Source organism: Bacillus sp. J41TS8, assembly GCF_018333035.1.
In the GTDB taxonomy this organism is placed as follows: domain Bacteria; phylum Bacillota; class Bacilli; order Bacillales; family Bacillaceae; genus Bacillus; species Bacillus paralicheniformis.
Window position 1 is genome coordinate 115344 of the sequence record NZ_BORF01000004.1, and the last position, 57252, is coordinate 172595.

Genomic DNA, 57252 nt, shown 5'->3' on the forward strand with positions numbered 1-57252 from the left:
TCGGTCATATTGGCGAGGAGCGGCACTTTAATGGATGAGGCCATTTCCTTGAACTCAGCTGCGTTCGTTAATGCTTCCGGAAAGATGGCATCGGCTCCCGCGTCGGCATATAAATTGGCGCGTCTGACGGCGGCCTCCATTCCTTCCGCTGCTTTTGCATCCGTGCGTGCCACAATGACGAGTGAAGGGGCGGTTTCTTTTATCGCTCTAATTTTTGCGATCATGTCTTCTGCCGGGACAAGCGTCTTTCCATTTAAATGTCCGCATTTTTTAGGCAGCTGCTGATCTTCGATTTGAACGGCTGCGACCCGGCTTTCAGCCATTTCGGCCGCCGTGCGCGCCGCATTTAGGACACCGCCGTAGCCGGTGTCGATATCGACCAAAAGCGGAAGATTTGCGGCTCTCACAAGTTCGCTGGCTTTTTCAGCGATTTCCTGGGAATGAATCATTCCGAGGTCAGGGAGTCCGCGGCTTGCCGTGTAGGCTGCCCCGGAGAGGTAGAGCGCTTTGAAGCCGATGTTTTTTGCGGTAATGGCTGCCATCCCGTCATGAACGCCTGGTATTTTCAAAATATCAGGCGCTTTCATCAGCTTTCTGAATGTATTGGCCAGTTCTTCCTGAGTTGATTGTTTCGAGACAATCCACATATTCAAAACCTCCTAAATCACAAACAATTCCATAAAGTCCGGCACAGGTGTACCGCTTAATTGGCGAGGGTCATTCAGCAGGGCGTTGATTCGCTCCGCTTGCCCCGCCGGAAAGCGCGTTTTTAAGTTATTGGTGAACTTTTCTTTTAACAGCGGGATGCCTTCGTTGCGGCGGCGCCGATGACCAATCGGGTATTCGATCGCGATTTTTTGCGATTGTGTGCCGTCTTTGTAAAACACTTGAACAGCGTTGGCGATCGAGCGTTTTTCCGGGTCGAGATAATCGGTAGAATACTGTTTGTTTTCGACTGTGGTCATTTTTTCGCGCAGTCTGTCGATTTCCGGATTTTGCGCGGTTTCGTCTTCGTAATGGTCAGCGGTAATATCGCCGTAGATCAGCCCGATCGCTGTTATATACTGAAGGCAGTGATCACGGTCAGCCGGATTGTGTAATTCTCCCGTTTTGTCGATAATCCGGATGGCCGATTCGTGCGTCGTGATCACGATTTGATCAATGTTATCAAGTCTGTTCTTCACTTCAGGGTGAAGCTTGATCGCGGCTTCAGCAGCCGTTTGTGCGTGGAATTCCGCCGGATACGAAATTTTAAAAAGGACATTTTCGATGACATAAGAGTCGAGCGGTCTGGCGAGCGTCAATTCTTTTCCGCCGAATAAGACATCCTGAAAACCCCACATTGGAGCGGACAAAGCGGTTTTATATCCCATTTCGCCCTTCAAGGTCATCATTGCGAGCCTCACGCCGCGGCTTGTCGCATCACCGGCAGCCCAGGACTTTCGCGAACCGGTATTCGGAGCGTGACGGTACGTCCGCAGGCTTGAATTATCGACCCAGGCTTGGGAGACGGCATTGACAACATCCTGTTTTGTCCCCCCCAATAGTGAGCATGCCACAGCAGTGGAGGCGACTTTTACAAACAGCACATGGTCAAGCCCGTTTCTGTTTAAGCTGTTCTCGAGAGCAAGGACGCCTTGGATTTCATGAGCCTTCACAATTGCCGTTAATACATCGTGAATGGTGAGCGGTTCCTTGCCCGCCGCGAGCCGCTGCCTGCTGACATAGTCAGCGCAGGCTAAAATCGCTCCAAGGTTATCTGACGGGTGGCCCCATTCGGCTGCCAGCCATGTGTCATTATAATCGAGCCAGCGAATCATGCAGCCGATATTGAAGGCTCCGTGAACAGGATCGAGCTCAAATTGCGTTCCCGGGACGCGGGTGCCGTTCGGGACGACGGTACCCGGGGCAATCGGGCCGAGATGTTTGGCGCATTCCGGGTATTTGAGCGCCAAAATGCCGCAGCCCAGTGTATCCATTAAGACATAACGGGCGGTTTCAATCGCTTCTTCGCTTGAAATCTTGGCATTTACCGTATAGTCTGCGATCTCTTCCAGCAATTGATTGCAATTTTGGAGCGTTTGACTTTCTGTTTTCATAACATTTATCTCCCTTCTTTCTGAATCAAAGGCGAACTATGGATGAAGATGACGCGGTCCGGTATAGTGAACTCTCGGGCGGAATAGCCTGTTGTCTTCGTGCTGTTCAATGACATGCGCGCTTAGACCGACCGAACGTGCCGCGAAAAATATCGGAGTATAGAGATCGATCGGTATGCCGAGCAGGTAATAGACCGGAGCCGCATAGTAGTCGAGGTTCGGATACAGGCCTTTTTCTTCGCGCATCAGCTTTTCACCGGCATCACACATCTCATATAAATCCTGTCGGCCGGTTTTATGAGATAGCGAATAGAGCGCCTTTTTCAGCAGGGCTGCGCGCGGGTCCATTTTTTTCATATAGACGCGGTGGCCGAAGCCCATGATTTTTTCTTTTCTGCTTAACTTATGCTCAATCAGCTTGCAGAAGCCCGATTTTGTTTCTCCTTCGAGCAGCATGTACATCACTGCTTCATTCGCGCCGCCGTGCAAATGTCCTTTAAGCGATGCAGCGGCGCCTGTGAAAGCACCGTATATGTCTGTGTTTGTCGATGCGATGACTCTTGCGGCAAATGTGGAGTTCGGCATTTCGTGCTCGCTGTACAGCATTAATGTCTGATCAAAGACGGCTGTTTCTTCCGGAGTCGGTTCTTTTTCCGTCAGCATGTATAAAAAGTTCTGGCTGAATGAAAGCTGTTTATCAGGCGTGATGACATTTTTCTGGTGAAGGATGCGGTAGCTGTTGGCGGTAATATTCGGAACCTGTGCGATCAAGCGCAGCGCTTTGCTTCTGTTTGCTGATGGAGACCTGTCATTCAATTCAGGATCATATCCAGCTAAAGCGGAAATCCCGGTTCGGAGCGCATCCATCGGATGGGTGTTATTCGGAAGCGCCTTCAGAATGGTATAGATTCCGCCGGGCAGTTCATACGAATTTTTTATAGCGCTTTCAATTCCTTGCAATTCCATTGGATCAGGCAGTTTATTTTGAAGGAGGAGATAGACGAGGTCAAGATATGTTTTTTGTTCTGCAAGTTCGATTAAATCATAGCCTTTAATGACGATTTGTTCCGCTTCCGTATCTAAGAAGGAAATGTTCGTTTCCCCAGCAATAACGCCTTCTAATCCCGGTTTAAATACACCTTGTTTGCCCATTTTTCCACCTCTTATTCGTTTTTTAACTTTTGTGTCAAAAACGTGCTGTGAGAATGGCATTGGCTGTTCGGCGGATTAGTATGAACGTTCCAGCGTTTCTTCAATGGAACGCAAGCTTCGTTTAATGTGGGAACGCATGGCGGCTTCTGCCAAAACGCTGTTTTTTTCTTTGACGGCATTAAAAATGTCCAAGTGTTCATTGAAAGATACAGACGGTTTGTAGTCAGGATTTTTGTATCCGCTGATTCTGCGATACCGTTCAATCCTGCTTTCAAGCTGATCCAGAAAACGTTTTGCGGTTGCGTTTGTGCTGATGGCGTGCAAGATGGAATGAAATTCTGATCCGTATTTGACCGTATCTGTTTTGCGGCCCTTTACGGCAGCCAGTTTCATCAGTTCGATGCGGTCTTCAAGCTGATGAAGGCTCTCCGGTGTCACCAGCTGTGCGGCTTCGGCAGTGAGCAGTCCTTCAAGCGCTTCCCGAACTTTAAAAACCTCTTTCGCTTCAGCGAGCGAAATCGGGCATACGCGAAGCCGGCCGTTCGGCTGTTTACTGACCAATCCTTCAAGCTCCAGCCGGTAAAGAGCCTGGCGAAGAGGAGTTCTGCTGATGTTTAAACCCTTTGCAAGACTGTCTTCAGCAAGCTGTTCAGAGGGAGGGTATTCAAGTTCGATGATCTTCGTTCTTAATTCATTGTAAGCGTAATCACTTGCAGACTGTCTTTTGACTGGATTTGAAGAGTGCATGAAAAAAGCTTTCGCCTCCTTTTTTCAGAATATAATTATTATTGTATACAATAATACAGATATGTCAATGTCATCCATGAAAGACTGAAAAATAAAATCAATGGGAGATCCTCATCTTAATCAAGGCACCTTCATTTTCTGGCATCCCGTCTGTCGAAAATGGTAAAATATATCACAATCGACAAAGAGGCATTTCGCCTTTGAGCAAAAAGGAGGCCATCCAAAAATGAATCCAGCTCACGAACCTCTCCCGCTCGAATTTTACAACAAACCAACAATTGAACTCGCTCAATCCCTGTTAGGCTGTCTTCTTGTCAAGGAAACAGAAGAAGGGACTGCTTCAGGATATATTGTGGAGACAGAGGCTTATAGAGGGCCCGGGGACAGAGCGGCGCACAGCTACGGCAACCGCCGGACGAAACGTACGGAAATCATGTTTCATGAAGCCGGCTTGGTCTATACGTACACCATGCACACCCACACACTCATCAATGTTGTAAGCGGAGGAGCCGATGAACCTGAGGCCGTGCTGATCAGAGCGCTTGAACCCCATGAAGGCCTCGCGCTGATGGAGAAGCGAAGGAGCGGAAAGAAACCGCGCGATTGGACGAACGGACCGGGAAAGCTGACAAAAGCGCTTTCCATCACGATGAACGATTACGGCAGACCGTTGACATCGCCGCCGCTTTATATCGCAAAAGGATATGAACCTCAGAACATTTTGTGCGGCCCGCGAATTGGAATTGACAACTCTGGAGAAGCGAGGGAATACCCTTGGCGTTTCTGGATAAAAGAAAACCGCTATGTCTCAAGATAGTTAAAAGGTTTGGCTCCCGTTCAACAGGGAAAACAATAAAAAAACAGGAGGGAGTCAAGCTATGAAAAAAGTGTTTAAAAGCGCCGTCAAATGGGCGCCTGTCATCTATCCGATCGCATGGAAAATCATCAAAAGCCGAAGAGAGAAAAAGAATCTGAAAGCCGGGTAAACCGGCTTTTTTTCTTGGAGAAAGGCCAAATTGACTTGAAAGCGCAGCCATAATAGAATTTACTTAACTATGAGACAAATTTCACAAAAAGAATGAATATACCTGAGTGTATGGGTTTGGTCTCGGTTCAAGTATCTTAGTGGGAGGGTCTTTTTCTATGCTCAATGCTCGGCTTAAGCTTATCCTCGGCGAATTGATAGGAGCAGAATCACCGTTAACCAGCACATATTTGGCCAATGAGCTAAATGTGACCTCTCGGACGATCAGGTCAGATGTGAAAGAATTAGACCGGCTTCTCTCCAAAAACGGCGCTGCCGTTCAATCGATCAGAGGTGCAGGCTATCGGCTCTCCATCAAGAATGACCGCCTCTTTCGCCAGCTTCTGCAGCACACATTTCATGAAGAGCTTTCTACTCCCGTTTTTCCGAATGAGCGTATTCTCTATTTATTAAAAAGGCTTCTCTTAACTGAGGAGTATGTCAAACTTGAAGATTTAGCCGGTGAGATGTTTATCAGCAAATCGACGGTCCAAAACGATATGAGAGATGTGAAGAAAAGGCTTAAACCTTACGACATCGAACTGGAGATCAAACCGAATTACGGCTTTAAACTGAAGGGAGATGAGATGAAGCTGCGATCGTGCATCGCAGAGCACCTTTTTCCAAAGCGGGAAACGGATATTGATATTATGAATACCCGGATATCCATTCTCCCAAAAGAAGAGCTGGCTATGATCCGTCAGACGATTTTAGAAAAAATAGGCGAAGATCAAATTTCTCTTTCAGATATCGGACTAAACAACCTTCTCATCCACGTCGCCATTGCATGCAAACGCATTCGAAGCGGCAAACATGTATCTCTTTATTCCAAAGATGTAAAGGAGATTATGAATCATAAAGAATATGAAGTGGCGAGGGCGATTGTCCGCACTCTTGAAAAAAAGCTGCAAGTGGTCTTTCCGGAAAAAGAAACAGCCTACATCGCCATTCATCTGCTTGGCGCGAAAAGGACGGTTATGGCCTCCATTCGCAGCGATGCAATCGAAAACATGATGGACGAAGAGACAGACCGGCTGACGCAATTGATCATGAAAGCCATCGATCAAAAATTGACCCTCGGCATTGGGAATGACAAAGAATTAAAAATCGGTCTCGGTCTTCACCTGAAACCGGCTCTGAATCGCTGCAAATACGGTATGAATATCAGAAATCCGATGCTGGACGCAATTAAAGCCAATTATCCCCTCGCATTTGAAGCCGGGATTCAAGCTGGTGAAGTTATCAAAAAAGAGACGGGGTTTGACATTCAGGAAAGCGAAGTCGGCTATCTCGCCCTGCATATCGGCGCAGCCATGGAAAGACGAAACATGAACAGGCCCTCAAAACGCTGTATGATTGTCTGTGCGTCAGGAGCCGGAAGCGCCATGCTGCTTCAAGACAGACTGCGGGCAACATTCGGTTCAAAGCTTGAGATCCTTGGAACGGTTGATTACTACAAGCTGAATCAAATGTCGCTCCATGCACTTGATTTTGTCATCAGCACCATACCGCTGTCCGCTGATCTTCCCATTCCGGTGATTCTAGTAAACGCCATATTGGGAGGAGGGGATTTAACGAAAATAGAACAGGTGCTTGCCGAAGATGACGGAATCGCTTCGACATATACGAAAAAACAGCTCGTCTTTTTGCAGGAAAGTCTGTCTTCAAGAGAGGAGGTCCTCCGCTTTCTGTGCGGAAAAGTGATGCAATCAGGGCTTGCAGACGCGGGGCTTGAAGCCTCCGTCTTTGAACGGGAGGCCGTTGCGCCCACTTGCTTCGGCAATCTGGTTGCGATTCCGCATCCGATGACACCAAAAACCGATTCGACTTTTTGGGCGGTTTGCACGCTGCAAAAACCGATAGTCTGGGAGAATAAGAGGGTTCAATTCGTTTGCCTTCTTTGCGTGGAAAAGGACAATACAGCAAATTTGCAAGAGATGTACAAATTTTTGGGCCGTGTTTTAGATGACAGGGTCATTGTCCGGGAGCTTCTGAAATGCAAAACGTACGGGGAGTTTATGTCCGTCTTCAAAAAAAGCGGGCCGGTTCATCGATATGCAAAATGAAGATGTCCCCTTGTCTTTTTTCCTCTTCGCTGAGGAAAATCATTAAGTGTATATGAAAACGGTTTCATTGTATGATGGAACTGTAAAAGAGATCATACACGATACGTAAAAGGGGGACATATGAACATGAATATCTTACTAGCTTGCGCTGCAGGAATGTCAACGAGTCTGCTTGTGACGAAAATGGAAAAAAGTGCAGAGGAACAAGGCAAAGACTATAAAATCTGGGCTGTTTCCGGAGGAGAGGTTCAGAATCATATCGATAAAGCCGACGTATTGCTTCTTGGCCCGCAAGTCCGTTACATGCTCCCGCAATTAAAAAAATTAGGAGAATCGAAAGGTGTACCCGTCGATGTCATCAATACGGTCCATTACGGAACTTGTAATGGAGCAGAAGTGTTAAAATCCGCCGAACAGCTTGCCGGCTCTTAGAGGAGGCGGCACAAGTGAATAGGTTTAATACGTTTTTAGAGGAGAAGGTCATGCCGGTTGCCGGCAGAATTGCCGCTCAGCGCCATTTGCAGGCTCTCAGAGACGGTATTATTTTGACCATGCCATTAATCATTATCGGATCGCTGTTTCTCATTTTAGCCAATTTGCCGATTCCGGGATATCCGGAATTCATGGCAGGGATTTTCGGCGAGCAATGGGCTGAGAAATTAAGCTACCCGGTTAATGTCAGTTTTGACATTATGGCGCTGATCGCCACGTTCGGTATCGCCTACCGCCTGGCCGAGAAATACGATATTGATGCTCTGTCATCGGGCGCCATTGCCGTAGCAGCTTTTCTGCTTGCGACCCCATACCAGATTCCGTTCACACCTGAAGGCGCAACAGAGGAAATTTTAGTGTCAGGCGGCATCCCGATTTCATTAATGGGAAGCAAAGGTCTGTTTGTCGGCATGCTGATCGCGATGTTCTCGACTGAGGTTTACCGCTGGGTCGTTCAAAAGGATATTGTCGTCAAAATGCCGGACGGCGTACCGCCGGCTGTCAGCAAATCATTTATCGCTCTGATTCCGGGATTCGCCGTTATCGGCTCGATCTGGGGGGCGCGCCTTTTAATTGAGATGACGCCGTTTGGAAGCCTCCATAATGTCGTCAACGTACTTTTAGGCACACCTCTGTCCATCCTTGGAGGCAGTCTCGGCGGAAGCCTTATTGCCGAAACTGTGAAAATGCTGCTGTGGTCCTGCGGCCTCCATGGAGCAAACATTGTCGGCGGAGTGATGTCGCCGATCTGGTACGGTGCGATGGACGAAAACCGTCTTGCTTTCCAAGCCGGTGAAGCGCTCCCGAACATATTTACGACGCAGTTTTTTGAGATTTGGGTTAACATCGGCGGAAGCGGCGCCACTTTGGCTTTGGTCATTACGATGTTTGTTAGAGCGCGAAGCAAACAGATGAAACAGCTCGGCAGACTAGCCATCGGTCCCGCTATTTTTAACATCAACGAACCGATTATTTTCGGCATGCCGATCGTCATGAATCCGATGCTGCTGATCCCGTTCATCGTGTCGCCGCTGTTAATGTTAACGGCAACCTATATTGGAATGAGTACAGGTCTTGTCGCAAAGCCGGCTGGGATTGCGGTGCCGTGGACAATGCCGCCCGGCTTTTCCGGATATTTAGCAACAGGAGGGAAAATTTCCGGAGCGGTCATGCAGCTGATCAATCTGTTGATCTCGTTTGTCGTATACTATCCGTTCTTTAGAATGTGGGATCAACAAAAGCTGAGAGAAGAGAGCGAACTGGAGGCCGGGACGGCCGTAAGCGACGGTCAACAGGCCAGTGTATAGAAAAGGGGTGCCAAGATGTCCGAGGAATTGGAACGAACGATATTTCAAATTATCCTTCACGGAGGAAACGGCAGGAGCTTTTGCATGGAAGCGATAGCCGAAGCCAAAAAGGGAGATTTCGCCGCTGCAAAAGAAAAGATCCGGGCAGCTGACGAAGAACTGATCAAGGCGCATCACTTTCAGACAGCTTTGATTCAAAATGAAGCGAAGGGGACGAAAACCGAACCCTCACTTCTCATGATTCATGCGCAAGATCATTTAATGAATGCGATGACCATGAAAGATTTGGCCGCGGAGATTGTCGAGCTGTATGAAAAAATGAATATCCACGGAGGTGTCAATTGATGAAAAAAGGATTGAAAATCGTAACAATTGGCGGAGGTTCTAGTTATACGCCCGAGCTTGTCGAGGGATTAATCAAACGACATGACGAACTTCCGGTCAGCGAGCTCTGGCTCGTCGATATACCGGAAGGGGAAGAAAAACTCAATATCGTCGGCACGCTGGCGAAGCGAATGGTCGAAAAAGCGGGCGTCCCGGTCGAAATTCATCTGACGCTCGACCGCAGAGAGGCTTTAAAAGACGCTGATTTTGTCACGACGCAATTCCGCGTCGGTTTGCTCGAAGCGAGAGCAAAAGATGAACGAATTCCATTAAAATACGGGGTGATCGGACAGGAAACAAATGGACCGGGCGGTCTTTTCAAAGGACTCCGCACCATTCCGGTCATCCTTGAGATTGCAAAAGACATCGAAGAACTGTGCCCTGACGCGTGGCTTGTCAACTTTACCAACCCGGCAGGCATGGTGACTGAAGCGCTGCTCCGCTACTCTAATTTGAAAAAAGTCGTCGGGCTCTGCAATGTGCCGATCGGCATGAAGATGGGGGTTGCAAAAGCGCTCGATGTTGATGAAAGCCGCATAAACATTCAATTTGCCGGATTAAATCATATGGTGTTCGGACTCGACGTTTTCCTGGACGGCGTCAGCGTCAAAGACAAAGTGATCGAAGCGATGGCAGATCCCGAAAATGCGATGACGATGAAAAACATTTCCGGAGAATCGTGGGAACCTGACTTTATCCGGGGGCTCGGCCTGATTCCGTGCGGCTACCACCGCTACTACTACAAAACGCAGGAGATGCTTGAACATGAACTGGAGGCTTCAAAAACGGAAGGGACGCGTGCAGAGGTCGTTCAGCAAGTTGAAAAGGAATTGTTTGAGCTGTATAAAGATCCGGAGCTGGCGATCAAACCGCCCCAGCTTGAAAAGCGCGGCGGCGCATATTACAGTGATGCCGCCTGCAATTTGATCAGCTCGATTTATAATGACAAGCACGATATTCAGCCTGTCAACACGATGAATAACGGAGCGATCGCAAGCATTCCGGATGACTCCGCAGTGGAAGTCAACTGTGTCATGACGAAAAACGGGCCGAAACCGATCGCGGTCGGAGATTTGCCTGTCACCGTGAGGGGCCTTGTCCAGCAAATCAAATCATTCGAACGCGTTGCGGCTGAAGCGGCTGTTACAGGTGATTACAACACCGCGCTTGTCGCCATGACAATCAACCCGCTCGTTCCGTCCGACAAGATTGCGAAACAAATACTGGACGAAATGCTTGAAGCGCATAAAGAGCATCTTCCGCAGTTTTTTAGATCTGTAGAAGCATAGGAATAAAATTGAGGTTCCGGTGTGTCAGCCGGAACCTTTTAATAGATATAGGCGCCGCCGTGTCCGAATGGCCCGGCGAAACAGCGGCCGTCCCATTCATGCCTACATATTTGCGCTTGCTTCTTTTTCTTTGACCAGATCTGACTGCCGGGCTTTGGCAAGCTGAGTGAATATGAGGATGCCGATGCCCGCAATGATTTCGATGAAGCCGCCGATTGCGATCACGCTTCCCGCGCCAAGCGTTTTTGCGGCATACCCGCAGGCAATTGCTCCTAAAGGAAGCGATAGATTTGTGATCATATGGATGACTGCGAACACTTGAGGCTGGTCATCCCCTTCGACAGATGTCTGGATAATCGTGAATTCGGGGACATTGATCGAACTGATGGCTGCTCCGAATGCAAAGGCTGCGAGAAATACGAGCGGCAGGAAAGTATTCAGTCCAGCGATAAAATAAGCCGCACCTTCAAGAATGCCTGCCGTGATGAAAAGGAGTCCGTACCTGTTGATTTTTACTTTTGCAAGGATAAAACCAAGTAAAAATGCTCCTCCTGCCGTCGTAGCCTTCAGCAGCGAGTGGATGAACGGCGTTCCGTTTAAATCCTCTGCAACATATACCGCAGAAAGGGCTTCCCAGGGTGAAGCCGCCAGGTTCATGAAGATGCAGTAAATCGCCAACGGATATAATATTTTGTGGTTTTTCACCAATGTAAATCCTCTTTTTAATCTCGCAAAATATGTACCTCTTTGAGCAAGAGACTTAGATTGTGATTGATTCCGGATGATGGTGTATTTGATGCAAAGCACGAATAGGCCCGATATGATATAAAAGATAAATGAAAAGACCAAAGTCGTTGCAGGACCGATAAAAGTCAGCAGCACACCGCACAATGTAACGGCTCCCAGCCTGATGATTTCTGAAGAAGACTGGAGAATCGCGTTGGCTTTTTGGATGAGATTTTCGTTCACGATCTGCGGAATCAGCGTAATCGACGCCGGGTTATAAGTCGCACCAGTTGCCGAATGGATGATCATGAGCCCTAAAACAAACCACATCGGTGAAAAGCCGTTTAAGTAGCAAATCGGTATTGTAATGACGACGGCTGCTCTTGTTAAATCCGAAAAATACATCCAGAATTTCAGGGCGCTTCTTTTGACTAAAGGCCCTGTAACCGGCGCCAAAAAGGCTTCGGGGAGGAAAGTGACGGCAAGAAGCAGGGAGGTGCCGATTGCACCTTTTCCGTCAAAAATTAAGAACCATAAAATAGAGTTGAAGGCAAAACAGTCAGCCGAGATTTTGATTAGCCTGGAGATGAAAAGGAACGTGTAATTCTTTTCCCAGACGCTCAATTTTGTTTGATCCATTGTTCAGCGTCCTTTCTTGATTTGCATGTTACATGAGAACGGATAATCTCTCCTTTCCGGTGTGGTTATTGATAATTTTAACATAAAATATATAAAATGGAATCGTTTTGTGCGGGGGATTGACTAGGCGGAATGAAAAAGAGGGGCGAGCGGTGTGGAAACAGAGCCTGCCGCCGGTACATTTCGCGATAAGGGTGCAAGCCCTCTTTTTTGCAAAAGAGAGCTTAAACCGCTTAGCAGGATTGGCTGACTTTATCAACTTCAACTGTCCAGCCGAATGTGTCAGGCAAAGCGCCTTTTTGAATACCGGTGATCGTTTGGTAGAGCCTTTTGGCGATTTCGCCTGTTTGTCCGCTGTTGATCACAAGGCTTTCGTTTTTCCAGATCAGCTCGCCGACCGGGGAAATGACAGCGGCGGTTCCGGTGCCGAACGCTTCTTCAAGCAGACCATCTTTGTGAGCCTGAACCAGTTCATCAACTGAAATTTTCCTTTCGGTTACGGAAAGTCCCCATTGTTTTAATAGATGAATGACGGAATTTCTCGTAATGCCTTCCAAAATACTTCCGTTTAGAGCCGGAGTGACAATTTCACCGCTGATTTTGAAGAAGATGTTCATGCTGCCTACTTCTTCAATGTATTTCTTTTCTACTCCGTCAAGCCAAAGTACTTGCGAGAAGCCTTTGCTTTCCGCCACTTCCTGAGCCTTCAGGCTCGCCGCGTAGTTGCCGGCCGTTTTCGCATTGCCTGTACCGCCTGCCACAGCACGGACAAATTCGCTTTCAACGGCAATTTTCACAGGGTGGATGCCTTCTTTGTAATAAGATCCAACCGGCGATAAAATGATCAGCATTTTATACATATTGGACGGAGCGACGCCGAGGTACGGTTCCGTTGAAATAATGAACGGACGGATATAAAGGGATGTCCCCTCAGCTTGAGGAATCCACTCTTTGTCGATCTGAACCAGCTGCTTCAGCCCTTCCAGAACGGTGTCAGGATCAACCCGCGGAATGCAGAGGCGGTCGTTGGATTTATTGAGCCTCTCGACGTTTTTTTCAGGTCTGAACAGAAGAACACTGCCTTCGCTTGATAAGTAAGCTTTTAACCCTTCAAAAACGGACTGCCCGTAGTGGTAAACCATTGCAGCCGGGTCCATTTCAATCGGCTGATAAGGAACGATTCTCGGATCGTGCCAGCCGTTTTCAGCCGTATAGTCCATGATAAACATGTGGTCGGTAAAGGTCCGGCCGAATTCGAGCCGGTCAGCCTCTGGCTTTTGCTTTTTTGCTGTACTGAGCTGTACGCTGATCGTTTGTTTTGTCATATTCATTCTCCCTGCCGTTTCTAGTCTTTTTCCAAAAAATATTTATCTTCTATTTTAAACCTTCTCTTGATAATCGCAATAGATTTCAGAGAAATTTGTAAAATAGAATTTTTGGAAACTTTAAAAATTTAAATCGGACAAAAAAAGGACTCCCCATGGGGGAATCCTTTTTTATGATGACTTTTTATAAAAGGATTCGATCTCCTGATCGACGTAAACCCAGCCTTTCCAGCCAAGGTGGAGCGTATCTTTCAAGAAGTATGGATCATATTCATGATTCGTTAAATCAGCAACTTGAAAGCCTTCTTGTTCGATTTCTTTTTTAATCTTTTTATAGAAATCTGTCCGGCCTTTTTTAGGGAAGCCGGTATAGTCGTAAAACTTGCCGTGGACCGGAACCGAGATGAACAGCGGTTCTGCGCCGGATTCTTTCAGAACATCCATCATGAGATGGAAATCGTGGAACTCGACTGACTCGGCATAGTTCATCTTTTTATTGTGGCCTTTAAGCTTTTTCAGCTTCGGCTTCAATTTCTTATAAACGCCGTTTGAAATTTTAAACTCATTGTTGCGGGATTCTTTGGCGCCGACCTTTTCGGCCATCTGCTTTAATTCATCCCACGATTTGTTTTTTACATCCTGGGAAATGGTCCGCTTCGGTCCGTTTCCTTCAACCATGGAATAGTAGATGTCCTTTTTCTCCAGAATGCTCCGGTAAGCTTTTGCCGGCGGCGTCAGAAGGGACAGCGCCACTTTGTCCTGATCGAGCTCGGCTTTAAAAAGGGCTGAAAGCAGAGCGTCGTTTGTAACTGCATGAAATTTAAGCATGCGTTTGATGATTTTTTTCTTCAGCTCGGGATCGACATTTTGATTGAACACAAGATCGTATGCCTGCAAAGCCGAGAAGTTCGGCGCAAAGTGGGATTCGTCCGAGCCGTCTTTTTGAAACCACTGCGGAGAAATAATGAAAACGATTTTCTTGCCCTTTAATTGACCAGACTGCGCCGCAAAGTTGATTGCATGAATCAAGGACTGTGAACCGCCTTTCCCGACCAGGTAAGGCGTGAACCCTTGGTTGTTTACTTTAAAATAGTTAGACGGATGAAAGGCATCTAACCGGGACAATTCCGATGATCCGTAAATCGGCAGATATTTCGGATCTTCAAGCGCTTTGCCTTGAAGATACATACCCTGGAACATCATCGGGTTTATTTCTGTAGCTGAAGTTTCGACACGATCTTTAGGAACCAGTTTTGCCAGCCATGCATTTGGAATCAAGATCGCGGTGAAAAAAAGTAAAAATGCCAAGATGATTGGCCCGAATAAAAAACGCTTTTTCATTATCTCAACTCATTCAGCTGCTTTATGATTTGATTTGGCGTGTTCCATGCATCCCGGTCAAACTCTGTAATCGGCACTGTGATGTTAAAGTGGCTTTCGAATGCAAGCAGCAATTCCACCGTGCCGAAGGAATCGAGGATTCCCTCTTCGAAAATATCAATATCCGGATTTTCCTTTACGATATCGTCCTGACATACCTCTGCTAAAACTGAAAGTACTTCTTGATTAAAATCCATTATGAAAATCTCCTTTTAGTGTATTAGTTTCCCTGAGAAAATTAAAAATCCAAAACATACGAAGTGGAAGGTCACCACGACTGAGACGGCTGTCGTCCACTTATTGTTCGGCCACCACTTGTATTTCTTATTCCATTTTTCAAAGAAGTTAAAGCCGACCATGAGCAGCGCGTGATACAGCCCGTAGACGATGTACTGAGGGGCAAGGCCGTGCCAGACACCCATCAGAAGGAACAGCAGCACATATCCGATATTGGAAACAGCCATCCGGTTTGTGATCCATTTTTTCTTCGTCATCCAAAGGACAAAGCGCATGAACACGTAGTCTCTGAACCAGAATGAAAGCGACATATGCCAGCGGTTCCAGAAATCTTTAATATTGCGGCTGATGAACGGCTTATTAAAGTTTTCAGGGGATTTGATTCCCATGATATAGCTGACGCCGACCGCAAAAGCAGTGTAGCCGGCAAAATCAAAAAACAGATAAAGGCTGTACGCATACATGTATGCCAAGCCATGCGAGATGCTGCCGGAAGTCAAAAACGGCAGTTTCATAATGACATACGTATTAATACAATAGCCGATAATGAATTTATATAAAAAGCCGAGAAAGATTTTATTGATTCCTTTGTAAAGCAGTTCTTCGTATTGCTCCTTCGTCCATACCGTCTGATCGTCTTTTTCAAAACGGCGGTACCTGTCGATCGGACCTGACGAGATGGTCGGGAAAAAGAGAATAAAGTAAAGCAGTCTGCTGATTGGGAGCTGCTTTTTAATGAGACCGTCGCGGGTTTCAATGATGAGCTGAACCCCTTTAAAAGTTAAATACGAGATACCGAGAAATGTTGCCCAGTTGTCAACGGCGAAAAACGGCAGCAGCTTTGACAGTGCCAGAGGCAGGATAGAAGCTGCTGCAGCGAGACAAAATACGATGCCGCTGTTCGCTTTGAGACGGTAAGCGATATAGCCTTTGATCAGAACCATCTGCCAAAGCGTAAACAGGCACAGCATGATCAGCCCGTGCAGGCTGTTTGAAAAAATAAGCGCCAGAACCAGAACGGAAACCGCCATGTTATATAAGCGGAAGCTTTTTCCGTTCAGTCCGAGAATGATGGTCGGCGCCAGTAAAATTCCTAATATGATGAAGAAAAGAAATGAACCATAGGGTGTCATACGGTTACCTCTTCTTTTAATCTCTTGCGGTCAATTTTACCGTTTGCTGTCATCGGAATCTCTTTTTGATACATGAATTTTCTCGGAATCATATATGCAGGCAGCTTGCTGCCCAAATCTTTCTTAATCGCGCTGGTTAACTGGTATTCCTTTTCGAAATCGTGTTCGGCAGGCACGATCATGGCGATCAGATACTCGATTTTCTCCTCGCGGTAGTATGGAATAACGACCGCCGACTGCACGTATCGGGACTGATTGATTTGGTATTCGATCTCTTCAAGCTCAATCCGGTAGCCATGCAGTTTGATTTGGAAATCGAGTCTTCCGAGGAAGAACAGCTGGCCGTTTTCTTTGTACCCTGCGTCACCGGTGCGATAAGCAGGGGCGCCGTTGTAAGAGAAAAACGCTTTTTCCGTCAGCGCTTTTTCGCCTAAATAGCCTTTGCTGACGCTGGCTCCGGTAATAATGATCTCGCCTTTTTCCCCTTCTTGGACGGCTTTTCCGTCTTCATCGATGATCACGATCTCGGTTTCCGGCTTTTCAGAACCGACGGGAAGAGAAGAATACTTGTTTAATACGTCGTCTGTTACTTCGATGGAAGTGACGGCAACAGTCGCTTCGGTCGGGCCGTATGTGTTAAAAACACGAGCCTTCGGAAATCTCTCTTTAAGTTGTCTGGCGACTGACGCGGGAAGCGTTTCTCCGCAGAACATAAACAAGCTCAGTTCAGGAAGCAGCTCTTCAGAATAAGACGGATCCATCAAGCACATTTGTGCGAATGAAGGCGTTGATGTCCAGACGTTGACGTTGGATTGTTTCAGCGCTTCAAACAACAGTTTCGGCCGGTTAATCATATCTTTCGTAACCGTCCATAATGTACCTCCGGACTGCAGGCACGGATAAAGGTCCATCACCGATAAATCAAAGGAAAACGGGGCTTGATTTAAGAACACTTGGCCGCTTTCCACCGGAAAGTCATTCGTGATCCAATCTGTGAAGCTCTGAAGATTGGCGGCTGAGATTTGCACGCCTTTTGGATTTCCCGTGCTTCCGGATGTGTAGATAATGTAAAAGGTATCTTCACCGTGAACCCAGCGTCCGGGATCTGTCTCCGGCACCCCGTCTCCTTCAAGAACGCCCGGTTCCACAACGGAAATGAGGGCATCTCCCGTGTCAACCGAAGTGCCTGAGTTATTGAGTATAAGCTCGGCTTTTGAGCTGTTGATGATTTTCAGAATCCGGTCTGCCGGAATCGATACGTCAACTGGAATGTACGGATGGCCGGCTTTCACGCAAGCCAGGAAAGAAACCGCCATGACCGGTTTCATATGTCCGTAGACAATGATCGGAGAAGCCTCTGTTAATGCTTCGCTTTGAATCCGCGCGGCAAGGCGCTCAGATTGTGACCAAAGCTCTCCGTATGTCAGCTTTTCTTCTTCATTCACAAAAGCAAGGGTATCGGGTTGTGTTTGCGCGTATTTTTTAATAGTTTCTATCAGTTTCATTGTTTTTTTCTCCATTAAAAGTCATTATAAATATATGAACCTGTATTTGCTGTGTGGAATCCGTAAATTAAAAACAGCAGTACGAGAATAAGAAAGTAATAGGAAGTGTTGAGCAGCCACTTCATTGTTGTTTTTTCATACAACATTTTTAGCTTATTTAACATTGATCTTTTCCTTTCCGTTATTGAATTGCCTTAACAACAGTATAAGACGAAAATGTTGTATAAAAGTTTCATTTGTGGGAGAGTTTTATTTCTGAGCGTTGTCAGCTCAGAGCCTATCCTATTATAAACATTTTTTGTTATTGTGGAAATAACTTCTTTTTAAATCACAAAAAAACAGGCTCATATGAAAAGCGGAGCGCTTTTCGATATGAACCTGCAGTTTGTCGGAAGTGCGTGAAGGAATTAATACTTTACAAAAGCGGAACCCACAATGATCAGCAAAATAAATAATACAACGATCAAAGCGAAGCTATTAGAGTATGACATATTCTCACCTCCGAAAAGTGGTAATACAGAATATGAATGTTTTATGACTTTTGAAAGGGAAATAAATTTATAAAAGTGGAAAATGATCAACCAGACCACTTTTTGATCTTGCGATTTAAGTCGAAACTTTACCGTGGACGTGCCCGTCTACTAACTGAAAAAACGATATGATGTCATAAGGAGAAAAATATAATGGATATGGCGATAGATAAGATGATAGGACTGCCTGAAGCCCAGATAGAAGATCTAAGAAACCTGATGGAGGACTGGAAGAACGAACTCCTTGTCTATAAATTTGCCTTGGATCAAATGGATACGAAATTTTCGATTATCAGCCAGGAATATAATTTAATCCATGGCCATAACCCGATTGAGCATACGAAATCAAGGGTAAAAAGCTTTGAAAGCCTGATCAACAAGCTTGTGCGGAAGGGCTGCGATATTACCACAAAGGCCGCTAAGGAGCACATCAATGATATCGCAGGTCTCAGAATCGTCTGCTCGTTTTTATCCGATATTTACAATATGGTTGAAGTGCTGAAGGAACACGAAGACATCAAGATTTTAAACATGAAAGACTACATTAAAAATCCGAAGCCGAACGGATACAGGAGCCTCCATCTGATTGTAGAAGTGCCTGTTTACTTGACCAACCGCGTCGAGCACGCCAAGGTGGAGATTCAAATCAGGACGATCGCGATGGATTTCTGGGCGAGCCTCGAACATAAAATCTACTACAAATTGAACAATGAAGTGCCGAACCAGCTCACGGATGAGCTGAAAGAAGCGGCTGACATCGCGAACTATCTGGATGAAAAGATGCTTCATATTCGAACAAAAGCGGATCAATAAAAAGCAGCCGGGCATTTTTTAGCCCGGCTGCTATTTTTTTCTGCCGCTTGACCCGAAGTTGTCACTCCTTGAATATCAACCTCATATGTAATATCGGATTCGGTGAAAATCTCATCCCATTTCCCTTCCGCTTTTCGATTCCAGAATTTCAAGACGTCCGTCCGGTATTCACCCTGCAGTTTGCCGAGCGCGCTCTTCATCCACACTTTCACCTGATCTCCGGCAAGACGCTCGACTTCTTTCCGCTTTTTGTTTTGGAAATCATGGCCCGGCGATGCCTTCGCGCTCTTCTTTTGTGAACTTTTCACTATGCCAGCTTCGTCAAATATGTTTTTCAACTAAAAGAAAAGAGGAAGAACGCTCCTTTGTATCAAAGGTTATGACTGTCATGAATCGAAAAAAGAAAACAAGAAAATGATAAGAGCACGAGGAGGTCTAAAAATGAAATCGGATATTGAAAAACTTGCGGAATGCGGTTTGCAAAACGGAGCGGCAGCGATGATGAACCGGGAGTCGCAACGGCTTGATGCTGCTTTATACGGGACCGTCGGCAATGCTTTCGACCGTGATGCGGGTGCGGAAGGTAAAGCGGACGGAGCTGGCGAAAGGCTGCTTTACCCTAAGTAAATGGCCGGATTGAAAAAGAACCGCGCCCTGTTTTTAACAGCCGTTGCATCAGGGACGATGCTGAATCCGCTCAATTCTTCAATGATTTCTTTGGCGCTGCACAGCATCCAGCATGAGTTTCATCTTTCATTTGCAACCGTATCGTGGCTGATTTCATCTTTTTATTTAGCCAGTGCGGTCGCGCAGCCTGTCACGGGAAAAATCGGCGATTTAATCGGTCGGAAAAAGATGTTTTTGTCAGGGCTTGTTCTCGTTGCCGTATCGGCAATCGGCGCTCCTCTCGCACCGGCTTTTTCCGTCTTGCTGATCATGCGTTTGTTTCAATCGATTGGGAGCGGCGCCATTTATCCTTCGGGAGTGGGCCTGATCAGAAGCCACATTCATGAAAAGCGGGCGTCGGCACTAAGTGTGCTGTCCATTTTTTCTTCGGCTATGACCGCTTTTGGACCGACTGTGGGGGGATTTTTAATCGTTCTCGGGGGATGGCCCGCCATTTTCCTTGTGAACTTTCCATTTATTTTGTTCAGCTTTTTGCTGGGGATGTACATGTTTCCGAAAGATGAGAAAAAAGCCGGCTTAAATGTCCGCGCCGTCATCAAGCGGCTTGATCTGACCGGGATTCTTCTGTTTGCGGGCGGAATCGTTCTCCTGCTGGCATTCCTGCTCTCATTGAGCACGGGCGAGCCCCGTTTTGCCGAGGGGATGTTCGGGCTTGTCTTGCTTTTGATGTTTGTTTGGTGGGAGCTGAGAGTGAGCAGCCCGTTTATTGATATCAGACTGTTGATCGCGCGCAGGACGCTAACTTCGGTCTATGCTCAATTTATTATGCTGAACATCTTTAACTACTGTTTGTTTTTTGGACTTCCGAGTTATTTTCAGGATGAAATGCACCTTTCCGTTCAAGCGAGCGGTCTTTTGATGCTGTTCATGTCCGGGACGAGCGTATTGATTTCACCTTTCGTCGGGAGATGGATTGACCGTTCAGGTGAAACGCAGCCTGTTTTCATTGGTTCTTGCATAATGGCGGCCGGCGCCATCCTGCTTACATTGTTTTTTGTCGATGCACCGATGTTGTGGAAAGGCATTATCCTCTCTTTGCTGGGGGTCAGCTACGGACTCGGCAATGTCGCCCTGCAGGCTGCCATGTTTACGGCAAGTCCGCCGGACATCGTCGGGACCACTTCGGGGCTCTTCCAAACATGCCGCTATCTTGGCTCGATCTTTTCGTCCGTCATTCTGGGTCTGTTGTTTGGAGAAGAAATAACCGCGGGTCATTTTCAGGATCTGGGGGTGGTCATGATTGTGGTTGCCATCGGCAGCGTTTTGATGAGCTTCCGGTTTATTAAGCTGATGAAGGATTGAAAAGAAGCGGTATAAAAAAAAGAGCAGATCAATTCGATCTGCTCCTTTTTAATATTATTGGGCGACTGAGCTGTAAGACGGTTTTCTGTTTTCTTTTTTGCTCAGGTTATACACGGCTGTTCCCGAGATTTGACCGGCTGTTTTCAGCCTGTCTTTGCTGATGTGTTCAATCGTGTCGTAAGGAGTGTGGTACCAAGGCTCCAATGCACCTGTTCCCGGCTCTCTCCAAATGAAGTTGGCCGAGTCGATGCCGGCTTCATGGAATGGGACATGGTCGGATGAACCGCCTTGATGTAAAAATAATACGTCTTTCCCAAGGCTTAAAGAAGCGGCTTTACTTAGCTCCCAGACGAGGTTTGCCGAACCGTCGGGTGTATTGATGTACAGCTGTGAAGCATTTTCCCAGCTTGTCGCCACCATATCTAAGTTAAAGTTGGCAACGCTCTGTTTGACTTCCCGCTCTGACAAGGTGCTGACATAATGGCGCGATCCGAGGAGACCGATTTCTTCGGCACCGAATGTAATAAAGCGAATTTCTTTGTCGGCTGGAACCGTCTTCATGATCCGGGCCAGTTCAAGGACGACTGAAGTGCCGGAGGCATTGTCATTGGCTCCGGGAGCATAAGGGACGCTGTCATAATGCGAAGTCACATACACGATGTCCGGATTTTTGACACCTTTTGCTTTGCGGACGCCGATCACGTTTTGCGATGTTTGATTTTTATGAGCCTTCAGCTTCAAGATCGCTTCTTGTTCAGAAAGCAGCTTTTCTCCGTCTTCCTTTTTGACGCCGACTACCGGAACATCGACTTTATTACCGCTGAGATTCGGAGTCAGAGGGACGAGGCCGTCGACGTTATTATAAATGATCACTCCGCTTGCGCCTGCGTCAGCAGCGTTTTTTGCTTTTTCATAGAATGTCAGCTCGCCTCTTAAAATGACGGCGATTTTGCCTCTCGCTTCCTCGGTGAAGTCGCCGGGCAGGCCGAGGCCGGCATCATAGAGAGGAGCTGCCAGGCCTTCTGCTGTTGTCGGGGCGGAGCCGGCGGCAGGCCGCGAAGGCACGTTATTTCCCTGAACGGTAAGCGTTCCTTCCAGCCGATCAGGTATGCTGAAGGTTTGTGTGGTCACTTTCAGATTTGATTTTTTCATCTGTGAGGCGATGAAAGCGGCGCTCTTTTTTTCTTCCGCCGTGCCTGTCACACGCGGTCCGATTGTTTCGCTTAAATGGTAAATCGTTTGATAGGCGCGATTTTCGTTGAATTTTTTGCTGAATTTTTCGACATCTTTTGCGATGGCTGTTTCCTGAGGCGCCGCTTGAACAGCATTTCCCGTTCCATCGGCGAACACGCCGCCTGCTATTACGGATAGCGCCAATCCGATCATCATCATTTTTCTCTTCATACATAAACCTCCTTGATGGTCTTGTTTTCCTGAGAAGAGATATTCGCAGCTGAGCGGGTGAATCCTGCATGCATCTGATAAATGATTCGATAGACCAGTAATTTGAAGTTTGATAAAAAAGTTTTTTTGTTTAATAGGATGGTTGACGTGAGCATTCTTTCTGTTTAGAATACGTCCGAATTATCAGGATCCTGATTTTGAATCACATATGTGAATGTTGGAGGGTGTCATGTCAGTAAAATCCGCGGTACGTGTTGTACGTATATTTGAATTGCTGTCAAATCATCCGGATGGATTAACCGTAAAGGAGATCAGCAAAGAATTGTCGCTGCCGCAGAGCAGTACATTCAATTTGGCCGCTACACTTTTGGATGAAGGCTACCTTCAGCAGGATGCTATCAAGCGTTACAGGCTGGGGGCAAAACTGATTCAAGTTGGAACCGCTGCCATGGAGTCGATCGACATTTCGTCGCAGGGTGTTCCATTTTTAAAACAGCTGATGGACGGGGTTCAGGAGACGGTGTTTATGGCCGTTCTATCCGATGATCAGCTCGTCTACATCGCAAAAATCGATAACAACAGGTCAATCAGAACAACCGCACAGCCCGGTTCGCGCAAACCGCTTTATTGTACCGGGCTTGGCAAGGCATTTTTGGCATTCATGCCGGAGGATAAAAGGGAAGGGCTGCTCGACCGCATGGAATTCATCCGCTTTACCGGGCACACCATCACTGCCAGAGATGAGCTGGAAAAGCAGCTGCAGACATTTTTGGAACAGGGATATGCCGTTGACAATGAAGAAAATGAAGAAGGTTTGTTTTGTCTGGCGGCGCCTGTCTATGGTCCGGATGGCGTGATGAAGGCGGCGATCAGCACCGCCGGGCCAAAGGAGCGCATGCTCGCAAGAAAGGCCGTTATCGTTGAGCAGCTGCTTCACACAGCCGGAAAAATTACAGAAAGCATTGGCGGATTTAAAAAGCCGCTTGAGCAAAGGGGAGAGTTCTGATGGATGTTATTAGCATAGGAGAGACAATGGCGCTGTTCACTCCGAATGAAGACGGCCCTCTCAGATACGCAAGAAACTATCAGGTGAGAATAGCGGGCGCAGAAACCAACACGCTGATCGGGCTTTCGAAGCTCGGTAAAAAAGCCGGCTGGATTACCCGGCTTGGAAAAGACGAGTTCGGGGCGATGATTCTTTCTTCTGTCAGAGGAGAAGGCGTCGATGTCAGCCAGGTGAAGCTCGATGACGCGGCGCCGACCGGTTTGTTTTTTAAAGAAAGGAAAAGCGCGGCCAAAGTCAATGTCTTCTATTACAGGACGCTTTCAGCGGCGAGTTTTTTGAAAAAAAGCGATATTGCTGAGCCATACATTGAGAAAGCGGGGTTTTTATACATTACGGGAATTACCCCGGCTTTAAGTGAAAGCGCTTCAGATGCGGTGTTTTATGCTGTGGAGCTCGCCAAAAAGCACAATAAATGCGTTGTATTTGATCCGAATTTTCGAAAAAAGCTCTGGGACGGAGAGCGGGCGCGGCAGACGATGTTTGATTTGATCAAACAGTCTGATATCGTGCTTCCGGGGTTGAGCGAAGGGCGTTTTTTGTTCGGCACCGCTGATGAGAAAAAAATAGCGGAAGCCATCCTCGGGCTGGGGGCTGAAACCGCCATCGTCAAGCTTGGTGCAAAAGGCGCCTATTATTCCGGCGGGAATGAAAACGGCTATGCGGAAGGCTATCAGATTCAGACTGCAGCGGACCCCGTGGGTGCCGGAGACGGCTTTGCAGCCGGCGTATTATCGGGTTTGATTGATTCTATTCCGCTTTCTGAAGCTGTCAAACGCGGCTGTGCCGTCGGCGCCATGGTAGCTGCGGTAAACGGTGATATTGAAGGGCTGCCTGACCGCGATTCACTATTTGCGTTTATGGAACAATCTGATGAAGAAGATGTCAGCCGATAAAAAAACCGTAAAGAAAGGGTGGCAGAAATGCATGTATTGTCACAAATCAAAGAACAAAAAGTGATAGCGATCATCCGCGGATACAATCCGGAGGAGGCAGTGAGCATTGCCGGCGCCTTAAAAGCGGGCGGCATCAGGCTTGTGGAAATTACGCTCAATTCCCCTCAAGCGATCAAAGCGATTGAAGCGGTTTCAGCACATGTTGGAGACGAAATGCTTGTCGGAGCGGGAACCGTTCTTGATCCCGAATCTGCGAGAGCGGCGCTTTTAGCCGGCGCGCGGTTTATCCTGTCGCCAACTGTTCATGAAGAGACGATCAAGCTGACAAAGCGATATGGAGCGGTCAGCATTCCGGGCGCCTTTACCCCGACGGAAATATTGACGGCGTATGAAAGCGGGGGAGACATCATCAAAGTATTCCCCGGAACGATGGGGCCTGGCTATATCAAAGATATCCACGGACCGCTTCCGCATATTCCGCTGCTTCCGACGGGAGGAGTCGGATTGGAAAACCTTCACGAGTTTTTACAGGCCGGTGCGGTCGGTGCTGGAATCGGCGGTTCACTTGTCAGGGCTCATCAAGATGTGAATGACGCGTTTTTAGAAAAGCTGTCCAAAAAAGCAAAGCAATTTGTTGAAGCAGCAAAACAAAAAAGGGGAGATCAGAGATGAAAATAACGGGATTCGAGTGTTTCCAAATTCCGCCGCGCTGGCTTTTCTTAAAAATCGAAACGGATGAAGGCATTACAGGATGGGGAGAGCCGGTAATTGAGGGGAAGGCGGCGACAGTTAAGGCGGCTGTCGGCGAATTAATGGAATATTTAATCGGCAAAGACCCGATGAACATTGAAGACCACTGGAATGTCATGTACAGAGGCGGATTTTATCGGGGCGGACCCATTCTGATGAGCGCGATTGCAGGCATCGATCAAGCGCTTTGGGACATTAAGGGCAAGTTTTACAATGCGCCCGTGCATCAGCTGCTCGGAGGGAAGAGCAGGGAATCGATCAAGGTCTATTCATGGATTGGCGGAGACAGGCCTCAAGACGTCGGCCTCGCTGCCAAGCAGGTGGTTGACCAAGGCTTTACAGCCGTCAAAATGAATGGCACGGAAGAGCTGCAATACATCGATTCACATGAAAAAATCGATCAGGTGATTGAAAGAATATCAGCTGTCAGAGAAGCTGTCGGCCCGTACATTGGAATCGGCATCGACTTTCACGGCAGGGTGCACAAGCCGATGGCGAAGATTTTGGCAAAAGAGCTTGAACCGTTTCATCCGATGTTTATAGAAGAGCCTGTTCTGCCGGAAAACAACGAGGCGCTCCGCGAAATCGCCAGCCTCGTCTCAATTCCGATTGCGACCGGAGAACGAATGTTTTCAAAGTGGCAGTTTAAAAATCTGCTGACGGACGGCTATGTCGATATTATTCAGCCTGACTTGTCACACGCCGGCGGAATTACCGAATGCAAAAAGATCCTGTCGATGGCGGAAGCATTTGATGTCGCCGCCGCCCCTCACTGTCCGCTGGGCCCGATCGCTCTGGCGGCATGCCTTCAGGTTGATGCAACGTGCCACAATGCATTTATTCAGGAACAAAGCTTAGGGATTCATTACAACAAAGGCACGGATTTGCTTGATTATATAGTGGATCAAAAGGTGTTTTTCTATGAAGACGGCTATGTCCGGATTCCGGATGGACCCGGCCTTGGGGTTGACATCAATGAAGATCACGTCCGAAAAATGGCTGATATCGGGCATAACTGGCGCAATCCGGTATGGCGGCACAAGGACGGAAGCATAGCTGAATGGTAAAAATGATACCGTTTTCAAAAGGTGTCCGTCATTACAATCAAATAAAAGGAGAGGGCCTGGCATGAAACAAACAACTTTAAAAGAGAAGCCGACAAAGGTTAGAGTGCGGGTACTGCTGTTTATTTTTGTATGTGTCGTGATCAATTATATGGATCGAAGCAATATCTCCGTCGCGGCTTCTGCAATCGGAGACGATTTAAACTTGTCTGCCGTTCAACTGGGTTTGATTTTTTCAGCTTTCGGCTGGGCATACTGTGCCCTGCAAATACCGGGAGGCGGGCTTGTCGACCGGTTTGGCCCGAGGCTTGTCTACGGTTTTACCTTGGTTACATGGTCGCTCGCAACATTGCTTCAGGGGTTTGTCCGCGGCTTCGGTTCTCTATTCGGCTTGCGTCTTGCGACCGGGGCGTTTGAAGCGCCGGCTTTTCCGACCAATAACCGGGTGGTGACTTCATGGTTCCCTGAACAGGAAAGGGCTTCAGCCATTGCGTTTTATACGTCGGGGCAATTTGCCGGCCTTGCGTTTTTGACGCCGGCGCTCAGCAGCATCCAGCATGTCGTCGGCTGGCGCGGCCTGTTCATCGTAACGGGGGTGATCGGCATCATCTGGGGCCTGATCTGGTATGTTTTTTACCGAGATCCCGACCGTCATCCAAAGGTAAACAAAGCTGAACTGGATCATATAGAAAAAGGCGGGGGTATCGTCCGCCGCGGCCGGACTTCCGAAAAGGAAAAAACGGCATTTAATTGGAAGCATTTCAAACAAGTGACAGCTCATCGCAAGCTGTGGGGCATATATATTGGACAGTTCGCCGTTAATTCAACTTTATGGTTTTTTCTGACGTGGTTTCCGACATACCTTGTCAAATATAGAGGCCTTGATTTTCTCCAATCCGGTTTTCTCGCCTCGCTTCCGTTTCTTGCGGCATTCATCGGTGTTTTGTTGTCCGGCTTCCTGTCCGACTTTCTAATCAAAAGAGGCGTATCGGCCGGGGTTGCCCGCAAAACACCGATTATTACCGGATTGATCCTGTCTATTTCCATTATCGGTGCCAATTATGTCGATCAGACATCACTGATCATTTTATTTATGACGCTTGCCTTTTTTGGAAACGGTCTGGCCTCCATTACATGGGTGCTTGTATCGTCTTTAGCGCCTAAGCATTTGATCGGACTGACCGGCGGAGTATTTAATTTTGTCGGCAGCCTCGCTTCCGTTATCGTTCCGATTGTCATCGGCTTTCTCGCTAACGGCGCAAGCTTTGCGCCCGCCCTCGTTTTTATCGGCACCCTTGCCCTTCTGGGAGCCCTTTCCTACATCTTTCTTGTCGGAAAGGTTGAACGGATTCAGATAAATGATGACGAAAAGAAAAACGATTCTGTATCCATGTGAATGTTCTTGGCGGCCGGATGCCCGGCGGCCTTTTTTGTTTGAAACGAATAACCGCCGTGATTTGCCGCAAAATAACTCTAAAATATTTTAATGGACGGGTGTTCACGATGAAGACATATTTTCAAAAAGATTATCAGCTCGGCTCGTTTCAACTGTTTTCAACATCTCATATTCTGACTTTGCTGGTGCTTGCAGCGCTTGGTGTTTGTTTGTTCGTCTTTCGCAAGACGCTGCAAAAACCGCGGTGGAACCGGATGCTGCGCTATGTCTTTGTGGCGGTTTTAGTCATTTCTGAAATCAGCTACCACTCCTGGTTCATCTATGTGAATTCCTGGACGCCGCGCTATTGTTTGCCGCTTCACCTCAGCGACCTTTCGGTTTACCTTGTCATCATCCTGTTACTGACGAAAAACCTCAACTTGTTTAAATTTCTTTATTTTGCCGGTTTGGGAAGCGCTTTGCAAGCGATTCTGACGCCTGACTTGGGAAGGTACGGCTTTCCTCATTTCCGCTTTTTTGAATTTTTCATTTCCCACGGAATCGTCGTACTGGCCTGCCTTCTGATGATTGCAGCCGAAAAGTATAAGCCGACCGTGCGTTCTCTCTGGGTCACGTTTCTTCTCGTCAATATTTATGGGGCATTCATCTTTTTAATCAACCGTTTGCTGAAGTCGAACTATATGTACATGATGAAAAAGCCGGGCGGCGGAGCTTCGCTGTTAGACGTGCTCGGGCCGTGGCCATGGTATCTTTTATCAGCGGAAGCGGTCACGATCGTCTTCTTCTATCTTCTCTATCTGCCGTTTTGGATCGCCGGGAAGGTGAAAGACAAAAAGGATCTTGCATGATCCTTTTTTTTTCGGCCTATCGACGGTGTTTATCTTTTGAAAAAAGGGAATAGAACAAAAAAAGAAAAGGAGATGGAAGACATATGAAAAGCGACCGAACCATGCATATTATTTCATGTACAGACAATAACTACGCACAGCATTTAAGCGTGATGTTCGCATCATTGCTGACGAATATGGATCAGACGCGCGATGTGAAACTGTATGTCATCGACGGAGGGATTGAACCGGAAAATAAAAAGCGTCTGGAAGAGACGACCCTTCAATTCGGAGCCCCCATTACATTTCTGAATGTAGAAAAAAGCCAGTATGACCGTGCGGTCGAAAGCAGCCATATTACAAAAGCGGCATACTATCGGATTTCCATCCCCGATCTGATTGATGACGATTCCGTCAAACGAATGATCTATGTCGATTGCGACGCCTTAGTGTTAGAGGATATATCGAAGTTGTGGGACAAGGACATTTCACCTTATTTCGCAGCGGCAGTAGAAGATGCAGGCCAGCATGAACGGCTGAAAAAGATGAACATCAGCGACGAAGCAAAATATTTTAACTCAGGTATCATGATCATCGATATGGAAGCCTGGAGAAAAAACAACATTTCGAAAAAAGTCATCGACTTCATCAATAACAACGATGAAGACATGTTTATGTTTCATGACCAAGACGCGTTGAATGCGATTCTTTATGATCAGTGGCTCGAACTTCATCCGAGGTGGAACGCCCAAACACACATTATTTTAAGAGAAAAAACGCCGGCTTCCCTCATCGATCAAAAGCGCTATATGGAAACAAGGGCAAACCCGGCAATCGTTCATTTCTGCGGCGGAAACAAGCCTTGGAATTCAAACACCTCACACCCGTACGCCCGTCAATATTTTAAGTATTTGCAGTCCACAGCCTTTAACCAGCCGGCCAAATTGTCTAAAAACCATGTCAGCTAACATGCCAATCTCATTTTAAATCGCAGGATGAATCGATATAATGACAACAAACCCTGACGTATCCCCATATTCGCTTGTTTCCTTTTGGAAACAAGCATTTTTCTTGGCTGCAAAAATTTTTTACGAATGGAGGAGCGCTTTTGGTTAAAGTGCTGTTGACACTTAACGGACTGTTTTACCGCGCAGCGCCGCTGTTGAAGGAAAGGGTCGAACGGCTCGGCGCCGAATTTGCATTTTTGGATTCCAATCGGTTGACGAGACAGGATTTACTGACTCATATCAAGGATGTTCATATTTATATCGCCGGCGTTGAAAAAGTGGACCGGGAGCTGATCGACGCTGCCCCGGAACTAAGATATATCATGAAATTCGGTGCGGGAATCGACAATATTGATGTAGAATATGCAAGCGAAAAAGGAATCCTCGTCACGAATGCACCCGGCCAAAACGCCTCGGCAGTCGCCGATTTGGCATTCGGCCTTCTGCTGTCTGGCGCCCGTTCGATCCCGCAGTCAAACGCCGCAGTCAAAGCCGGTTTGTGGCAATCCGAGATGGGCTATGAGCTCGATGGAAAAACGCTGGGGCTTATCGGTTTTGGGGAAATTGGCAAAAAGGTTGCAAGACGGGCTTCCGGGTTTCATATGAACGTTTTGGCGTACGGCACATACAAAGACTACAATGCAGCCAAACGGCTGAATGTACGGTTTGCAGAGCTTGACGATCTCCTGGCAAAATCTGACTTTATGTGTATCAGCACGTCATTAAGACCTGCCACCTATCATTTGATCAATCAAGAAAAGCTGGCAAAAATGAAGAAAACCGCGTACCTGGTCAACATTGCCCGCGGAGAAGTGGTAGACGAAAGCGCGCTCATTCAAGCGCTTGAACAAAAACAGATCAGAGGTGCAGCATTGGACGTCTTTGAAACCGAACCGCCGGCCGCCCGGATCACTAGTCTCGGCAATGTCATATGCACGGCGCATATTGGTGGCGCTACGTATGAGAGCATCAGGCGCATCGAAGAGGTGACATATCAAAACATCAAAAGGTTTATCGAAAACCAGCCGCCGGCTTTCCGCGTTTCATAAAGACCGGAAACGGCGAAAAGCCGCATCCGGTTATGTTCTTTGAAAAAACTCAATTATTTCTCCTTCGGGCCCAAAAAGAAAAAAATAGCGGAAGCCGTTTGGCAATACGGTGATCTCGTCTTCCATCAGCTTGATGCCGGCGCTTTTTACGCGGGCGAATTCAGCCTCGATATCATCGGTTGAGACGGCAAAATGATGTACTTTTCCTTCCTGAGGAAGACTGTCGTTATATCCCTCGATCAATTCAAGCTCTGTCTCGTCTCTGTTCTGAAAGCCTAAAAAAGCGAGCTTCATGATGCCGTTTGTATGGGTCATTCTGCCTTTCAGCGTCATTCCGATCACATTTTGGTAGAATGTGATCGAAGCATCAATGTTTTTCACCATCAGTCCTACGTGGTCAATTCGCGCCATTACGCCATTCCTCCTTTTGTTTCTCCATCATTTTAGAAAGGTCGGAATCATCTGTCAATTATCTCGATTACATGATGAATAAGAATATTGATCAGGCGTTATGGTAGGATAGAGAAGACTTTAAAATAAGGACTGAAATCAAATGCATACATTAAAAATAAAACATCCATTCGCTGCAAAAATGAAAAAGGGCTATCCCTTAATTGAAAAAGAAGCTGTTTCTTCGCAAGAAAACGGCATAAAAGAAGGTTCGCTGATCAGGGTTGCCGATGAAAACGGCACGTTTTTGGGAAAGGGCTACTATGGCGAGCAAAACAAAGGGATCGGCTGGATTCTGACCCGAAACGAAGAGGAATCAATTGATCAATCATTCTTTTTAAGCAGGCTGGCGAACGCCTTTCAGGCCAGAAAATCGCTTTTTCAAGACCCGGATACGACCGCTTTTCGTTTGTTTAACGGGGAAGGCGACGGAATCGGCGGCTTTACGATTGATTATTATGACGGCTACTATTTGTTCCAATGGTACAGCAAAGGGATTTATACGTTTAAGGAAGCGATTATGGAAGCCCTCGATGAATTGACAGACTATAAAGCCGTATATGAGAAAAAACGGTTTAATACGGCCGGGCAGTATGTAGAAGATGACGACTTTGTCAGAGGAGAGAGAGGCGAATTTCCGATCATTGTGAAAGAGAACGGCATACATTTTGCCGTTTACCTCAATGACGGTGCGATGACAGGCGTTTTTCTCGATCAGCGCCATGTCCGCAAGGCGGTTAGGGACCGGTATGCGGAAGGAAAAACCGTGCTCAACACCTTCTCATATACAGGTGCATTTTCTGTGGCGGCGGCGCTTGGAGGCGCTGAAAAAACGACGAGCGTTGATGTTGCAAACCGCAGTTTAAGCAGGACGATCGAACAATTCAGCGTGAACGGGCTGGATTATGAAGCTCATGATATTAAAGTCATGGACGTTTTTAAATATTTTCAATACGCGGCCAAAAAAGAACTCGCCTTTGACCTCGTCATCCTCGATCCGCCTTCATTTGCGAGAACAAAAAAGCATACATTCAGCGCGGCAAAGGATTATAAAAATCTGTTGAAAGACGCGATTCGGATCACTAAAGATCAAGGTGTGATCGTCGCTTCAACGAACAGCAGCGCTTTTGGGATGAAAAAATTCAAAGGTTTTATCGAAGCGGCATGCAAAGAAACGGGGACGCGCTTTACAATGCTTGAGGAGCATTCGCTTCCCGAAGATTTCAAAACGGTGAAAAGCTATCCTGAAGGCGATTATTTAAAAGTTGTCTTTTTGCGGATCCGCCGCCGTTAATGTAAGGCTGGGGAAAAATTTTGCGATAAAAACAATACCTGTCGATCAATTATTCATGTATATTGATATTACGCGAAAAACTCAGGCAGGGGGTAGTTATGGATTACGGAATTTTAATATCGATAGGTATTTATATGGCAGGAATGCTTTTTATCGGATATTTTGCATATCGAAGAACTTCAAATTTGACCGACTACATGCTTGGCGGAAGAAATCTGGGCCCCGCCGTCACCGCGTTAAGCGCAGGTGCTTCCGATATGAGCGGCTGGCTATTAATGGGGCTGCCTGGTGCGATGTTTCTGAACGGATTGAGCAGCGGCTGGATCGTTGTCGGTCTGACAATCGGCGCGTATTTGAACTGGGTGTATGTTGCGCCGAGGCTGAGAACGTATACGGAAACGGCCGGCAACAGCATTACCATACCCGATTATTTCGAAAACCGTTTTAAAGACGGTTCAAGGCTGTTACGGGTGACGTCGGCTTTCGTTATTTTAGTATTTTTCACTTTTTATACATCATCCGGAATGGTGGCGGGCGGAGAGCTGTTCAGAACAGCATTCCACCTTGATTATCGGATCGGCATCTGGCTGACGGCCGGGGTTGTCATTCTTTATACGCTCTTCGGGGGCTTTCTGGCTGTCAGCTGGACCGATTTTGTTCAAGGGACGATCATGTTTATTGCGCTCATCTTAATGCCGATCGTCGTATTTGTCCAATTGGGGGGAATTGCGCCGGCGTTTTCGGAAGTGAACGCGGTCAACCCGGACCTCCTCCGTCCGTTTCAAGGAACAACCGCAATCGGTATTGTTTCTTTACTGGCGTGGGGGCTCGGCTACTTTGGACAGCCTCATATTATTGTCAGGTTTATGGCGATTTCAAGCGTGAAAGAGTTGAAGAGTGCCAGAAGAATCGGCATGGGCTGGATGATCTTTTCGATTTGCGGAGCGATGCTGACAGGACTCGTCGGCATCGCCTATTTCAGCGCAAATCATCTTTCGTTAAAGAATGCCGAGACGATATTCATTAAGTTGGCAGACCTTTTGTTCCCATCGATGATTACGGGGTTTTTGCTGGCTTCCATTTTAGCAGCTGTCATGAGCACGATTTCTTCACAGCTTCTTGTAACCTCAAGCGCGCTGACAGAGGATTTTTATAAAGCGTTTGTCCGGAAAGGAGCTTCTGACAAAGAACTTGTTCTTGTCGGAAGGCTGTCTGTCCTCGCGATTTCACTGATCGCCCTCATGATGGCGCTTCATCCGAATGAAACGATATTGAATCTTGTCGGCTATGCGTGGGCAGGTTTCGGAGCGGCCTTTGGTCCTGTCGTTCTGCTGAGTCTGTATTGGAAACGAATGACGAAGTGGGGCGCGCTTTCAGGGATGCTGTCCGGGGCGTTGACTGTTATTGTGTGGGAGCAAGTAAAAGCTTTTGACCCGGTTTATGAAATCATTCCCGGATTTATTGTTTGTACAGTCGTGATCATCGTCGTCAGCCTGATGACAAAGAAGCCGTCCGCAGAGATTGAAAAGGAATTTGAGACGGCGGTTGAACAGCTGAAAGGTTGAGAATAGGGTGATGGTCTTTGTCAACGTATTGTTGACGGCCGCTTTTCTCACAGGGGCTTTCACGGGATTTCTGTGGACATTTTCCAAAGAAAAAAGCGATGAATTTTTTCGGAAATGGCGGCGGATGGATCGGGGAAATTTCACACTTTTCGGTTGGGATTTTGGTGTATTTCTTTTATAGTATTGCTGATGTGCTGCTCGATGTCTAAATGAAAAAAACCAAATTGGCGGAAAAAAACTTCCCCAATTTGGTTTTTTTATTTTTCGGCTATGACACTGCAATAAGGGAAATGAGAAACGGCGCTGCGCAAAGCGTGATGATCGCAGCCAGGATCATCGATACGCTTGAAATCGTTCCGGACACGGAGCTGAGCTCAAATGCTTTTGACGTACCTGCGCCGTGGGCGCTTGTGCCAAGCAGCACGCCCCTTGCGATTTCATTATCAATCCGGAAGTAGCGAATGACCATCGGTCCGATCACTGACCCGGACAGGGCGGTCAATATAACAAAAACAGCGGTCACCGCGGGCATTCCGCCGATCATTTCAGAAACGCTCATTGCAATTGGCGTTGTGACCGATCTGGGAACGAGGCTCTCAATCAGGTCTTCATTCAGCTTGAAAAGTTTTGCGATAAACGCTGTTGACAGGATCGCGATACAGCAGCCTACAGTCACGTTGATAATGATCTCAACCGCGTATTTTTTCAAGACTGGAAAGTATTTGTACAGCGGAATCGCAAAAGCCACGGTTGCCGGCTGGAGCATGTCTGTCAACAAGCGACCGCCCGCATTGTACGCTTCAAAGGGCACGTTGATGAAAAGCAGCAGGCCGACAAGTATCACCGGCGTGACCAATAAAGGTGACGCATACACCTTTGGATGGCGTGAATACACCGCTTTTGCGCCCAGATAAATTAACACTGTTGCGATCAGGCTTAAGCATCCGATGAGCATGTTTTTTTCCTTTCCTTTCTTTTGGCAATCAATTGAGTCAGCATTCCGGTCGACACCATGACGACGAATGTACTGATGAGGACAACGAGTATAATGCTTGTGCCGAATTCAGCCAGAATATCTCCGTAGTTCATAATCCCGACGGCTGAAGGGACAAAGAACAAAAGCAGCTCCGCGAGAAGCCACAAGGCGCCGATTTCAATCCATTCCAGCTTAATGATTTTGAAATGAAGAAGCGCAAAAATGACGATAATCCCGAGAATGCTGCCGGGAATGTTTATATGAAGAACCTCGGCAATCAGATTCATGAAACGCGCGAATAAAAACAAAAGAGCGACCTGACCTAATCCTTTAATGAATGTTTTCATGTCATTATCCCCCTTTCTACACATGAGTGTACATGAGTTTTAAGTATAGGTAAAATACATATACAGAATAGATATTATTCATTTTGTCTATAGTTAAAAGCGCAAATCAGGTCAAAAGAAACAGTTTCCTGACTAAAATTAGAAATTGTCGTCCGGAATCATTTGGCGATTTTTTGTGACCATTAAACTGCCGTATTCCCGTGCCTTTAGACTTGTTCGCGATGAAAGCGGTGTACAGATGATTCAAAAAGACGGGTTATATGTCCTTAAAATGCGCTGTGAGGAAGATGATGAACTGTGTATATATCCCTAAAAACAGTATTTACAGCCTATTCAACATCCGTGATTTTCGACTTAAACTATAAATATTGGAAATGAGAGCAAGTCCAGTCAAAGATGTGAATCTATGAAAAACCAACCAAATCATAATTTGACAAGGGAACAATCCATGCGAATCATACTGCAATTTCAGAGGTGACAATAATGGACTACTCAGACACGCTGCAAAAAATACACGGTGTCCTCTCTCATAAGGCGGCAGAGCTGGAAGAACAAATTGCAAGGCTGGAGCGGGCAAAGCGCGATGTAGAGCGGGAACAAAACCTCGGAATCGAAGAAATCAGGCAGATTTTGCGTCCGAACCTTGATGAGTCGTGGACCGGAAGCAGGGCAGCCGATTTTGACGAAGCACGTGATGAAGCGCACACGGCAATGTACAGAATTTTCACCGATGAATATGATCGGTATATTCATAAAATTGATTTAAAGATATTTGCTTTAGATTCTGAAAAAGGGGCTGTTCAAGCTGCAAGCTGGTCGGCCGACCGGGCGGACTTTCTGATGGAAAAAGGAGAGGAGGCCGTCGACGCTCTGCACAGCACAATCAACGGTTTAAAAGGGTGGTTGAAATGAGCAAAACGATTAAACTTAACCATGCAGCGGTTATGAAGCAGCTGGAGCAAGTAAGCAGCACGCTTCAAGCCGTGTCTTTAAAAAGCCCGTCAGCCGGAGCGCTCGGGCGGAACAACCTTGATTTTACGAAAAAGTGGCTTGAACGCGAAGCCGAAATTTGCAATATGGTCGAACAGTATAAAGAGGCTGTTCGTAAAAACATTGAGGACACCCGCTCCAATGTGGACACGCTGAAGGAACAGGATGAAGCGATTGCCCGAAGATAGGCGTTGCCGGCTGTATGCCGGCGGCGTTTTTTTATGTTGATGTAGAAGGGTGCTCCACGGGGGTGCAGAAAACAATGAAATTGGTTTAGAATATGAATACAAGCAGGAACTCTGAAAGGGTGTCAAACAAATGGACATACGCCACTTAACCTATTTCTTGGAGGTAGCCCGTCTGAAAAGCTTCACAAAAGCCGCTCAGTCATTATACATATCTCAGCCGACAATTTCCAAAATGATTAAAAATCTTGAAGAAGAGCTCGGGATTGAGCTGTTTTACCGGCGGGGGCGTCAGATCGAGCTGACTGATGCGGGGCAAAGCATGTATGTGCAGGCCCAGGAAATCACCAAGTCGTTTCAAAATTTAACTTCAGAGCTGAATGACTTGATGGACGTCAAAAAAGGGCACGTGCGGATCGGTTTGCCGCCGATGATCGGCTCCGGCTTTTTTCCGAAAGTGATAGGGGATTTCAGAGACAAATATCCGAACGTCACCTTTCAGCTTGTTGAGCACGGCTCTGTGAAAGTGCAGGAAGGAGTGGAAGACGGATCGCTTGATATCGGCGTTGTCGTCTTGCCTGCAAAAGAGGAGATTTTTCACTCCTTTACAATCGTAAAAGAAGACTTGATGCTGATCGTCCACCCGTCTCATCGTTTTGCCGATGCGGATGAGATCGAGCTTCGGCAGTTAAGCGAAGAACCGTTTATCTTTTTCCGGGAAGACTTTGTTCTTCACGAACGGATCATTACGGCTTGCTTGAAGGCTGGATTTCAGCCGAATGTCATTTATGAAACCTCGCAATGGGATTTCATCAGCGAAATGGTTTCCGCTAACCTTGGAATCGGGCTTTTGCCCGAAAGAATCTGCCGCGATCTTGACCCGGAAAGAGTGAGAATCATTCCGCTGGTGAGGCCGGCCATTCCTTGGCATGTCGCCGTCATTTGGAGAAAAGACCGCTATCTGTCGTTCGCGGCGAGGGCGTGGATTGATCATACAAAATCGTATATATGGAGCGAAAATTCAAAAACAGAAGGGAATGCAGCCGAATGAATCTGGAAGATGCCGCAAGAGGAATTGAAAAAGTCAGAAAGCAAAAACCGCTCGTACACAATATGACAAACAATGTCGTCACCAATTTTACGGCGAACGGTTTACTGGCTCTCGGCGCATCGCCGGTGATGGCGTATGCGAGGGAAGAAGCCGCCGACATGGCAAAGATCGCCGGAGCCCTTGTGCTGAACATCGGCACGCTCAGCCGGGAATCTGTTGAATCGATGATCATTGCAGGAAAGTCCGCCAATGAACACGGTGTGCCGGTTATTTTTGATCCAGTCGGTGCCGGGGCGACGCCGTTTCGAACAGAATCGGCTCAAGCGATTATGCGCGAAGTGAAGGTTTCTGCCGTCAGAGGCAATGCCGCAGAAATTGCCAACACGCTTGGAGAGGACTGGCTGATCAAAGGCGTGGATGCAGGTGAAGGGAGCGGCGACAGAACAGAGCTCGCCAAAAAAGCCGCGAAATTATGGAATACAGCCGTTATCATAACCGGAGCTGAAGATGTCATAACGGATGGAACAAAAACGTATACCGTGGGCAACGGACATCAACTGCTAACAAAAGTGACGGGGACAGGCTGCCTGTTTACCTCTATCATCGGTGCGTTTTGCGCCGTTGAAAAAGACGTTTGCCATGCCGCTGTATCTGCAGCCGCTTTTTATGGAACGGCGGCCGAGTTGGCCGCGGAGAAAACGGAAAGCCGGGGGCCCGGAAGCTTTCAAATCGAGTTTTTGAATCAGCTAGCCGCTGTTGAAGCGATGGATATAAAAGAACGCGGCAGGATCAGAGAGGTGGAATAAGATGACGCGAGTCTCAAAAGAAACGATGAAAGATCTGTTGTCAGTCTATTTTATTATGGGTTCAAACAATACTGCGGGCGATCCTTTAACTGTCATTGAACAAGCTTTAAAAGGCGGTGCGACCCTTTTTCAATTCCGCGAAAAAGGCGAGGACGCGTTAAAAGCAGGAGATCAAAAGGCGTTTGCTCGACAGGTGCAGTCTCTTTGCAAACAGTTCAATGTTCCGTTTATCATCAACGATGATGTAGAACTCGCGCTTGCGCTTGACGCCGATGGTGTGCATATCGGACAGGATGATGATAAGGCCGCCGACGTCAGAGCGAGAATCGGGGACAAAATCCTCGGCGTGTCCGCGCATACACTTGAAGAAGTCGTAAAGGCGGAAAAGGATGGGGCGGATTATATCGGTGCAGGACCGGTTTACCCGACTGAAACAAAGCGGGATACAAAAGCTGTGCAGGGCGTCTCGCTCATTCAAGAGCTCCGCAGGCAGGGGATTGGCATACCTGTGGTCGGAATCGGCGGAATCACGGCCGAAAACTGCGTCCCCGTCATCGAGGCCGGCGCTGACGGCATCAGTATCATCAGCGCCATCAGCAAGGCTGCCGATCCAAAGGCGGCCGCCGAGGTGTTCGGCAAGAAAGTGCAAGCTGCTAAACAAAGCGCGCATTCCTAAATGGAATACGCGCTTTTTGATATAAAAATTAAAATCTCTCGTTCATAAACCGTTCCAGAAAATGCCCGATCACAAGGGAGGACATGCCAAGCGATGAGGCAGTGCGGCCAAGCGAGGAGATTTTCAAATGATAATTAGACAAGGCTTCTGCTGCACTTCTTGAGGCAATCGTTTTTTTAATCGCATCGACGATGATCGGATAGGATTCCACAATGGTATTCCGCAAAATAATCGTATCGGGATTCAACGTCTTCAAGATGTTGAGAAGTCCGATGCCGATATGAAAACCGAATCTTTCAAACGTCTCCATCATACCCGGATCACTGCGGTCTGCAAGTTCTTTAACGACTTCGTAAAGCGGGGCTTCGGAATTCGCTCCATAGTGAGAGAAGACGGCTTTTTCCGAAGCGTAAAGCTCCCAGCAGCCTCTATTCCCGCACCGGCATAATGGGCCGTCAAAGTGAATGGACATGTGTCCGGCTTCTCCGGAAAAACCTTGCACACCTCTAAACAGTTTTCCATTCATTAAAATCCCTAAACCAATCCCGGTATTAATGCTGACAAACACGGCATGCTCCAGCTGTCCGGCTTCGCCGTATTTCTTCTCGCCCACGGCGCCGGCGTTTGCTTCGTTTTCAATTAAAATGGGAACGCCGAACCTTTCTTCCAGTTTTTCTTTTAACGGAATCAAATGGATCGGCTTATTTGGCGTAAACACCACCTGCCGTTCGTTGTCCACCAAGCCGGGTACGCACACGCCGATTCCGGTCAATCCGTATGGGGAAGGCGGTATTTTGTCAACGGCTAGCCCTGTCAATTCGATTAATGCCTCTTCTGTCGCCTGAATGTCTTCTTCATCCAGTGTCCGTTCGAATTGTTCAATCAAATGCCCTTCAAGATCGGTTAACACAACAATCAGATAATTGGTTCCGATATCTACACCGACCGCATAGCCGGCTTTTCGATTGAATTTCAGCATAACGGGCCTCCTGCCGCCGCTTGACTCGCCGGGGCCGGTTTCATAAATGATGTCCTTTTGAAGCAGGGAAGATACTTGGGAGGAAACGGTCGCTTTATTTAACCCCGTTATTTCCGAAAGTTTTGCTCTTGAAATGGGGGCGTTCTCAATAATCTGCTCAAGAATCAGAGCTTTGTTCATTTTTTTTACAAGGGCTTGATCCGCTGTATTCAATGTCAATCACTCCATTGTTTTGAAGCTGTGAATTTATTATAGTATAACAAATTTAGAAAACTCAATTTTTTCCTTCGTTTCCATTGAAAGCGGTTGATTCATCTTGTAAAATAAATACAAGGAAGTTAGTTTAATGGTTAAACAAACTTGTTTTTTAACGTTTGCTTTGCAAGGAAAAGTGAAGGGGGAGATCGGAATGTTTTTTAAAAATGTCGGAATGATTGAGTATGAAGGAGTTGATTCGGAAAATCCTTACGCATTTAAATATTACAACCCTGATGAATACGTCGGCGGCAAAACGATGAAGGAACATCTTCGCTTCGCTGTTGCGTATTGGCATACATTTGATGCGGACGGGAAAGACCCTTTCGGCGACGGGACGATGTTCCGGGCGTGGAACCGGATGACACATCCTTTGGATAAAGCAAAAGCCCGGGCGGAAGCGGCTTTTGAATTTTTTGAAAAGCTCGGCGTGCCCTATTTCTGCTTTCATGACGTTGATATCGTTGATGAAGGAGCAACGCTGCGCGAGACCTTTGCGTATTTGGATCAAATGTCGTCTTTTCTTAAAGAAATGATGGAGACTAGCCGTGTTCAGCTGCTTTGGAATACAGCCAATATGTTTACGCATCCGAGGTATGTCCACGGAGCCGCAACTTCCTGCAATGCAGACGTCTATGCCTATGCGGCAGCAAAAGTGAAAAAAGGGCTGGACATCGCCAAGGAGCTTGGAGCGGAAAACTATGTGTTCTGGGGCGGAAGAGAAGGTTATGAAACATTGCTGAATACAGATATGAAGCTTGAACTCGAAAATTTGGCTTCATTTTACAGAATGGCGGTTGAGTATGCGCGCGAAATCGGTTTTGACGGCCAATTTTTGATCGAGCCGAAGCCGAAGGAGCCGACGAAGCACCAATACGATTTTGATGCGGCCACAACGATCGCTTTTTTAGAAACTTACGGTTTAAAAGACCATTTTAAACTCAATCTTGAGGCGAACCATGCGACCTTGGCCGGGCATACATTTGAGCATGAACTAAGGGTGGCTGCCTTGCACGATGTGCTGGGTTCCATTGATGCCAATCAGGGCGATTTGCTCCTGGGCTGGGATACTGATGAGTTCCCGACCGATTTGTATTCTGCGGTTCTGGCGATGTATGAAATTTTGAAAGCAGGCGGGTTTAAAACCGGCGGCATTAACTTCGATGCTAAAGTAAGGCGCCCGTCTTTTGCGGATGAAGACTTATTTCACGCTCATATCGCAGGAATGGATACGTATGCAGTCGGCTTGAAAGTCGCCTCCCGTCTGCTTGAAGACAAAGCGCTCGACCAGGTCATTGAAGAACGTTATGAAAGCTATACGAAAGGCATTGGGCTTGAGATCAAAGAAGGCCGCACCGATCTGGAAAAGCTCGCCGCATACGCTCTTGAACACGACCAAATTGAAAATCAGTCAGGCCGCCAGGAACGACTGAAAGCGACCGTTAACCGTTACTTATTGAACGCTTTGCGCGAAGCGCCGGCAGAAAAGGAGACACGCTAGTGGAGGAATACGTGATCGGGGTCGACCTCGGCACCAGCGCAGTTAAAATCATCCTTGTCAATCAGCGGGGAGAGCTGTGCGGCGAGGTCTCCAAACCATTTTCCATCATTCAGCCCCATTCCGGTTATTCTGAACAGGATCCCGCAGAATGGGCGGTCAAAACGAAGGAAGCCATTAAGGAATTAGTTATGCATTTCCCGGGAAAAGCATCTCAGATTAAAGGGATCAGCTTTTCCGGACAGATGCATGGATTGGTACTTTTAAACGGCAAAGGAGAGGTTTTGCGAAACGCGATCCTGTGGAACGATACACGGACAACCGAACAATGCCGGCTGATTAACGACAAAATCGGAAAGGAACGCCTGCTCGAGATCGCGAAAAACCCGGCGCTCGAAGGCTTTACCCTTCCGAAGCTTTTATGGGTGAAAGAACATGAAAAAAAGCTGTTTGAAAAGGCGGCCGTTTTTTTGCTGCCGAAAGACTACGTCAGGTACACGATGACAGGGCGTCTGCACAGCGAATATTCAGATGCGGCCGGAACGCTCCTGCTTGATGTGAAACATCAGACATGGAGCGGAGAATTCTGCAGCAAGTTCGGTATCCCGGAGTCCTTATGTCCGGATCTGATTGAGCCGGGCGCCTGTGTCGGCGGCGTCAGTCCGGAATTCGCGGCCGAAACCGGTCTGGCTCCTGAAGTCAAGGTGTTTGCCGGCGGCGCTGATAATGCATGCGGCGCGGTCGGCGCCGGTATTTTAAGAGAAGGAACCGCCCTTTGCAGCATAGGCACCTCAGGGGTTGTTCTCACATATGAATCAAACCGAGATCAAGAGTTTGCCGGCAATATTCATTTTCTGAACCACGCCGCCCCCAATGCGTTTTATTCAATGGGAGTGACGCTTTCTGCAGGACGCAGCTTCAGCTGGTTTAAAGATGTATTTGCCGGGCAAACGTCATTTGACGAATTAATCAGCGATATTGACCATTCCCGTCCCGGTGCCCGGGGGCTGCTGTTTACCCCTTATTTGTCAGGGGAGAGAACCCCTCATGCCGACGCAAATATTCGCGCCAGCTTCATCGGGATGGACAGCGCACATACACGGGCGGACTTCGTCAGAGCCGTCATTGAAGGCATCACATTCTCCCTTCACGAAAGCATTGAACAATTCCGTGCCGCGGGAAAGGACATCAGCCGCGTGATTTCAATCGGCGGAGGCGCCAAAAGCGACCAATGGCTGCAAATCCAGGCGGATATCTTCAACGCCGACATCATCAGACTGACAAGCGAACAGGGGCCGGCATACGGAGCAGCCATGATCGCGGCCGTCGGGTGCGGCTGGTTTCCATCGCTTGAAGCTTGTGCAGACCGATTCGTTCTCATCAAAGAAACCTTTTCGCCCCGCCGTGAATACAGCAGACAATACAAAGCTCTGTTTCAAATTTACAGGGATGTCTACCGGCATACGAAAACGCTGAACGAGCGGCTGGCGGGCTTTCGGGAATAAAAAAACTTATGGGCCGGCCGGCTCATAAGTTTTTTTCGGGTGTGCATCCAGTTTAAGATTGATCCATGTGAATACCTGTATGCGCTTTGACCTGAATTTCTGCAAATGCTTCCTGATCAGGGGTTTTTGAAGACAGAATCGTCCCGAGATAAGCGCCTAAAAAGCCGAGCGGAATGGAGATGATTCCAGGGTTGGAAAGCGGGATCAGCGGTTCTCCGACAAAAATGGCGTTTCCGGCAGGGTCCCAAACGCTCGGGCTGATGGAGACGAGAATCAGCGCGCTTAAAAGACCGGTCAGACTGCCGGCCAAAGCGCCGGCCGCATTGAATCTTTTCCAGAAGACGGTGAAGATAATGAGCGGCAGATTGGCGCTTGCCGCCACGGCAAATGCAAGCGAGACAAGAAACGCGACATTCAGCGATTGGGCGAAGACAGCAAGCAGAATCGAAAGGACGGATACGCCGATGGAAGCCCACCTTGCAGCGATCATTTGCTCTTTTTCCGTAGCCGCGCCTTTTCTGATAATCTGGCTGTATATATCATGCGCAAAGGCGGATGCCGCCGACAGAACAAGTCCTGTGACCACCGCCAAAATCGTTGCGAACGCGATGGCTGAGACGAAGGCGAACAGAAAATCTCCGCCGAGCGCCTGAGCAAGCAGCGGTGCAGCCATGTTCCCCGCTTTATCGGCAGCTAAAATGTTTTCAAAACCGACAAACGCGGCAGCACCAAAACCGAGAAAGACCGTCATAATATAAAATATACCGATAATCCATGTTGCCGAGATTACCGATTTCCTTGCCGTTTTGGCATCTTTTACTGTATAAAATCGGATGAGAATGTGAGGCAGGCCGGCTGTTCCGAGGACGAGTGCCAAATTGAGTGAAAGTGTTTCAAGAGGAACTTTATACTTATTGCCGGGGTTCAAAAAATCCGCCCCAAGCGGAGTAGCTGTTTTCATTTGTTCAAACATGTTCGTCAGGCTGAAGCCGAATTTTGAAAAAACGATGATTGAAATAATGAGCGTCCCCGCCATCAAGAGAACGACCTTGATGATCTGGACCCAGCTGGTTGCGATCATTCCGCCGAATACGACGTAGATGGTCATCAAAACCCCGACAATGCACACGGCAAGCGTATAATCGATGCCGAGCAGAAGCTTGATCAGCGCGCCGGCGCCGACTAACTGTGCAATCATATAAAAGGTGGAGATCGTGATCGTGTTTAATGCGGCGACACCGCGAATTTTCTTTTGTTTAAAACGGGAGGCAATCATGTCCGCCATTGTAAATTTGCCGAGATTTCGGAGCGGCTCTGCCACAATGTAAAGCACGACTAAATAAGCGACGAGGAAGCCGATGCTGTAGAAAAAGCCGTCAAACCCGTTCAAAGCGATCATCCCGGCAATGCCGAGGAAAGAAGCCGCTGACATGTAATCTCCCGCGATAGCCAGTCCGTTTTGAATGCCGGTAAGCCCTCCTCCCGCCGTGTAAAATTCATTGGCCGTTTTTGTCTGTTTGGCCGCGAAATACGTAATGACAAGCGTGAGAGCAACAATGGCAAGAAACAGAATAAAGGCTGTGGCACTCATGAATCAACGCCTCCAATCTTCTTTTTGAAATCGTTTGCAATTTGATCGAATTCACCGGCTTTTTTCGTATACACAATGCACAGCGTCCATGTCATAACAAACTGAGCGATCGCGAAAACCCATGCCCATGTGATGGCTCCGACTGCCGGCTGATTCAAAAATGTGAAGTATGATGTCATAACCGGCAGCAGGAAATAAAAGAGCAGAAAGAAAATCGTCATCGGTACAATAAAAGCCCGTTTCCGTGATAACAACCGCTGGAACTCCGGAGATGCCGCAGCTTTGCTGTAATCTATTTTGCCCTCTCTCATTTTTTCTTTGCCCCTCCTTGTGTTTGTCTGAAAAGATACAACAAAGGTATGTAACAAGCTCCGGATTTATTCTTCAATTTTCACACAGCGTTTTATTTATATAAGATGAAAGACCTGATCATCTCGAATAAATGTTTTTTCCATAAAAGAAACCGTTTGTTCACCTTCTCATTTGTCATGCCTTCCGCCCCGTTTCCGCCTCTGTCAGCTTCCTTCTCAGTTCATTTGCAGACGCAATCGCTTCCCGGTCTGTCATCACGCCGCCGGGCTTGTTCCCTTTGCCGAGCAAATAGCCGTCGAATGTCATGTTCATAAAATCAAATATGTAGTGAAACTGTTGGATGAGCGGCAGTCCTTTCAAGCGGGGATCATCGTCTCCGACAGCCGCGACGTAGACCGTTTTTTTCGCCATTTGCTGTTTAAATGCAGATCTTCCGTGCTCTATCAATGTCTGTGACCAGCGGTCAATAAAATTTTTCATCAGACCCGACATGCCGTACCAATAGATCGGAGTGGCAAAAATCAGGATATCCTCCTCAAGCACCCGGCTGATCAGGTCTCTGTAGTCATCATCAGGGTAAAAAGGGGCTGTATTGCTGTGCCTGTAGTCCGATACCGGCTGAATGTGATAGTTTCGCAGAAATATCTTATCGGCATCAAGTCCGTCCACTAATCGATTCATCAGTTCTTCCGTATTTCCGTTTTCGCGGGAGCTTCCGCAGATTGCTGCTATCCCCATATTCTTCATCCTCCTTTGGAATCGGTCATGAATTCAGTTTAAGATAACAACAATCATCAGTAAAATTGATATTTTAGATATTTACCATCGGGAAAATCGATTATAGAGGCGAATTTAACAGAAAAGAGAGGATGGAAAGGAAGCCTGAGGATGTTATCAGAAGGATCAAGACGAAAAGCTCCGCCCTCCTTCGGGAGAAAGGCAATCGAAACCGATGCAGAAGAAAGTGTATGGGACTGCTGGCGTCAGCGTTGGTCAGCAATGCCTCTAAAACGCCTTAATCAATCCGGTCTGGTACCCCTTAAGAGAGTGAAGCTGGAAAAATGAAACGACCTATGTACAGGGCAAAGGTAAGGCTGCTCCTTAAAACGCGCGTTTCTATGGAGCAGACAGAATCTATACACAGGCAGCAGGCCTGCTGCTCAAATACGTCATTATCAATTAAAACACTCGTTAAAACAGCCGGTTGGATCATCTTGATAGACCAAGATTCAACAGAACCGCCTGTTTTTTTGGATAACTGATGCTTCTAAACGCTTATTGCCTTATCGGTTTTTCAGCATCGCTTTGGATGGGCTGACTGCGAAGGAATTCTTTCACATCTTCAATTTGCAGCCCAAGTTTTTTCGCCTCCTTCATCAAAATCACCCAATCTTTGTCCAACTTGTGTTTCGTTTGAGTATTCATAGCTTCCTCCAATATGATAAGACGTTGTTCACCTCAAAGAAAAAACGGTTTTTCCTTGAGATGCAATAAAAGTTATAAAACAACAGCCATGTGAAAACAATGACAAATTTCATAAAAAATTCACAAAGTCATCATTGATAAACCTACCTATTCCCTAAATAACTGACTAAAAAAACCAAAAAAACTTAGATTCTTACTTATAATAATAAACAATCAATTACTGACTGGATAGTATTCAAATAAAAATGATCATTTTTCCCTATTAAGAATTTCTCAATTGCAGCCGAATATCCTTTGAATATTCTAAAAATAAGAAAGGGTTTTTTGAGAGATTATTGTTTAGAAATATTGGAAAATCAAAGGTTTCAAGGAATGATTTAGAATGAAGACATGGTGGGTAGGGAAGGTCCTTTCGGCTTAGTTGCTGTATGGGTTAAAGAAGGGTAATACGAAAATACTATTTTCGACCAGCATTAAGTGGAAAAAAAGAACATTGGTTTCAAATGCAGTGAAAAAAGTATAGCTTTTGCCTCAAAATCGGTTAGTTCACCAAGAGAAAACCATTGTCATGGATAAAAACCCGAACTATTCCTTGTAAGGTATTTAATGGAACGGGGGTCTCTCATTTTGTTTTACCCCGAGTTTTTATTTGAAGAAATGATGAAAATACAAGCTGGAAAATGCTGAAGGTGGTAAAATGAAATAGCAAATATATCATCTTAGGATTGAAAAAGAGATTCACAGGCGTTTTATAGATTTAACATAGAAGAATAACGCCGCTGAAAGGAGAGAAATCAATTGGCAATATTAGTATGCGGAGGGGCGGGCTATATTGGAAGCCATGCTGTAGCGGAACTGTTAAGCCGCAATGAAGAAGTCGTGATTATTGATAACCTGCAAACTGGACATGAAGAGGCGGCTTTAAAGGGAGCTTCTTTCTATAATGGAGATCTGCGTGATGAAGCATTCCTGAGAAAAGTGTTTCAGGAAAACGAGATTGAGGCTGTCATGCATTTCGCGGCCGATTCATTGGTTGGAGAAAGCGTAACAGATCCTCTCAAATATTATGACAACAATGTTTACGGAGCCGTTTGCCTGTTAAAGGTCATGAAAGAGTTCGATGTGAAGCAAATTGTCTTCTCATCAACGGCTGCAACATACGGAGAACCGGATCGGGTGCCGATTATGGAAACAGATCCGACGGATCCGACAAACCCGTACGGGGAAACGAAGCTTGCTATTGAAAAAATGCTGAAGTGGTCTGAAAAAGCATACGGAATCCGTCATGTCGTTCTTCGCTACTTTAATGTTGCCGGGGCGCATGTAGACGGATTGGTCGGCGAGGATCACCAGCCTGAAACGCACCTGATCCCGATCATTCTTCAAGTCGCGCTTGGCAAACGCGACAAGATTATGATTTTTGGCGACGACTATCCGACTGCAGATGGCACGTGCATCAGAGACTACATTCATGTAATGGATCTGGTCGACGCGCATATCCTCGCTGTCGAAAGGCTTCGAAAGGGCGGAGAAAGCACCGTATACAATCTCGGAAACGGCACGGGCTTCTCGGTCAAAGAAGTCGTTGAAACAGCCCGGAAAGTGACAGGCTGCCCGATACCGGCGGAGGTTGCAGAGCGGCGTGCAGGAGACCCGGCACAGCTGATCGCCTCTTCGGAAAAAGCAGTGAAAGAACTGGGATGGCAGCCGAAATACGCCGAGCTGGAAACGATCATTGACAGCGCGTGGAAGTGGTTTAAAGCACATCCGAACGGCTATCAAAGCTAAAATGCGATAACGCTTATTAAATAGGATGAAAAAGAGCTTTCAGTTACAGAAGGAAGCTCTTTTTTGATGTGTTGAAGTTTAAAGCGTGTTGTCAACAGGGAAAAGGAATGGGGGAAGATAATGATTCACTATGAAAAAATTTAACAATGTTAAATTAATGATTGACCAAAGTTTTTTATTGTGGTAAACCTAAATTTGACAGATTTTTTGTTCCAGAGGGATTTGTCAGCTCTTGCTATGTGTGTAAAAAGAACTAAAAAATTACCAGTCTATTTCCTTCGTTATTCATAATATCATGAACAAATTTTGACGATTTTGTGACATTCGGGTGAAAAAAAGGTGAACAATCGAAAAAAATAAGGCTAATTGGTGAAGATTTTGATAGCATAGCAAGGTAGAAGAAAAAAGTTTTTCAGAATCCTTTTATCTTAGATATTCTGACCAAATTTTAGACATCATTTAAGGAAGGATGGTGATCCTCTTGTTCAGAGCATTTAAACCACTGATTATGCTGACTCTGCTTTCCTCCGTTTTTTTATTGGGCGGCTGCAGTCAAATCGCGGTATTGGATCCTAAAGGACCGGTTGCTTCGCAGCAAAGAGATCTTATTCTATTATCGATTGGATTTATGCTGTTTATCGTAGCGGTCGTATTTGTCCTTTTTACTGTGATGATTGTGAAATACCGTGAGCGTAAAGACAGAAAGTCTCCTTACAGCCCGGAAGTAGAAGGCAATACATTTTTAGAAATCGTCTGGACAGTGGTTCCGATTTTAATTGTTATTGCGCTGTCAGTGCCGACAGTTCAAACAATTTATTCTCTAGAAGAGGCTCCAAAAGCATCAAAGGACAAGGAACCTTTGGTCGTATATGCAACATCTGTCGATTGGAAATGGGTATTCAGCTACCCGGAACAGGATATCGAAACGGTCAACTATTTGAATATCCCGACAGACAGACCGATCTTGTTTAAAATCTCATCTGCCGACTCTATGGCATCACTGTGGATTCCGCAGCTTGGCGGGCAAAAATATGCCATGTCCGGAATGGAAATGGAGCAATATTTGCAGGCAGACCATGAGGGTACTTATAAAGGCCGAAATGCAAACTTCACAGGTGAAGGTTTTGCAGAACAACAGTTTGATGTTAAAGCGGTATCTGAAAGCAAGTTTAACGACTGGGTGAAGAAAACGCAGAAAGAAGCTCCTAAGCTGACGAAAAGCCAGTACGATGAACTGATGCTTCCTCAGCATGCGGACGAAATGACGTTCTCATCGACACACCTGAAGTACGTTAACCACGGAAATGATGCGGAATACGCCATTAAAGCCCGCGAAAGATTGGGCTATAAACCATTGTCTCCGCACTCAAAATCAGATCCGTTTGAAAACGTGAAGACAAACAAAGATCAAAAACAATCTGAAGACCAAGATACTCACTAGGAAAGGAGGAAGCTTGCATGAATTTGAAATGGGACGAATTCATAATTACAGGTGACCCATTAATTCTTGGAGCACAGATTTCCATTTTGCTTACATCCATTGCAATCGTATTTGTGCTGACATACTTCAAAAAATGGAAATGGCTTTGGAGAGAATGGATTACCACCGTCGATCATAAACGTTTAGGAATCATGTACCTCATTGCCGCAGTCATTATGTTTTTCCGCGGCGGTGTCGACGGGTTAATGATGCGTGCCCAGCTCACGCTTCCTAATAACAGCTTTTTAGATTCCAACCACTATAATGAAGTGTTTACGACACACGGTACGATCATGATCATTTTCATGGCGATGCCGTTTCTTATTGGATTAATGAACGTCGTCGTACCGCTCCAAATCGGTGCGCGCGATGTTGCATTCCCGTATTTGAACAACTTGAGCTTCTGGACCTTCATGGTCGGAGCGATGCTGTTTAATATTTCATTCGTCATCGGCGGATCGCCGAATGCAGGATGGACGGCTTACATGCCGCTTGCAGGCAATGAGCTGAGTCCTGGGCCTGGGCAAAACTATTACTTGCTCGGACTTCAGATCGCGGGTATCGGTACACTTCTCACCGGGATTAACTTTATGGTGACCATCCTGAAAATGCGTACAAAAGGCATGACCCTATGGCGGATGCCGATGTTCACTTGGACAACGCTGATCACTTGTGTGATTATCATTTTCGCCTTCCCTGTCTTGACAGTGGCTTTGGCGCTGATGACATTTGACCGCTTGTTCGGAACAGCCTTTTTCACCTTGGCGAACGGCGGTATGCCGATGCTGTGGGCGAACTTGTTCTGGATTTGGGGACATCCTGAGGTTTACATCGTGATTTTGCCTGCTTTCGGTATTTTTTCAGAAATCATTGCGACATTCGCAAGAAAGCAGCTGTTCGGCTACAAAGCAATGGTTTATTCAATTGTTGCCATTTCGGTTCTCAGCTTCGTCGTTTGGCTGCACCACTTTTTCACAATGGGCAACAGCGCGGCAGTCAACTCGTTCTTCTCGATTACGACGATGGCGATATCGGTGCCGACCGGGGTTAAAATCTTTAACTGGCTGTTGACGCTGCATCGAGGCAGAATCAAAATCACTACGCCGATGCTGTGGTCGCTTGCATTTATTCCGAACTTCGTCATCGGCGGTGTTACGGGCGTTATGCTTGCGATGGCAGCTGCGGATTATCAATATCACAACACATACTTCCTCGTATCGCACTTCCACTATGTGCTGATCGCGGGTACTGTGTTTGCATGTTTCGCCGGATTGATCTTCTGGTATCCGAAAATGTTCGGTCACAAACTGAACGAACGCATCGGAAAATGGTTCTTCTGGCTGTTCATGACGGGCTTTAACATCTGTTTCTTCCCGATGTATTTCCTTGGATTGCAAGGAATGCCTCGCCGTATTTACACATACGGAGCAGAAGACGGCTGGACTGCATTGAACATGATTGCGACATTCGGCGCATTGCTGATGGCCGCAGGATTCATCGTTCTCTGCTACAACATTTTCTACAGCTTCCGTCATTCAAAACGCGAAGAATCAGGAGATGCTTGGGGAATGGGTCGTACGCTTGAATGGGCTACATCTTCTGCGATCCCGCCGCACTATAACTTTGCGGTTCTGCCTGAGGTCACATCACCTGACGCATTTGCGCAAATGAAGGAAGACAATGTCGAGATTCATCCTGAAAGCAAGTTTAAAAAGATTCATATGCCGAGCAATTCAGGCCGTCCGTTTCTCATGTCATTATGCTTCGGATTTGCTGGATTCGGGCTTGTCTTTGAATGGTTCTGGATGGGAATCGTCGGTCTGATCGGTGTATTCCTCTGTATGATTCTTCGTTCATTTGAATATGACGACGGCTACTATGTAAGTGTTGAGGAAATAAAAGAGACTGAACGAAAGAATGCCAAGTAAAGGAGGCGGGATTGATGGAACATGCAGAACACAGCAATTCTAACGCTCCTATGGAATACCGTTCTGAAATCGGAAGGTTGAATATCCTTGGCTTTTGGATTTTTCTTGGAGCGGAGATTGCTTTATTCTCTACGTTATTTGCGACCTATGCTGTTCTTCATAACAGAACAGCGGGGAGCGTACTGCCGGCAGAACTGTTCGACGCAAAGCTCGTTTTAATCATGACGTTCCTGCTGTTAACGAGCAGTTTCACATGCGGCATCGCAGTGCATGAGATGCGCCGCGGCAGTTTGAAAGGCGTGATGATCTGGATGATCATTACCCTGTTGCTCGGTGCTGGCTTTGTCAGCTATGAGCTTTATGAGTTCAATCATTATGTACACGAAGGTGCCACTTTATCGACAAGTGCTTACTGGTCATCTTTCTTTGTTCTCTTGGGAACGCACGGACTGCACGTATCGATCGGTATCTTCTGGATTATCGGCATTTTGCTTCAGACGAAAAAGCGCGGCCTAACCCCGCAAACGTCTGCTAAGCTGTTTATCTCAAGTTTGTATTGGCACTTCTTAGACGTGGTATGGATCTTCATCTTTACCGGTGTCTATTTGATAGGGTTGGTGAATGTATAATGGCGGCAAAACAATCGGCTGAACACAGCCACTTTCCTTGGAAGCATGTTGTCGGGTTCGTGTTGTCCATTGTGCTGACCTTATTGGCCTTGTGGGTGATTTATACGGATTTAAGCATGGCTGCAAAGCTGTGGATTATTTTCGGTTTTGCGATCATCCAAGCTGGACTTCAGCTCTTAATGTTTATGCACATGACTGAAAGTGACAGCGGCAAAATCCAAGTCGGGAATACGCTGTTTGCCGCATTTATTGCGGTTGCGATTATTGCTGGTTCCGTCTGGATCTTCGCTGCTCACAACTATCACGGAGACAACCCTGAGGGCGGTTCTCCAGGTGCAAAACATTCTGAGCACAGCGGACATTAATTGATTGGCAAAAGAGTGCGGATTTCAACGATCCGCACTCTTTTTTTGGTTGCTGAACGGAAAAAGAGAGAGCCGCGCGCGCTCTCTTTCTCATACACTCTTAACCGCGTTTTACGCCGCGGCCGAATTTGCCGTCGCCCGGCTTGCTTTTTTTAGAAAGAGTAACAGTCAGGAATGTACCATAGTTTTTAACTTGGGCAGTTTCCAATTTGCGCATCTGTGTCACCTCCTTATTACTTCCAGTTGATTACATATTCATGCTATCATAGAATAAAGTGGTAAAAACCACAAAAAGGCACGAAAAACCCGACATCATCCTTCAATTCTATTCATGGGGTTTTTATTGCGGTATTTGTTCGGAGGAAACTGACTTAAGGAGAGTGTTACTGATGATTCGCGTGTTGTTAGTAGACGACTACAGAGTTTTGACATCCGGAATGAAGGAAATATTAAAAAAATATAATATGGATGTCATCGTTTGCCACGAAGGAAATGAAGCTCTCGACCTCTTAAAAAATCAAGAGGTACATATAGACGTTTTTCTTTATGATTTAAAAATGCCGGGGATGAACGGGTTGGAACTGTCTCTTAAAACGCTTGAAATCGCACCTCAATCCAAAATTATCATTATGTTTTCGGGAGATGAAATCCACTCATATTTTAATAAGCTGATCGAAGCCGGAGTCAAAGGGTTTATCGATAAATCGTATACAGACAGCATGATTGCTTCGAGTATTTTATTGTGTTTAAAAGGGGCTGTGTTATTTCCCGACGGCTTGCTGCAAAAACTGAGGCTCGACTCCGATCTTGCGGTGGACGAGCATTTGACAGACACAGAACTGGATATTTTGCAGAAGGTAGCCAGCGGTAAAACAAATAAAGAGATCGCAGCGGACTTACAAATGTCGACGCGCAACGTAGAGTATCACTTGAGCAAAATCTATAAAAAGCTTAAAGTAACATCGCGCTACTGCGCAGTAAAAAAAGGAACGATGCTTAATTTGATCAAGCAGAAAGCTTAAACAAGGTATATATTCGTTTTTCCCTGCAAAAGAGAGTCGATAGGCTCTCTTTTTCTTTTTCCTCCGAATAAATCCCGTAATAATGGCCCATTGATGCAGTTGGCTAATCATGTCGGTTTTCGGTAGTTTTTTGCGGTTTTTTTGATATTGTCCTGTGATAATCTGATTCATGTGATCAGTTGGTAAATTCAGGGGTATCATCGCGTTGCAGGCTCTTTTTAAAACGCTCCAGCGCCGAGAAATAACGGCATTCGCCTGGGAGTGGAAAGAACATCATCAATAAAGTGCTAAAAGAGAGCTTACCGGCTCTCTTCTCCTTTATTTTTCTGAAATCATGCATACCGGGGAGGTCTAACCTTTGAAAATTATTCGAAATCAAGAGACGGCGACAACCGTATTGGAGAATGAATGCATCGTTCTAAACCTGGACAACGGGCAGTATTTCGGATTGGAAGGGGCTTTAAAAGAGCTGTGGATCGAAATTGAAAATGAACGAAAGGATAAAAAAGATATTCTGATCAAGTGGCAATCGGCGTTCGATCAGACGGAGGAAGAATTGTCAGCGATTTTAAATGAGGCGATACAGGAACTGACACATCATAAGCTGATTAAAATAGAGGACAAAAGCTGATGAAAAAGAGAGCGCCTGTCAAAAATCATGAGTATTTTACAACCGTTCATGCTTTTGTACGTATGATGCTGTTAAATCATGACTTTGAAGAAGCCTATGAAAAAATTGCGATCCATCTGTTTCCGCTGTATGCGAGTGCACAGCAAAGAGGTGCAGGGCTGCTTGCTACAGACGAACTGCACCGCCACGGCGAATATTTGTATTCGCTTGATGAAGACGACCATTTAGTTACTTCATGCGTTTCTATCGCATTAACAATTCAATCTATTTTATTCAGCAATGGGTCTGATGCCAGTCTCGTGATCGGTGTCAAGAAAATCGATGACAAGCTGTTTTCTCATGCTTGGGTTCAGATGGAAAACGGCAATTCAATTGACCCGAATCATAAAAATAAGAATTTAAAAGTTTTACAGACGTATAAGATGAGCGCTTATGCTGAAAGGTGGGTGTTATCTCTAGTATGAAAATATGGTTTGGAATGCAGGGAGACAACACCGTTGCATGGCAAGAGTGGGTCTCGGCCGTCAAAAAATGGGGGCGGGCGGAACAGATTCACAGCTACAGCGGCGGGATCGCAAACATGGCTGAAGCGTATATTCGATACGATGAAGCTTTTAGACCTTCGGCTCAAGCAAACCTTTTGCACCCCGTCATCTTAGACGGCTGGATCAGCGGCGGTCTTAACGCAAAATCGGATGGCACCAGAAAGATTGAACATGATGACAAGCTGTACGCGTCATTGCGGCAGGACAAAGCAGCCATACTGTCTCACTCGCATGGCGAGTTTACAATGATGTGGTGGGATGACAGTCTGCATAGTCTTGTTTTGGCGACGGATACATACGCAACCCGTCCGGTTTACTACTGGGTCAGTCCGAAAGGAGAATGGTTTGCAGCGAATGACATGCGCATCCTTTTGCTCGTTCATGATATTCCTTTTATCATCGATCAAGATGTGTGCAGAATGTTTCCCACTTCAGGCTTCGCTGTGGGAGAAAACGGCTTTGAAGATCGGACGTTTTTCAAAGGAATACGCAAAGTGCCTGCGGCCTCCTACGCTTTTCTCAGTAGGGATCATGCGGTTCACGTGCACAGCTATTGGGGACTTCCGCAGCTGTTAAACGAAAAAGATCTTGCCGGAGATGCTGTTCCGCGGTTTCGGGAGCTTCTTCAGGAAGTGACAGCAGATCGTTTAAAAGATCAAAAGCATATTGTCGAATTAAGCGGCGGACTGGATTCAGCTGCCGTAACCGCCGCCGCAATCGCAGGCGGATGCAAGGAACAGCTGCTGGCCGTCAACATATCATTCGCCGATCCCGACATGATTTTAAGCCATGACAGGGACCTTGTGAAAAATATGATGCGAGATATGGACATCCCCGGCCTGATTATTCTTGGAGACGCTACAGCTAAAATTCCTAACGCGGAAATCGGGCGTGATCCGCTTTGGTTTGTAGACGGTCCTGATCCGAGAGCCAATTCACTGGTTAATGAGACTTTTACAGTGATCGCTGAGGAGTATGGTGCTTCGTCTGTCCTTACAGGTGAGGGCGGGGATTTCATTTTTAGCGGAGAAGTGTCAGTGATCGATTCTCTGCTTCGCCAGAGACGTTTTTCTGAAATCTACAAATTGCTTCGCGAATGGTCAGGCGGCAGCGTGAAAGAGATGCTGAAGCTCGGATTGCAATACGGAGTCGCCCCTTTCATGCCTTACATCGGTGAAAAGCTCTATTATGACCTCCTGTGGTCAGATACGGAATATGAGCTGCCTGAATACTTTACTGCAGAACACCAAAAAAGAGAACGGGAGATCAATAAGGAAGATCATCTTCGCTATCGAAAAAGCCGGAAGCTCTCAGTGTGGGGGAAGAGGTTTCATTTTGACTTTTTGTGGCCGAGAGCGAGGTACATGGATGCTGTGGGTGTGACATTGCCTACGTACCATCCGTTTTTGGATCGGCGGCTGATCGAATTTTCATTTTCCGTACCGCCTGAACAGCATTTTGATGTATTAAAAGGGCTTGAAGAACATTATGCCGGCTCTAAAATGCTTCTTCGCAAATCTTTCACCGATATCCTGCCGTCCTATGTATATAACAGATCAACGAAAACAACATATGCCCATATGGCCAGGAAAAGCTTTATGAATGACCGCAGACACGTCCTTCAGCTTTTTGAACCGGGGGAGCGCGTCTTCGTTGAAGAACTCGGTATCATTAAGCGCGATATATGGTGGAAACACTTGCTGGCTATGGCTATCCGCTCTGAAGATCCAAATAATGATCTGGGCATGGGCTATCAGTACATGAGATCTGTCATTGACTTGGAAATATGGCTCAGGGAAGCATCAAAGGGAAAGGATCACCTTCTCGCTCGGAGCCGTCCGGGAAAACCAAGGGTCATGGCTGATATCGAAACCGTCAATACGCCGGAGAAAGCCAAAATATACTCGTATCAATGACCACAATAGGTAAAGAAAATGAAGGTGAAGCATGTGTGGAAGATGAAGCATATCCAAGAGCCGCTGGAAACGGCGGGCCTGCTTGGAAAAATGGTCTGGAAATCCGGCCCGTGGCTGATGATTTGCATGGTTTTCTTTATGCTGATCGAAGCCGCAGCCCCTTTAATCCAATTGTACGCTTCAAAGCAAATGATCGACGGCATTGTCGAGCAGGAAGCCGTCATCCATGCTGAAATATGGGCTGTCATTTATGCGGGAAGCTTAGTCATGATCAGTGTCGTTAAATCATTGGAAAAATGGGTAAAGGCCATGCTTTCTGAGAGATCGATGATCACAGTCAACAGTTTGTTAATCGACGCTTTTGACCGCATTCCGGGGATGCGTTTTTTTGAGGATCCAAAATACAGGGACCGGCTGGAAACGCTGCGGGATCGTTCGACATGGCTTCCTTCCCAATTCATTAATATCAGTTCCAACTTGGTGACTGCCATTATGTCTTTGGCGGGTGTCGTTTTGATCATCGCCTATCTGTCGCCCGTCCTTGCTTTCATCCTTATTTTGTCTACCGCTCCATTCGCTTTTGTCCATAATCATTATAATGAATTGGAGTGGGAATATCACAAGGATTACGCCCCTGTCAGAAGGAGAGCCGCATATGCGCGCCACATTCTGCTCGGGAGACGATCCGCTAAAGAAGTACGCCTGTTTGGCCTGGGGTCTTTCTTTCTTGATTTATATCAATCTGCTTTT

At 46.7% G+C, this 57252-nt stretch carries 59 protein-coding genes (2 of these 59 running past the window's edge); 36 read left to right on the forward strand and 23 right to left on the reverse strand.

What is annotated here, in order from left to right; genetic code table 11:
• The 4 genes from prpB to KI350_RS07560 all read right to left on the reverse strand — a co-directional run.
• Positions 1 to 647 carry the 5' portion of a methylisocitrate lyase gene (gene prpB / locus KI350_RS07545; protein ID WP_020453410.1) on the reverse strand. 271 nt of this gene lie to the left of the window's left edge, so the window shows 647 of its 918 coding nt (coding positions 1-647); the start codon lies at positions 645 to 647; the stop codon falls past the left edge of the window.
• Positions 648 to 659: 12 nt separating this feature from the next.
• Complete coding sequence (locus tag KI350_RS07550) at positions 660 to 2099, reverse strand: bifunctional 2-methylcitrate dehydratase/aconitate hydratase (RefSeq protein WP_212930459.1); 1440 nt, start codon at positions 2097 to 2099, stop codon at positions 660 to 662.
• A 36-nt stretch (positions 2100 to 2135) separates the two neighbouring features.
• Positions 2136 to 3251 (reverse strand): citrate synthase, encoded by a 1116-nt coding sequence (mmgD, locus tag KI350_RS07555; protein WP_020453408.1) that lies wholly within the window; start codon positions 3249 to 3251, stop codon positions 2136 to 2138.
• 75 nt (positions 3252 to 3326) lie between these two features.
• Positions 3327 to 3998, reverse strand: a complete 672-nt coding sequence (locus KI350_RS07560) for a GntR family transcriptional regulator (protein ID WP_003186304.1) — start codon at positions 3996 to 3998, stop codon at positions 3327 to 3329.
• 226 nt (positions 3999 to 4224) lie between these two features.
• Here KI350_RS07560 and KI350_RS07565 point away from each other — a divergent pair, with 226 nt between their 5' ends.
• From KI350_RS07565 to licH, 6 genes are all read left to right on the forward strand, one after another.
• Positions 4225 to 4815 (forward strand): DNA-3-methyladenine glycosylase, encoded by a 591-nt coding sequence (locus KI350_RS07565; RefSeq protein WP_212930460.1) that lies wholly within the window; start codon positions 4225 to 4227, stop codon positions 4813 to 4815.
• Between the two features lie 326 nt (positions 4816 to 5141).
• Positions 5142 to 7088: a BglG family transcription antiterminator gene (locus KI350_RS07570; RefSeq protein ID WP_212930461.1), complete on the forward strand. Its 1947-nt coding sequence runs from the start codon at positions 5142 to 5144 to the stop codon at positions 7086 to 7088.
• A 126-nt stretch (positions 7089 to 7214) separates the two neighbouring features.
• Positions 7215 to 7520: a PTS lichenan transporter subunit IIB gene (gene licB, locus KI350_RS07575; RefSeq protein WP_003186297.1), complete on the forward strand. Its 306-nt coding sequence runs from the start codon at positions 7215 to 7217 to the stop codon at positions 7518 to 7520.
• Positions 7521 to 7570: 50 nt separating this feature from the next.
• Positions 7571 to 8887, forward strand: a complete 1317-nt coding sequence (celB, locus tag KI350_RS07580; RefSeq protein WP_276578998.1) for a PTS cellobiose transporter subunit IIC — start codon at positions 7571 to 7573, stop codon at positions 8885 to 8887.
• A gap of 15 nt (positions 8888 to 8902) precedes the next feature.
• A complete protein-coding gene (locus KI350_RS07585) occupies positions 8903 to 9232 on the forward strand; it encodes a PTS lactose/cellobiose transporter subunit IIA (RefSeq protein WP_065644417.1) in 330 nt (109 codons plus the stop codon).
• A complete protein-coding gene (gene licH / locus KI350_RS07590; RefSeq protein ID WP_212930462.1) occupies positions 9232 to 10560 on the forward strand; it encodes a 6-phospho-beta-glucosidase LicH in 1329 nt (442 codons plus the stop codon). Before KI350_RS07585 ends, licH begins: the two co-directional genes overlap by 1 nt.
• 102 nt (positions 10561 to 10662) lie before the next feature.
• On the opposite strand, the gene KI350_RS07595 is transcribed toward licH, so the two are convergent.
• From KI350_RS07595 to KI350_RS07630, 8 genes are all read right to left on the reverse strand, one after another.
• Positions 10663 to 11925: an MFS transporter gene (locus tag KI350_RS07595; RefSeq protein ID WP_020453400.1), complete on the reverse strand. Its 1263-nt coding sequence runs from the start codon at positions 11923 to 11925 to the stop codon at positions 10663 to 10665.
• A 233-nt stretch (positions 11926 to 12158) separates the two neighbouring features.
• A complete protein-coding gene (locus KI350_RS07600) occupies positions 12159 to 13250 on the reverse strand; it encodes a branched-chain amino acid aminotransferase (RefSeq protein ID WP_020453399.1) in 1092 nt (363 codons plus the stop codon).
• 171 nt (positions 13251 to 13421) lie between these two features.
• A complete protein-coding gene (gene dltD, locus KI350_RS07605) occupies positions 13422 to 14591 on the reverse strand; it encodes a D-alanyl-lipoteichoic acid biosynthesis protein DltD (RefSeq protein WP_025810589.1) in 1170 nt (389 codons plus the stop codon).
• On the reverse strand, positions 14591 to 14827 hold the full coding sequence (dltC, locus tag KI350_RS07610) for a D-alanine--poly(phosphoribitol) ligase subunit 2 (RefSeq protein ID WP_003186284.1): 237 nt from the start codon (positions 14825 to 14827) through the stop codon (positions 14591 to 14593). Before dltC ends, dltD begins: the two co-directional genes overlap by 1 nt.
• A 15-nt stretch (positions 14828 to 14842) precedes the next feature.
• On the reverse strand, positions 14843 to 16000 hold the full coding sequence (gene dltB, locus KI350_RS07615; RefSeq protein ID WP_023856957.1) for a D-alanyl-lipoteichoic acid biosynthesis protein DltB: 1158 nt from the start codon (positions 15998 to 16000) through the stop codon (positions 14843 to 14845).
• A complete protein-coding gene (gene dltA, locus KI350_RS07620; RefSeq protein ID WP_023856958.1) occupies positions 15997 to 17505 on the reverse strand; it encodes a D-alanine--poly(phosphoribitol) ligase subunit DltA in 1509 nt (502 codons plus the stop codon). Before dltA ends, dltB begins: the two co-directional genes overlap by 4 nt.
• 14 nt (positions 17506 to 17519) lie before the next feature.
• Positions 17520 to 17669: a teichoic acid D-Ala incorporation-associated protein DltX gene (locus KI350_RS07625; RefSeq protein WP_023856959.1), complete on the reverse strand. Its 150-nt coding sequence runs from the start codon at positions 17667 to 17669 to the stop codon at positions 17520 to 17522.
• A 243-nt stretch (positions 17670 to 17912) separates the two neighbouring features.
• The gene (locus KI350_RS07630) at positions 17913 to 17996 is read right to left on the reverse strand and encodes a YjcZ family sporulation protein (protein ID WP_016885663.1); all 84 of its coding nucleotides are present in this window, start codon (positions 17994 to 17996) and stop codon (positions 17913 to 17915) included.
• Positions 17997 to 18209: 213 nt separating this feature from the next.
• Between KI350_RS07630 and ywaC the strand changes: the two genes are divergently transcribed.
• A complete protein-coding gene (gene ywaC / locus KI350_RS07635) occupies positions 18210 to 18848 on the forward strand; it encodes a GTP pyrophosphokinase YwaC (RefSeq protein WP_031305127.1) in 639 nt (212 codons plus the stop codon).
• On the opposite strand, the gene KI350_RS07640 is transcribed toward ywaC, so the two are convergent.
• Positions 18842 to 19156, reverse strand: coding sequence for a Ger(x)C family spore germination C-terminal domain-containing protein (locus tag KI350_RS07640; RefSeq protein WP_039073066.1), 315 nt, complete (start codon positions 19154 to 19156; stop codon positions 18842 to 18844). The two genes, ywaC and KI350_RS07640, sit on opposite strands and share 7 nt — an antisense overlap.
• 133 nt (positions 19157 to 19289) lie before the next feature.
• Between KI350_RS07640 and KI350_RS07645 the strand changes: the two genes are divergently transcribed.
• The gene (locus KI350_RS07645; protein WP_023856963.1) at positions 19290 to 19475 is read left to right on the forward strand and encodes a hypothetical protein; all 186 of its coding nucleotides are present in this window, start codon (positions 19290 to 19292) and stop codon (positions 19473 to 19475) included.
• On the forward strand, positions 19476 to 20837 hold the full coding sequence (locus KI350_RS07650) for an MFS transporter (RefSeq protein WP_023856964.1): 1362 nt from the start codon (positions 19476 to 19478) through the stop codon (positions 20835 to 20837).
• Between the two features lie 54 nt (positions 20838 to 20891).
• Here KI350_RS07650 and KI350_RS07655 read toward each other — a convergent pair whose 3' ends face one another.
• Entirely contained in the window at positions 20892 to 22241 is a 1350-nt protein-coding gene (locus KI350_RS07655) for a M28 family peptidase (protein WP_025810590.1), read from the reverse strand.
• A 229-nt stretch (positions 22242 to 22470) separates the two neighbouring features.
• On the opposite strand from KI350_RS07655, the gene KI350_RS07660 reads away from it, so the two are divergent.
• The 8 genes from KI350_RS07660 (at position 22471) to KI350_RS07695 (ending at position 30293) form a co-directional block, all read left to right on the forward strand.
• Positions 22471 to 23247 (forward strand): IclR family transcriptional regulator, encoded by a 777-nt coding sequence (locus KI350_RS07660; protein WP_065644428.1) that lies wholly within the window; start codon positions 22471 to 22473, stop codon positions 23245 to 23247.
• Entirely contained in the window at positions 23247 to 24200 is a 954-nt protein-coding gene (locus KI350_RS07665; RefSeq protein ID WP_065644429.1) for a sugar kinase, read from the forward strand. Before KI350_RS07660 ends, KI350_RS07665 begins: the two co-directional genes overlap by 1 nt.
• Before the next feature lie 27 nt (positions 24201 to 24227).
• Complete coding sequence (locus tag KI350_RS07670; protein WP_065644430.1) at positions 24228 to 24872, forward strand: bifunctional 4-hydroxy-2-oxoglutarate aldolase/2-dehydro-3-deoxy-phosphogluconate aldolase; 645 nt, start codon at positions 24228 to 24230, stop codon at positions 24870 to 24872.
• Positions 24869 to 26017, forward strand: coding sequence for a galactonate dehydratase (gene dgoD / locus KI350_RS07675; RefSeq protein WP_212930463.1), 1149 nt, complete (start codon positions 24869 to 24871; stop codon positions 26015 to 26017). The genes KI350_RS07670 and dgoD overlap by 4 nt, the downstream gene beginning before the upstream one ends.
• 61 nt (positions 26018 to 26078) lie before the next feature.
• Complete coding sequence (locus tag KI350_RS07680) at positions 26079 to 27410, forward strand: MFS transporter (protein WP_065644432.1); 1332 nt, start codon at positions 26079 to 26081, stop codon at positions 27408 to 27410.
• A gap of 107 nt (positions 27411 to 27517) precedes the next feature.
• Positions 27518 to 28258 (forward strand): YwaF family protein, encoded by a 741-nt coding sequence (locus KI350_RS07685; protein WP_065644433.1) that lies wholly within the window; start codon positions 27518 to 27520, stop codon positions 28256 to 28258.
• 83 nt (positions 28259 to 28341) lie between these two features.
• Complete coding sequence (locus KI350_RS07690) at positions 28342 to 29205, forward strand: glycosyltransferase family 8 protein (RefSeq protein WP_025810594.1); 864 nt, start codon at positions 28342 to 28344, stop codon at positions 29203 to 29205.
• A gap of 140 nt (positions 29206 to 29345) precedes the next feature.
• Entirely contained in the window at positions 29346 to 30293 is a 948-nt protein-coding gene (locus tag KI350_RS07695; RefSeq protein ID WP_025810595.1) for a phosphoglycerate dehydrogenase, read from the forward strand.
• A 30-nt stretch (positions 30294 to 30323) separates the two neighbouring features.
• Here the strand turns inward: KI350_RS07695 and KI350_RS07700 are convergent, their stop codons facing one another.
• The gene (locus tag KI350_RS07700; protein ID WP_025810596.1) at positions 30324 to 30704 is read right to left on the reverse strand and encodes a VOC family protein; all 381 of its coding nucleotides are present in this window, start codon (positions 30702 to 30704) and stop codon (positions 30324 to 30326) included.
• Between the two features lie 142 nt (positions 30705 to 30846).
• Here KI350_RS07700 and KI350_RS07705 point away from each other — a divergent pair, with 142 nt between their 5' ends.
• Both KI350_RS07705 and putP read left to right on the forward strand, forming a co-directional pair.
• Entirely contained in the window at positions 30847 to 32037 is a 1191-nt protein-coding gene (locus KI350_RS07705) for a class I SAM-dependent rRNA methyltransferase (RefSeq protein WP_025810597.1), read from the forward strand.
• Between the two features lie 98 nt (positions 32038 to 32135).
• The gene (putP, locus tag KI350_RS07710; protein ID WP_023856981.1) at positions 32136 to 33602 is read left to right on the forward strand and encodes a sodium/proline symporter PutP; all 1467 of its coding nucleotides are present in this window, start codon (positions 32136 to 32138) and stop codon (positions 33600 to 33602) included.
• Between the two features lie 268 nt (positions 33603 to 33870).
• Here putP and KI350_RS07715 read toward each other — a convergent pair whose 3' ends face one another.
• Complete coding sequence (locus tag KI350_RS07715; protein ID WP_023856983.1) at positions 33871 to 34557, reverse strand: CidB/LrgB family autolysis modulator; 687 nt, start codon at positions 34555 to 34557, stop codon at positions 33871 to 33873.
• Positions 34539 to 34925 (reverse strand): CidA/LrgA family holin-like protein, encoded by a 387-nt coding sequence (locus KI350_RS07720; RefSeq protein ID WP_020453376.1) that lies wholly within the window; start codon positions 34923 to 34925, stop codon positions 34539 to 34541. Before KI350_RS07720 ends, KI350_RS07715 begins: the two co-directional genes overlap by 19 nt.
• A 483-nt stretch (positions 34926 to 35408) precedes the next feature.
• On the opposite strand from KI350_RS07720, the gene KI350_RS07725 reads away from it, so the two are divergent.
• The 5 genes from KI350_RS07725 to thiE all read left to right on the forward strand — a co-directional run bounded on the left by KI350_RS07725 (position 35409) and on the right by thiE (position 38633).
• Complete coding sequence (locus KI350_RS07725) at positions 35409 to 35837, forward strand: YwqH-like family protein (RefSeq protein WP_020453375.1); 429 nt, start codon at positions 35409 to 35411, stop codon at positions 35835 to 35837.
• Positions 35834 to 36103 carry a YwqI/YxiC family protein gene (locus KI350_RS07730; RefSeq protein ID WP_020453374.1) on the forward strand — a complete coding sequence of 90 codons (270 nt, stop codon included), beginning with the start codon at positions 35834 to 35836 and terminating at the stop codon, positions 36101 to 36103. The genes KI350_RS07725 and KI350_RS07730 overlap by 4 nt, the downstream gene beginning before the upstream one ends.
• Before the next feature lie 130 nt (positions 36104 to 36233).
• Positions 36234 to 37151, forward strand: coding sequence for a cidABC operon transcriptional activator CidR (gene cidR / locus KI350_RS07735; RefSeq protein ID WP_023856984.1), 918 nt, complete (start codon positions 36234 to 36236; stop codon positions 37149 to 37151).
• Positions 37148 to 37957: a hydroxyethylthiazole kinase gene (thiM, locus tag KI350_RS07740; protein ID WP_065644442.1), complete on the forward strand. Its 810-nt coding sequence runs from the start codon at positions 37148 to 37150 to the stop codon at positions 37955 to 37957. The genes cidR and thiM overlap by 4 nt, the downstream gene beginning before the upstream one ends.
• Before the next feature lies 1 nt (position 37958).
• The gene (thiE, locus tag KI350_RS07745; RefSeq protein ID WP_065644443.1) at positions 37959 to 38633 is read left to right on the forward strand and encodes a thiamine phosphate synthase; all 675 of its coding nucleotides are present in this window, start codon (positions 37959 to 37961) and stop codon (positions 38631 to 38633) included.
• A gap of 28 nt (positions 38634 to 38661) precedes the next feature.
• On the opposite strand, the gene KI350_RS07750 is transcribed toward thiE, so the two are convergent.
• On the reverse strand, positions 38662 to 39825 hold the full coding sequence (locus KI350_RS07750; protein ID WP_065644444.1) for an ROK family transcriptional regulator: 1164 nt from the start codon (positions 39823 to 39825) through the stop codon (positions 38662 to 38664).
• Positions 39826 to 40021: 196 nt separating this feature from the next.
• Between KI350_RS07750 and xylA the strand changes: the two genes are divergently transcribed.
• Entirely contained in the window at positions 40022 to 41368 is a 1347-nt protein-coding gene (gene xylA, locus KI350_RS07755; protein ID WP_065644514.1) for a xylose isomerase, read from the forward strand.
• Entirely contained in the window at positions 41368 to 42870 is a 1503-nt protein-coding gene (xylB, locus tag KI350_RS07760; protein ID WP_065644445.1) for a xylulokinase, read from the forward strand. Before xylA ends, xylB begins: the two co-directional genes overlap by 1 nt.
• 52 nt (positions 42871 to 42922) lie before the next feature.
• Here the strand turns inward: xylB and KI350_RS07765 are convergent, their stop codons facing one another.
• The 4 genes from KI350_RS07765 to KI350_RS07780 all read right to left on the reverse strand — a co-directional run bounded on the left by KI350_RS07765 (position 42923) and on the right by KI350_RS07780 (position 46198).
• A complete protein-coding gene (locus tag KI350_RS07765; RefSeq protein WP_059230882.1) occupies positions 42923 to 44461 on the reverse strand; it encodes a solute symporter family protein in 1539 nt (512 codons plus the stop codon).
• Positions 44458 to 44772, reverse strand: coding sequence for a DUF485 domain-containing protein (locus KI350_RS07770; protein WP_059230880.1), 315 nt, complete (start codon positions 44770 to 44772; stop codon positions 44458 to 44460). Before KI350_RS07770 ends, KI350_RS07765 begins: the two co-directional genes overlap by 4 nt.
• 175 nt (positions 44773 to 44947) lie before the next feature.
• On the reverse strand, positions 44948 to 45511 hold the full coding sequence (locus KI350_RS07775; RefSeq protein WP_059230879.1) for a flavodoxin family protein: 564 nt from the start codon (positions 45509 to 45511) through the stop codon (positions 44948 to 44950).
• Positions 45512 to 46048: 537 nt separating this feature from the next.
• Complete coding sequence (locus KI350_RS07780) at positions 46049 to 46198, reverse strand: anti-repressor SinI family protein (RefSeq protein ID WP_059230877.1); 150 nt, start codon at positions 46196 to 46198, stop codon at positions 46049 to 46051.
• A 798-nt stretch (positions 46199 to 46996) separates the two neighbouring features.
• Between KI350_RS07780 and galE the strand changes: the two genes are divergently transcribed.
• The 5 genes from galE to qoxD all read left to right on the forward strand — a co-directional run bounded on the left by galE (position 46997) and on the right by qoxD (position 52388).
• On the forward strand, positions 46997 to 47986 hold the full coding sequence (galE, locus tag KI350_RS07785) for a UDP-glucose 4-epimerase GalE (RefSeq protein ID WP_020453364.1): 990 nt from the start codon (positions 46997 to 46999) through the stop codon (positions 47984 to 47986).
• A gap of 472 nt (positions 47987 to 48458) precedes the next feature.
• A complete protein-coding gene (qoxA, locus tag KI350_RS07790; RefSeq protein WP_116758563.1) occupies positions 48459 to 49427 on the forward strand; it encodes a cytochrome aa3 quinol oxidase subunit II in 969 nt (322 codons plus the stop codon).
• Between the two features lie 17 nt (positions 49428 to 49444).
• Positions 49445 to 51394 carry a cytochrome aa3 quinol oxidase subunit I gene (gene qoxB, locus KI350_RS07795; protein WP_025810604.1) on the forward strand — a complete coding sequence of 650 codons (1950 nt, stop codon included), beginning with the start codon at positions 49445 to 49447 and terminating at the stop codon, positions 51392 to 51394.
• 14 nt (positions 51395 to 51408) lie between these two features.
• The gene (qoxC, locus tag KI350_RS07800) at positions 51409 to 52023 is read left to right on the forward strand and encodes a cytochrome aa3 quinol oxidase subunit III (protein WP_059230874.1); all 615 of its coding nucleotides are present in this window, start codon (positions 51409 to 51411) and stop codon (positions 52021 to 52023) included.
• Positions 52023 to 52388 (forward strand): cytochrome aa3 quinol oxidase subunit IV, encoded by a 366-nt coding sequence (qoxD, locus tag KI350_RS07805; RefSeq protein ID WP_059230872.1) that lies wholly within the window; start codon positions 52023 to 52025, stop codon positions 52386 to 52388. The genes qoxC and qoxD overlap by 1 nt, the downstream gene beginning before the upstream one ends.
• A gap of 100 nt (positions 52389 to 52488) precedes the next feature.
• On the opposite strand, the gene KI350_RS23510 is transcribed toward qoxD, so the two are convergent.
• Positions 52489 to 52605 (reverse strand): lariocidin family lasso peptide, encoded by a 117-nt coding sequence (locus tag KI350_RS23510; protein ID WP_423734433.1) that lies wholly within the window; start codon positions 52603 to 52605, stop codon positions 52489 to 52491.
• Between the two features lie 172 nt (positions 52606 to 52777).
• Between KI350_RS23510 and KI350_RS07810 the strand changes: the two genes are divergently transcribed.
• The 5 genes from KI350_RS07810 to KI350_RS07830 form a co-directional block, all read left to right on the forward strand.
• Positions 52778 to 53410: a response regulator transcription factor gene (locus tag KI350_RS07810; protein WP_020453360.1), complete on the forward strand. Its 633-nt coding sequence runs from the start codon at positions 52778 to 52780 to the stop codon at positions 53408 to 53410.
• A 358-nt stretch (positions 53411 to 53768) separates the two neighbouring features.
• Positions 53769 to 54041 carry a PqqD family peptide modification chaperone gene (locus tag KI350_RS07815; RefSeq protein ID WP_003186189.1) on the forward strand — a complete coding sequence of 91 codons (273 nt, stop codon included), beginning with the start codon at positions 53769 to 53771 and terminating at the stop codon, positions 54039 to 54041.
• Positions 54041 to 54505, forward strand: coding sequence for a lasso peptide biosynthesis B2 protein (locus KI350_RS07820; protein WP_059230870.1), 465 nt, complete (start codon positions 54041 to 54043; stop codon positions 54503 to 54505). Before KI350_RS07815 ends, KI350_RS07820 begins: the two co-directional genes overlap by 1 nt.
• Positions 54502 to 56502, forward strand: coding sequence for an asparagine synthase-related protein (locus KI350_RS07825; RefSeq protein ID WP_059230868.1), 2001 nt, complete (start codon positions 54502 to 54504; stop codon positions 56500 to 56502). The genes KI350_RS07820 and KI350_RS07825 overlap by 4 nt, the downstream gene beginning before the upstream one ends.
• 42 nt (positions 56503 to 56544) lie before the next feature.
• On the forward strand, positions 56545 to 57252 hold the start of the coding sequence (locus tag KI350_RS07830; RefSeq protein WP_236808622.1) for an ABC transporter ATP-binding protein. It continues 1224 nt past the right edge of the window; only the first 708 of its 1932 coding nucleotides appear in the window; it begins with the start codon at positions 56545 to 56547; the stop codon falls past the right edge of the window.

Bases quoted from the DNA above. Each gene is read 5' to 3' on its own strand.
- KI350_RS07550 (WP_212930459.1), bottom strand. From the start codon at position 2,099: ATGAAAACAGAAAGTCAAACGCTCCAAAATTGCAATCAATTGCTGGAA.
- mmgD (WP_020453408.1), bottom strand. From the start codon at position 3,251: ATGGGCAAACAAGGTGTATTTAAACCGGGATTAGAAGGCGTTATTGCT.
- KI350_RS07560 (WP_003186304.1), bottom strand. From the start codon at position 3,998: ATGCACTCTTCAAATCCAGTCAAAAGACAGTCTGCAAGTGATTACGCT.
- KI350_RS07565 (WP_212930460.1), top strand. From the start codon at position 4,225: ATGAATCCAGCTCACGAACCTCTCCCGCTCGAATTTTACAACAAACCA.
- KI350_RS07570 (WP_212930461.1), top strand. From the start codon at position 5,142: ATGCTCAATGCTCGGCTTAAGCTTATCCTCGGCGAATTGATAGGAGCA.
- licB (WP_003186297.1), top strand. From the start codon at position 7,215: ATGAATATCTTACTAGCTTGCGCTGCAGGAATGTCAACGAGTCTGCTT.
- celB (WP_276578998.1), top strand. From the start codon at position 7,571: ATGCCGGTTGCCGGCAGAATTGCCGCTCAGCGCCATTTGCAGGCTCTC.
- KI350_RS07585 (WP_065644417.1), top strand. From the start codon at position 8,903: ATGTCCGAGGAATTGGAACGAACGATATTTCAAATTATCCTTCACGGA.
- licH (WP_212930462.1), top strand. From the start codon at position 9,232: ATGAAAAAAGGATTGAAAATCGTAACAATTGGCGGAGGTTCTAGTTAT.
- KI350_RS07595 (WP_020453400.1), bottom strand. From the start codon at position 11,925: ATGGATCAAACAAAATTGAGCGTCTGGGAAAAGAATTACACGTTCCTT.
- KI350_RS07600 (WP_020453399.1), bottom strand. From the start codon at position 13,250: ATGACAAAACAAACGATCAGCGTACAGCTCAGTACAGCAAAAAAGCAA.
- dltD (WP_025810589.1), bottom strand. From the start codon at position 14,591: ATGAAAAAGCGTTTTTTATTCGGGCCAATCATCTTGGCATTTTTACTT.
- dltC (WP_003186284.1), bottom strand. From the start codon at position 14,827: ATGGATTTTAATCAAGAAGTACTTTCAGTTTTAGCAGAGGTATGTCAG.
- dltB (WP_023856957.1), bottom strand. From the start codon at position 16,000: ATGACACCCTATGGTTCATTTCTTTTCTTCATCATATTAGGAATTTTA.
- dltA (WP_023856958.1), bottom strand. From the start codon at position 17,505: ATGAAACTGATAGAAACTATTAAAAAATACGCGCAAACACAACCCGAT.
- KI350_RS07625 (WP_023856959.1), bottom strand. From the start codon at position 17,669: ATGTTAAATAAGCTAAAAATGTTGTATGAAAAAACAACAATGAAGTGG.
- KI350_RS07630 (WP_016885663.1), bottom strand. From the start codon at position 17,996: ATGTCATACTCTAATAGCTTCGCTTTGATCGTTGTATTATTTATTTTG.
- ywaC (WP_031305127.1), top strand. From the start codon at position 18,210: ATGATAGGACTGCCTGAAGCCCAGATAGAAGATCTAAGAAACCTGATG.
- KI350_RS07645 (WP_023856963.1), top strand. From the start codon at position 19,290: ATGAAATCGGATATTGAAAAACTTGCGGAATGCGGTTTGCAAAACGGA.
- KI350_RS07650 (WP_023856964.1), top strand. From the start codon at position 19,476: ATGGCCGGATTGAAAAAGAACCGCGCCCTGTTTTTAACAGCCGTTGCA.
- KI350_RS07655 (WP_025810590.1), bottom strand. From the start codon at position 22,241: ATGAAGAGAAAAATGATGATGATCGGATTGGCGCTATCCGTAATAGCA.
- KI350_RS07660 (WP_065644428.1), top strand. From the start codon at position 22,471: ATGTCAGTAAAATCCGCGGTACGTGTTGTACGTATATTTGAATTGCTG.
- KI350_RS07665 (WP_065644429.1), top strand. From the start codon at position 23,247: ATGGATGTTATTAGCATAGGAGAGACAATGGCGCTGTTCACTCCGAAT.
- KI350_RS07670 (WP_065644430.1), top strand. From the start codon at position 24,228: ATGCATGTATTGTCACAAATCAAAGAACAAAAAGTGATAGCGATCATC.
- dgoD (WP_212930463.1), top strand. From the start codon at position 24,869: ATGAAAATAACGGGATTCGAGTGTTTCCAAATTCCGCCGCGCTGGCTT.
- KI350_RS07680 (WP_065644432.1), top strand. From the start codon at position 26,079: ATGAAACAAACAACTTTAAAAGAGAAGCCGACAAAGGTTAGAGTGCGG.
- KI350_RS07685 (WP_065644433.1), top strand. From the start codon at position 27,518: ATGAAGACATATTTTCAAAAAGATTATCAGCTCGGCTCGTTTCAACTG.
- KI350_RS07690 (WP_025810594.1), top strand. From the start codon at position 28,342: ATGAAAAGCGACCGAACCATGCATATTATTTCATGTACAGACAATAAC.
- KI350_RS07700 (WP_025810596.1), bottom strand. From the start codon at position 30,704: ATGGCGCGAATTGACCACGTAGGACTGATGGTGAAAAACATTGATGCT.
- KI350_RS07705 (WP_025810597.1), top strand. From the start codon at position 30,847: ATGCATACATTAAAAATAAAACATCCATTCGCTGCAAAAATGAAAAAG.
- putP (WP_023856981.1), top strand. From the start codon at position 32,136: ATGGATTACGGAATTTTAATATCGATAGGTATTTATATGGCAGGAATG.
- KI350_RS07715 (WP_023856983.1), bottom strand. From the start codon at position 34,557: ATGCTCATCGGATGCTTAAGCCTGATCGCAACAGTGTTAATTTATCTG.
- KI350_RS07720 (WP_020453376.1), bottom strand. From the start codon at position 34,925: ATGAAAACATTCATTAAAGGATTAGGTCAGGTCGCTCTTTTGTTTTTA.
- KI350_RS07725 (WP_020453375.1), top strand. From the start codon at position 35,409: ATGGACTACTCAGACACGCTGCAAAAAATACACGGTGTCCTCTCTCAT.
- KI350_RS07730 (WP_020453374.1), top strand. From the start codon at position 35,834: ATGAGCAAAACGATTAAACTTAACCATGCAGCGGTTATGAAGCAGCTG.
- cidR (WP_023856984.1), top strand. From the start codon at position 36,234: ATGGACATACGCCACTTAACCTATTTCTTGGAGGTAGCCCGTCTGAAA.
- thiM (WP_065644442.1), top strand. From the start codon at position 37,148: ATGAATCTGGAAGATGCCGCAAGAGGAATTGAAAAAGTCAGAAAGCAA.
- thiE (WP_065644443.1), top strand. From the start codon at position 37,959: ATGACGCGAGTCTCAAAAGAAACGATGAAAGATCTGTTGTCAGTCTAT.
- xylA (WP_065644514.1), top strand. From the start codon at position 40,022: ATGTTTTTTAAAAATGTCGGAATGATTGAGTATGAAGGAGTTGATTCG.
- KI350_RS07765 (WP_059230882.1), bottom strand. From the start codon at position 44,461: ATGAGTGCCACAGCCTTTATTCTGTTTCTTGCCATTGTTGCTCTCACG.
- KI350_RS07770 (WP_059230880.1), bottom strand. From the start codon at position 44,772: ATGAGAGAGGGCAAAATAGATTACAGCAAAGCTGCGGCATCTCCGGAG.
- KI350_RS07775 (WP_059230879.1), bottom strand. From the start codon at position 45,511: ATGGGGATAGCAGCAATCTGCGGAAGCTCCCGCGAAAACGGAAATACG.
- KI350_RS07780 (WP_059230877.1), bottom strand. From the start codon at position 46,198: ATGAATACTCAAACGAAACACAAGTTGGACAAAGATTGGGTGATTTTG.
- qoxB (WP_025810604.1), top strand. From the start codon at position 49,445: ATGAATTTGAAATGGGACGAATTCATAATTACAGGTGACCCATTAATT.
- qoxC (WP_059230874.1), top strand. From the start codon at position 51,409: ATGGAACATGCAGAACACAGCAATTCTAACGCTCCTATGGAATACCGT.
- qoxD (WP_059230872.1), top strand. From the start codon at position 52,023: ATGGCGGCAAAACAATCGGCTGAACACAGCCACTTTCCTTGGAAGCAT.
- KI350_RS23510 (WP_423734433.1), bottom strand. From the start codon at position 52,605: ATGCGCAAATTGGAAACTGCCCAAGTTAAAAACTATGGTACATTCCTG.
- KI350_RS07810 (WP_020453360.1), top strand. From the start codon at position 52,778: ATGATTCGCGTGTTGTTAGTAGACGACTACAGAGTTTTGACATCCGGA.
- KI350_RS07820 (WP_059230870.1), top strand. From the start codon at position 54,041: ATGAAAAAGAGAGCGCCTGTCAAAAATCATGAGTATTTTACAACCGTT.
- KI350_RS07825 (WP_059230868.1), top strand. From the start codon at position 54,502: ATGAAAATATGGTTTGGAATGCAGGGAGACAACACCGTTGCATGGCAA.